Raw genomic sequence first — 40,567 nt, forward strand, 5'->3', positions numbered from 1 at the left:
GTACAAAATAATATTATGGTTGTATGCGCTTCAGGAAATGAAGGAGATGGTGATTCCGAGACAAATGAGTACAGTTTTCCAGCGGCTTACCCGGAAGTTGTTGCAGTAGGCTCGGTTAATCCGGTTAAACGGATATCCAGCTTTAGTAATTCTAATGGTGAAGTGGATTTAGTGGCCCCCGGGGAACATGTTGTATCAACTTATCCTGGTAACCAATATGCCGCTTTATCCGGTACATCCATGGCCGCTCCGCATGTCTCAGGGGCTGTTGCACTTTTGACTGATAAATTTGAGTCGATGCGTGGTTCAAGATTATCAGAACCAGAAATATTTAAGGAACTATTAAATAACACAGTTTCGTTGGGCTATCCGAAGACACTTGAAGGAAATGGTTTGCTCAATTTAAATAACAAGAAATTAGAAAAATTAAAAAAACTAATAAAGATGCTCGGGTAGCTTCTACCAATAAACAGCTCTACTTTTAGTTTAATTAATGCAAGATTTTTGCGAGTTTAATCACAGGGAATGGTTTGATAGGGGATGAACAGATTTAGCTCCGGTTTACATTAAACCTGTTCACTATCGTAAAAAGGGATATTGGATTGAGTCGGTGCAGTCAATAAACAAGAATTGTAACCTTAAATTCTGCTTAAGAACATTGTTAATCAACAGGCGCATATTAATATCTTAATATAATAATTATCGCTACAAATAAACAAATTCGAGATGGTTTCTTATCACTTTTTTTAAAATATATAGAGAAGGCCTGAGCGGCAAAAAGAAGAACACCCCAAATGGCGAATATTATTCAAGATTTTCCATTTGGGGTGATATTAATCAGTCATTTAAATTGCAAGCATACCTTATCCACCGATATGGCTCATTTCAATTTTCTTGTGAGTGGTGCTTGCTGTACTGCGTTCTTCGGAATAGCGGTCTTTGCGCACGTTCCAGAGCTCTTGCAAAAGACTTGCCAGCTCTTCGTCTGTCAGTTCAGATCGAAGAGGGGATCTGAGATCATGTCCCTTTGAAGCAAACAGACAGGTGTACAGCATTCCGCTTGCGGACAGACGGGCCCGGTTGCAGCTGGAACAGAACGCATCGGAGACGGATGAGATCACGCCGATCTCATCATTGGATCCAATATAACGATAGCGGCTGGCTACCTCTCCTGTGTAGTTTGGGTCAATCGGTTCCAGTGGCATGACTTGGCTGATGTCGTCGATGATTTGCTTTTTCGGGTAGACGTCATCGAGCTTCCACTCGTTTGTGTTGCCAACATCCATGTATTCAATAAAGCGGAGGATATGTCCTTTTTCGCGGAAGAATTTGGCCATTGGAATGATTTCCGAATCGTTCATTCCCTTTTTAACGACCATATTTATTTTCACTTGCAAGCCTGCTTCACTGGCAGCATCAATTCCATCGAGTACCGTTTGAACGGACACGCCGCGGCCGTTGATTTTCCCGAATATTTCATCTTTTAAGGAGTCCAGGCTGATGGAAACCCGCTTTAAACCGGCCTCTTTCAACTCACGGGCGTACTTGGGCAAAAGTGAGCCGTTCGTTGTCATTGCAATATCTTCTACACCGTGGATACTTTTGATTTTCCTAATAAGCTCAGCCAGATTGCTTCGCATTAAAGGCTCCCCGCCGGTGATGCGGATCTTTTTAACTCCTAAGGAACCGACAAATATCTTTGTTAGCCGTTCCAGTTCTTCGAAGGAAAGAAGTTCATTTCTTTTTAAGAAGGGATAATCCGGGCCAAATATTTCAGCAGGCATACAATAGGTGCAGCGGAAATTACATTTATCTGTAACCGAGATTCTTAAATCTCGAAGAGGGCGGTTGAAATAATCATATACCGTCGGTTCTGTTAGCACTGGCTTTTCCCTCCCTCGAACATTCTATTTTGTGATTCTTTCCGGACATGAGTATATATTGAATGATTTTCCGCGAATAAAACCGACTGCCGTGATGTTTAAATCATTGGCTAGCTTAATGGCCAAGTCAGTAGGTGCCGACTTTGACAAGACGATACCCACACCGATCTTTGCTGCTTTCAATAAGACTTCAGAAGAAATCCGGCCGCTAAATACAATGATCTTATCGCGGACAGATACACGGTTCATAATACTATATCCAAATAATTTATCCAATGCATTGTGCCGGCCAATGTCAGTACGCACTGCAACCATTTCTTCAGGGGTACATAGTGCAGCATTGTGAACACCGCCAGTTTCTTGAAAAACCTCGGAACTATTTTGCATCTCGTTCATCAGACGAATACATTGAGCTGCTGAAATCGTCGTGGTTGATGTCGATGTTTTTGCTGTTTTCGCATCATTGTGAAAATAGAATTGGCGGCTTTTTCCACAGCATGAACCAATAAAGCGTTTCGAGTAATATTCCTGGCTCGTGACTGTAGCTGCTTTTAACTTTACGTAAGCATAACCGCGGCTTTCGTCGATGCTGATGGAATCAATATCGCTATAAAAACGAATCGCACCTTCAGACGCTAAAAAGCCCACGACCATCTCCTCGAAGTTCGTTGGAGTGCAGACTATGGTAGCAAACTCTTCATCGTTCAAAAAAACCGTCAACGGAAATTCATTTACAATGACATCTTCCACCTCAAGGAACTCTTCATTTGTGTACTTTGTGATGGTATACTTTTCACTCATATTTTCAAGCATTGTTTTCACCCTATTTTTTTAGAATTATATAAATCTAAACATACACTAAACTATTCTGTCCATCGTGTAAAATCGGTGTGTGATTTCTTTTTGGCAGAGAGGAAAGTATATATTTTCCTCTCTGCATAGGACAACTACGTCTTTGTCTTCGTCTTTATGGGCTCGTCACTCGACGAGTTTTCTTTAAGGTATTGCACAGATTTTCATAAAGTGATAATATTTTTTATAGTTCATAAATTTGTCACATTCTGATTCGAGATAGCGATCCTGTCGTCGGTTAAAGTGTAACGAGAATTGAAAGCGATTTACTGTTGGTCCGATAGTAGCGAAACCTGCTTGAAACTAACCGTCAATTTTTCTCTGGATGTACATGCCCTGATTGTATGCACATGCAGAGAGGTTGGCGGTTATCTGTTTTTAAAGACCTCTTTTCTTTGGCATTTGTGAATAACGCCGGGATAAAGGTCTCCATGCATGGAAAGTGGAGTACATAAAAAGGGTTCTATCAGGTTCTTTTTCTTACATTTCTATTGTTATAGATAATCAGAAATGAACCTTGTCCGTTACGGAACGGGGAATTTTCAAGTTGGAATAGCAGATGATGTGAAAAAGAGCCACACAATTAGGGGGAAGACAGATGAAAAAGACAAAAAACCGCTGGCTGATCGCGGCATCGGCAGTGGGAATTCACATTTCCATTGGATCGGTGTACGCCTGGAGCAACTTTACAGATCCATTGATCGAGGATTTCGGATGGACTGCGAAACAAGTACAATTAACATTTAGTTTAGCAATTTTATTTCTGGGTTTATCCGCAGCATTCCTGGGACATTTTGTTGAGAAACACGGACCGAGAAAAGCCGGACTTCTTGCAGCAGGCTTCTTCGGAGCAGGGATTATAGGCGCTGGATTCGCTGTTAGCCTTGGGTCACTGCCATTATTATATTTAACTTATGGAGTTTTAGGCGGAATTGGTTTGGGAGTTGGATATATTGCTCCGGTTTCCACTTTGGTGAAATGGTTTCCGGACCGTCGCGGCCTGGCAACAGGACTTGCGATTATGGGATTCGGTTTTGCGGCTGCGATTTCAAGCCCGATCATGGATACATTGATTAAATCCGTTGGTACAGCGAATACGTTTTACATTTTAGGTGCGTCTTATTTTATTATCATGACATTATCATCATTATATCTAGAGAGACCACCTGTCGATTGGGCGCCAGAAGGCTTTAAAGAGAAAGTTCAATCAGGCAAAGCAAGAATTCAACAAGATCTATCTCAATTAACAGCTAATGAAGCGATTAAAACATCCCGTTTCTATTATTTATGGATTATGCTGTTCATTAATGTAACATGTGGAATAGCGATTTTGTCTGCGGCGAAGCCGTTAGCGCAAGAGAGCATCGGACTATCGACAGCAGAAGCAGCGGCACTTGTTGGGATATTAGGCCTTTTCAATGGATTCGGCCGTCTTGCATGGGCATCGATCTCAGACTACATTGGTCGTCCAAACACATATACGATTTTCTTTGCATCACAAATTATTTTATTTACATTGCTGCCCCACACAAAAGAAGCGATTCTTTTCCAAATCATGCTCGCAGTTATCTATACGATGTACGGCGGTGGGTTTGCAGCGATTCCGGCATTTATCGGTGACATGTTTGGAACGAAACAGCTTGGTGCGATTCACGGATACATTTTAACCGCTTGGGCCGCTGCAGGGTTGGCTGGTCCAATGTTTGCAGCATGGATGAAGGATACAACAGGAAGCTATGCGACAAGCTTAACGTTCTTTGCCGGTTTATTTATAGTGGCATTAGTGGTTTCCTTGCTCATTCGCCTGGACATTCGCCGGCTGCGTCGATTGAATGAGGCATCACAATCACAAAAAATGGCTGGTTGATCCCTTTTCTAATAAAGTTTCGTATGATACAATACCTAACATGTTAAAACCTGTAGGGTTGACAGGGAGGATATCGTGAATAAATACGAAGCAGAATTTAGCAATATAGTGCGTTCCTTTCGGAAAAAGCATATGGGCAAAGGACCAAGCAAAATCACCACCACTTTTTGTAAAAACTGGGCTATTTGTGAGATGGAGGGAAATCTCTCTCCAGTTGAGAAATTTATGGCCTCTGCCAATGAAGGAAAGCAGGCATTGCGATCAGCCAGAACCGAAATGGTCAAAGATATGTATCGTAAGAACCCACCTGTAGAGATGGAAGAGTTCTTAGGATGTAAATTTAAAGAACTGTTTGTCGATATAGATATAGATCGCGATTTTGGCATGTCGATCTTCGTGTTCGACGAAGACATTCAGGCAAAATTTAATAACTAGGTATGGCACTTGGTAGCGAACCTGCAAAAGACTAACCACCGTCAGAACTCAAAAGCTTCGAGTTATACGGTGGTTTTTCTTTTTGGCTCTGTTAAACGATAATGTTGTTTTGGGAAGGGAATCTGCGAGACTCCTGCGGAAAAACGGGCTGGCAAGACCCCGCAGCGAGGTACGAGTGAGGAGGCTTGACAGTTCGTCCGCGGAAAGCGAGTAGATTCCATGACCATTTGAAAATCAACAATGGAATTTAACAGAGCCTTCTTTTTTATACAAGGTTGAATCAGTAATTATTACAATTGACAAATCGGAAATTAAGCGTGTTCTTATTTTCCTTTTATATACTAAGATTAAGAGAATTTATTGGGAGTGTTATAGAATGGGAAAAACAAAACATCCAGGACCACAGAAGAAAGATAAAATGCCTGCACCCAAGCATTGGGTAAGTCCGATTCCGTTTGGGCTTACGAAAGTAAAGCCGCACCATATAAGAGATACTATGAAAATAGTTTGGGACAACAAAGATAACTTAGGATATGCAACGAACATCATAACGAAAGGTGTTTGTGACGGTTGTGCTTTAGGAGTATCCGGTCTTTCTGACCAAACTTTAACAGGACCGCACTTTTGTACAACGAGGTTGAATGTACTTCGTTTAAATACAGTGGGTGCGATTGATCCTGATATTCTTCATGCAGATATCGATGAACTAAGAAAATACAGCAGCACCGAGCTTCGTAAACTGGGCCGCATTCCATATCCGATGATTCGCCGAAAAGGAGAGCGGAAGTTTTCCAGGCTTACTTGGGACGATGCGATGGATATGATCGCTGGAAAAATGAAAAAGCTGGATCCGAAACAGTATGCGTTTTACTTAACCAGCCGGGGAATTACAAATGAATCCTACTATGTAGCAGGAAAAGTTGCCCGATTCCTAGGTACAAACAATATTGACAATGCCAGCCGTATTTGCCACTCTCCTTCAAAGACAGCGATGAAGCGTTCGATTGGGGTAGGGGCATCGACAGCAAACTACCTTGATTGGATCGGCACAGACGTCCTCTTGTTCTGGGGAAGTGTAGCGTCCAATAGTTCACCTGTATCGACAAAGTATATGCTCGAAGCAAAGAAAAAGGGAACGAAAATAATCGTGGTGAATCCTTACAAAGAACCAGCCATGGACAAGTATTGGATTCCTTCGAACCCTGAATCCGCATTGTTCGGAACAAAAATCGCAGATGACTTCTATCAAGTCAACATCGGTGGGGATATTGCTTTCATGCACGGAATTATGAAACACTGGTTTGACATGGAAGAAAGTCGGCTTGGATCAGCAATCAACCATGAATTTGTCAATGACCATGTAAACGGATATGAAGAATTAAAAGCAAAAGTCCAGGAACAAAGCTGGGAAGATATTATGACATCATCTGGTGTGACAAAAGAGCGGATTATTGAATTAGCTGAGCTGCTTGCGAATAGCAAAAATGCCGTATACGCCTGGGCACTTGGCTTGACCATGCACTCGTTTGCAACAGATAACATCTCACAGGTAGCAAACCTTGCATTGCTGCGCGGACACCTGGGCCGCAAGTATGCCGGCCTAATGCCATTCCGTGGACACTCTTCTGTACAGGGAAGTGGAGAAATGGGGGCTGACCCATTTGTGCTTCCTGGTGGAGATTTCTATGGGGAAAACATTCAACGAATCGAAAAATTGTGGGGATTTGATTTGGCAGAATGGCAAGGAGATATTGTTGGCGTAACGTTAGAAAACATCGTATTGCCGGAAGATCACGAACGTAAGATTAAGATGTATTACCTTTCTGGTGGTAATTTCCTTGAAACGATGCCTGATCCCGATTTTGTGGAAAAAGCTTTATCTGAACTCGAGATCCGTGTACACCAGGATATCATCCTGAACACCTCTACTCTTGTGGATGCCAAGGAAGCAGTTATTGTCATTCCTGCCAAAACCCGCTATGAGCAAGAAGGGGGCGGTACATCGACTTCCACAGAGCGGATGGTATACTTTAGCCCAGAAATCGAAGGAAATAAGAACCAGATTGAAGAGGCTCGTGCGGAATGGAAAATCTATATTGATCTAGCCAAACGAATTAAGCCAGAAACAGCCCATTTGGTTGATTTCAAAGATGGGCAAGAAATCCGGGATGAAATTGCCAAGGCTAATCCAAACTACGATGGAATCCAGGACCTCAAAAAAGCAGGAGATGTATTCCAGTGGGGCGGAGCATGGTTATGCGAAGACGGAATTTGTCCGACTCCAGATGGCAAAGGAACTCTTATTAATGTTGACATTCCTGACCTCGGTAAAAAAGAAGGTCAATTTATTGTTACTTCCCGTCGCGGTAAACAATTCAATTCCATGGTTTACAATGAAGTGGACCCGTTAAATGGTGCAGGCAGATACGATGTATTGATGAACAAAGAAGATGCCCAAGAATTGAGCATTGCTGAAGGGGAAGGGATTGTATTGTACAACGGCTTTGGTGTATTCCAAGGAAGAGCGAAGTTTGTTGACATCGCCCGTGAAAATGTTGAAGTTCACTTCCCTGAAGGAAACTTCTTATTGCCAAGAGGCCGTTACGAGAAATTTGCAGGTATTCCTGATTATAACATCACGGTTACACTTGAAAAAGCCGACAGATACAATGCCCGTAAAGATGTTGAGTATAATGAAAGACATATTGCAGAAGATGATCTTGATGCTCCGGCATAAAAAGTACGCTTAAAGCAATTTATCAGCTTGCAGATAATCCGACTGGATGAATCTGCAAGTTTTTTTAATAGTAAAGAAGTGCAGAATGTATTCAAACTAAGGAAACCGAGATTAGAAGGTTTCGAAAATAATTAGTCACTTACAAGTGAATCTTGGGATGCCGTTTATCCAATGGAAAATAATCTACAGGAAAAAATGTAATGTAATCGAAATGATTTTGGTAGAACATTAGTGTAAAAAATGAGAGGGTATTCCAAATGAAAGATTCGGAACATCCTCTCACTTAATATCAATTTCAAAGAATTTCGATGTTTTTTTACATTGCTGTCTACGCAAGCTTCTTGAATTCATGCCGTTTTTCGATACTTTTGTCTATTTTTTCTAATGCTTGCTTGTCACCCAGCAATTCTTTTTTATTCTCTTGAATTAATTCTTCTAGGGATTTCGTTAACTTCCTGCGCATACTAACACTCCTTCCATTCTTCATAAGCTTATGGCTGAAAATACTGTATATTTAAAATAATAAAACATTTAAGCGATAATAACGGTTAAATTATTGACAGTTTTATGACTCTTCGAAATTTTATGAAATATAAAATCGCTAAATATCTATATTTTCTAGATCACAGTTGACAAAAACGACTATTTTCCGCATTATATATACATAAAACCTATAAAACTACTTGGATTTAACACGAGGTGAATAATATGTATTTGACGATAGATGGGATTGAAAAGAGCTTTTTAAATGAAAAAAAAGACAAAGTACAGGTGCTCGATGAAATTAATATTAATGTTGAAAAGGGAAGCTTCGTGTCGATTGTCGGGCCATCGGGCTGCGGGAAATCGACCCTCCTTTATTTAATTGCCGGACTTGAAAAGGCTGATAAAGGAGAGATCCGTGTAGCCGGAAATAAGGTGACAAAACCAGGACCGGACCGGGTTGTCGTTTTCCAGGAAGCAGGATTGTTTCCGTGGCTGACAGTCCTTGAAAATGTCACATATGGCTTAAAGATAAAGAAGATGCCCAAAGAAGAAGCGAAGGCGAAGGCAATGGACATTTTAAAAATGGTCCACCTTAGCCGCTATGTGGATTCCTATCCCCATCAGCTATCCGGAGGCATGAAGCAAAGGGTTGCCATCGCAAGGGCTTTGGTGATGGAACCAGACATTTTGTTGATGGATGAGCCATTTTCGGCACTTGATGAACAAACAAGAATGGTATTGCACAGAGAACTGCTTGAAATTTGGAGAAAAACAAAAGTAACGATCTTTTTTGTCACCCATAATATTCGTGAAGCCGTTCTCCTCTCGGAACAGGTTATCGTCTTTGCTACGCGCCCGGGGAAAATCAAGGAGACGATTTCCATACCATCGATGAAAGATGGCGTCATGCCGGACAGTGTTACCTTAAATACCGAACAAAGGATTCTGTCCATTTTGCAGGAGGAAATCGAAAAAGTACTGAAGGAGGAAATCGGAGATGATTACAGCTTTAAGACGAATCATATTCATCGGAATGATAGCGGTGATATGGGAAGTAACATCTAGACTTTCCGGTCTTCCTGAGTTCATGTTTCCGAGCCTGACCCAGGTATTCGAAACACTGTTTAATGGATTGATAAGCGGACAAATAACAGCAGCGATTGGGAAAAGTCTCGGTCGCATTCTGCTTGGGTTTACCATTGCGATTATTATAGGCCTTATTTTAGGTTACTTCATTTGGCGTTATAAGCTCATTGAAGATACACTTGGTTTTATCGTAACGGCCTTGCAGTCAATTCCGAGTATTGTTTGGTTTCCATTGGCGATCATTTGGTTCGGGTTAAATGATTTCTCGATATTATTTATTGTCACCATTGGAGCGACCTGGACGATGACCGTAAATGCAACAAGCGGATTCAGAAATGTTCCCCAGCTCTATCAAAGGGTTGCGAAAACATATGGATCAAGCGGTTTTCATTTTCTGCGCACCGTTATCCTGCCAGCCTCCGTTCCACAAATTATTTCCGGTTTGCGTATCGCCTGGGCCTTTTCCTGGCGCGCGTTAATGGCCGGTGAATTGCTCGGCGGCGGCGGCGGCCTTGGTCAATTGCTGGAAATGGGAAGATCGCTCGGACAAATGGATCTGGTTATTTCGGTCATGATCATCATTGCGGTCATAGGAACGATTGTAGATAATGTCGTTTTCTCCCGTCTGGAACGCAATGTCCAAACAAAATGGGGGATTAGCTAACAGCATTCAAAGAAAATCACAGAAGAATAAGGAGAGAAAATTATGTTTAAAAAATCAATGTTCTACCTTTTCATTTCCGTATTGTTTATTGGAATAGTAAGCGGGTGTGCGCAATCGGGAGATGATGGATCGAACGGTTCCGGCGAAAAAAACGTGAAGATTGGTTACTTTCCAAACTTAACGCACAGCGCGACCATCGTTGCTCTTGAAAAAGGTTATTTTAAAGAAGAATTTGGTGAAGATGTAAAGATTGAAACAAAAACGGTAAGTAATGGCGGATTATTTATGGAAGCTATGGCGACAAAGGCAATCGATGTCGGTACAGTCGGTCCTGGTCCTTTGCTAAACTTCTACGAGAAAAACCCTGAATACCATCTTATTTCCGGTGCGGTAAATGGTGGTGCTGTCCTTGTTGCAAATGAAGGAAGCGGTATTAAAGACCTGGCTGATTTGGATGGAAAAAAAGTTGCGATCCCTGTTATCGGAAGCACTCAGGATGTCATGCTTAGAAAGGCGCTTCAAGAAGTAGATTTAAAACCAAAAACAAACGGCGGTACCGTTGAATTGCATGCAGCAGCACCTGCCGATACTGCTTCACTTTTCGTTCAAAAATCAGTCGATGCAGCAGCAACCCAAGAACCTTGGGGCTATGTACTTGAAAATCAAGCAAAAGGAAAATTGTTGCTGGATTGGGATGAATTCGCTTGGGGAAAAGAGTCGACAAATACGGTAGTGGCCGCGAGAAAAGACTTTCTTGAAAAAGAAGATCTAACTACATCTTATTTGAATGCCCATAAGAAAGCAGTAGACTTTATCCAAAATAATCCTGAAGAAAGCCAAGAGCTGGTAATTATGCATCTTAAGGAATTAACTGGTAAAGAGTTAAACAAAGAAGAAGTTGCAGCCGCATTTTCACGCTTACAGGTAACAACAGAGGTTAATGAAAAAGTCATTCAGGAAATGGCGGATATCAGCAAAGAAGCTGGATACGTGACCAGCAGTGATATTGACGGCTTAATCAATCAGAAATTGCTTGAGGAAGTTAATAATTAAATGTTTTGCGGCAGGAGCGTTGATAAACAGCGCTCTTGTCGTTTTTATTTTTCACTAAAAAATACGGAAGTTTAATGGAAGAAAAGAATAATCAGAGAATGTTTGTGTAACAGCAGAATTGTAAATTTTGCAACAAAACGCTTTCCATTTTGACTGACTCATTTTTCCTTTCTGCATAAGTGCAACTACGCCTCTGTCTTCGCCTTTAAAAAGCTCGCCAATCGACGAGTTTTCTAATAAAATAGAGATATTGCTTTATGAAAGAGGAGGAGATTTTTTAATGGTTCGTTTCGGGATAGTCGGTACTAATTGGATAACAGAAAAGTTTTTGGATGGTGCCAGTCTGGTAGAGGATTTTACATTAAATGCAGTCTATTCTCGTACAAATGACAAAGCCGTGGAGTTTGCTGAAAGATATGGTGTGGAGAACACGTTTACCGATTTAGAGAGCATGGCAAAAAGCGATTTGATTGATGCCGTGTATATTGCCAGCCCAAATTCCTTGCATGCCGAACAGGCACAAATCTTTTTAAGAAATAAGAAGCATGTCTTATGTGAAAAGCCTATTGCATCGAATAGCCACGAGTTAAAGCAAATGATTCAAACAGCGAAAGAAAATAATGTTCTATTAATGGAAGCAATGAAATCCACTTTCCTTCCTAATTTTCAAAGTGTACAAGAGAATTTACATAAAATCGGCACGGTACGAAAGTTTTTTGCGAACTACTGTCAGTATTCCTCCCGTTATGATGCCTATAAAGAAGGAAAGGTATTGAACGCATTTAAGCCTGAGTTTTCTAACGGGGCATTAATGGATATTGGGATATACTGCATTTATCCGCTCGTGGTTTTATACGGGAAACCTTCACGTGTCCAGGCGAATGGCTTTCTTTTGGATACGGGTGTCGATGGGGAAGGTAGTGTGCTTCTCACTTATGAAGGCATGGAAGCAACCGTAATGTATTCTAAAATTACTGATTCCACACTGCCATCTGAACTCCAAGGAGAAGATGGAAATATCAGGATTGATCGGATCTCTACTCAAGAAAAAGTTGAAATTCACCGCCGTGACGGATCGATTGAAGATATTACCGTCCAGCAAGTTAGTAACGGAATGTACTATGAAGCTAAGGAATTTGCTGATTTAATTCAGGCAGGAAAGATAGAGTCGGATAAAAACACTTTTAGCAATTCAATGATTGTAATGGAGATATTAGATGAAGTCCGAAAGCAGATAGGGGTCGTTTATCCAGGGGACCCGAAATAATAAGTTATCTTCTGTTTAATGCTTCCGCTTTTCGCGTTGTTTTAGAAAATATAAAATATTTCCTTGAATGTAAAGAATTGGTGTCCAACGCCTAACCTCGACGCACAGGACGTGCAAGTGCCGACGTCGCCACAGGACGTGGCGGTCTTAGTCGGCCTCGGGTCATAAGCCAAACCGCTGTTTCGCTTTAGCAACTGCCTCCTCGCGGTTCGTCTTATGCTTGTCGGGGCTGACCAAGGCGCTTCCGCTTTTCTTCTTATATCAAGCAACTTATTAGACATCCTATATCTATAAGAGTATAAGATATAGATACCAATAAAATCTTTAAAGATGGAAGGGTTGCACGATGTCACTTAACATAAAAGTCTACTCCGATTATGTGTGTCCGTTCTGTTTTCTGGCAGAAGAGCCGTTAAAAGAGGCAGTTAAAGGGAAAGATGTAGAAATTGAATGGATGCCTTTTGAGCTTCGGCCATTTCCTAATAAAACCTTGCTTCCAGAAGAGGATTATTTGCAAACCACCTGGAAGCAATCTGTCTATCCAATGGCAGAAAGGCTTGGAGTCGAGATCGTATTGCCGAAAGTATCCCCACAGCCATACACTCACTTAGCATTCGAAGGATTTCAATATGCGAAGGAAAAAGGCAAGGCCAATGAATACAATGACCGGATGCTTCGCGCCTTTTTCCAAGAGGAAAAGGATATCGGTAATGTCGAAGTGCTTACCGAATTAGCAGGCGAACTTGGTCTGGATCGGAACGAGTTCAAACAAATCTTGGACACAAGAAAATATAAAGAAGCGCATCAGAAAGCTCTCGAGCATGCTTATAATGAAGCGGATATTCAGGCGGTTCCGACATTCATAATCGGAGAAACCAAGACCGCGGGGATTCTCTCAAAAGAAAAATTAGAAGCAATCATTGAGGACGAGCTTAAAAAGCAAAAGCAAGACGACTTTCCGGAAGGCCTCGCCTGCGGAATTGACGGTTTTTGCTAAGAAACTGGAGGATGAAATATGAACTGTAAAATAAATCGCAACGCAGCAAAAGAAATAAAAAAAATGTTAAGCACTGAAGAAGCTGAAGGGAAAATGATTCGTGTTTTTGTAACGATAAACCACGTAGATCATGCCCATTATGACCTGAAGCTAGATACTCCGACAGAACATGATGAGATTGTGAAAACGGACAAAGACATCGATGTGATTCTTGATAAGCGCGAAGATTTTCTCGATGGAGTCTGGATTAAGTACTTTTATGTGCCAGAGGCAGGTTTTGAAATCACAAATCCAAATAAAGAAAGCCATGGCCACCGCCATTAATTTCTGCAGCCAGGACCGGTAAAAACTTGCCGTCCTGGCTGTTTCTTTTTTGACCAGCCGCTTCAACTTTGCTATCGTAAAAATATACTAAGTGGAAGGGTGATATATAATGGGAGAGCAATTTAAAGCATTGTTTGTAAATAAAACGGAGAGTGATTTTTCCGTAAACATCAAGGATCTTACATTAAATGAACTGCCTGAAGGTGAAGTGTTAATTAATGTTGCATACTCCAGTGTCAATTTTAAAGATGGTTTAGCATCCATTCCAAAAGGCAATATTGTAAAATCCTATCCATTTATCCCCGGAATCGATTTGGCGGGGGTTGTCGTTTCCTCTACAGATTCCCGGTTCCGAGAAGGCGATGAAGTCATTGCGACAAGTTATGAGATTGGCGTCTCCCATTATGGCGGTTATAGTGAATATGCCCGGATCCCCGCAGAGTGGATTGTTCCACTTCCAGAAGGTTTAACGTTAAAAGAAGCGATGGTTTATGGAACAGCAGGCTTCACGGCTGCGTTATCGGTTCAGCAGTTGGAGGACGCCGGATTAACCCCTGAAAAAGGAAAGGTACTTGTTACCGGAGCGACAGGAGGGGTTGGAAGCATAGCGGTTGCCATGCTTGCCAAAAGAGGATACCACGTTGTAGCCAGTACAGGAAAAGAATCCGAACATGATTTTCTACATAAGATCGGCGCAAAAGAAGTGCTTTCTCGGGAAGAAGTATATAACGGGAAATTGAGGACACTTGATAAACAGGAATGGGCAGGTGCCGTCGATCCTGTCGGCGGGGAAACGCTTGCGGCTGTTTTAAGCAAACTGAATTATGGTGGAGCGGTCGCTGTCAGTGGCTTAACCGGCGGTACATCCGTGCCGACTGCTGTATTCCCATTCATTCTCCGCGCCGTCAAACTATTGGGGATAGACTCCGTGAATTGCCCGATGGAAGTACGCAAACCATTATGGACCCGGATGGCTACGGACTTGAAGCCCGATCACCTGTTGGAAGATATTCAAAAGGAAATAACTCTCGAAGAACTGCCTGACGCCCTGGGTGTTATTTTGGCAGGGAAGGCCAGAGGAAGAATGATTGTGAAGTTAGGGTACCCAACCCACAGTTAAGAAAAAGACATAATTGCTACACTGCGCTCGCATTGAATTCGATCCAGATAAAAATTTTTATAAGAGCCTGCTTCTCTTTTATAATAAAGGGTTGCAGGCTCTTTCTATTCTTCTTGGTCTATTACGATTTCATTCTGCTGTGAAGCATTTCAACGGTCATTGGCAGTTAAATCGACTGTTAGAGATGAAAGATAACACAGTGAACTTATACCGAAAACTAATTTTCAGCATTTTCTGTGAAGTTTAGTTCCTATTAGTTTAGTGAAAATTAATACCAAGAGGCTAACTACTACATCTTGGATCATGACAATTGAAAAATGTAGTAGCAAACTCATAACGAATGTTCAGACCGAACCAATGCAGTTTAAAAAATTGAATTATATAATGGGCATCCTAAACGGATTTTTTACATCAATATTCAGTCCATAATTTAACCAAAATGAATAAGCCGGTTTTTCTTATATGATTTACTTCATAGTCTAAAAATAAAAAGCCAACTTGGAAGAAAGGGATACAACATGAAAACGATCATAAAAAACCAGAAGGCTAGAAAAAATGATACAAATAAGCAAAGAGCTGTCGCAGATTACGGAATGGTTGCAAGTGCAGTGGATGAAGCAACCAAGGTAGGTGCCGCGGTATTGAGACAGGGTGGAAACGCGATGGACGCAGTTGTTGCAGTCCAATTCGCATTGAGTGTTGTTGAGCCTTTTAATACAGGAATTGGAGCCAGTGGATATATTCTTCATTATGATAACAATAAAAAGGAAACGACGGTAATAAATGGGCATTCTCAGGCACCAAAAGCGATACAGGAGGATATGTTCATAGACAGGGACGGAAACATCATTCCACACTTCGAGAGATCCACCCACGCATCGGCAGTAGCTATTCCCGGTATCATGAAGGGGATGGAGACCGCGTTAAATGAGTTCGGAACGATGTCTTTAGATAAGCTGATTGAACCTGCTGTTGCTCTCGCGGAGAACGGATTCAAAGTGAACTGGCAATGGGATTACGCCATACAGACGCTCATGCTTCGCATGGGGGATGAAGCGAAAGCTTTTTTCGCACCTGATGGAATGCCGAGAGTGGAGGGGGAATGGGTCAAGAATCCTAATCTTGCTAAAACGCTGCGCATCCTCCAGAAAAAAGGCATCGACGCTCTTTACCATGGAGAAATAGGAGACGCCATCGTTGAAACCCTGCAAAAGATGGAAGGCATTCTTACAAAAGAGGATTTACAAAACTATCAAGTGGACATAGAAAAGCCTATGACAGGTAGCTATAAAGAATATGAAGTAGTAGTGCCTGGTCCCCCGAATGGTGGAGGGCCCAGTTTAATCCAGCTTCTTAAAATTCTTGAAGGTTTTCATTTAGAGCAATATCAAGTCGCCTCATGGGAAAAATACTACGTACTAGCCGAAGCAATGAGGCTTACCTTTTCGGACAAACTGGCTTATATGGGTGATCCGGAATTCGTGGACATCCCGATGAAAGGACTACACCATCCGGACTATATAAAAGAAAGACAAAATTTGATTAATTGGACCTCGAGAAACACGGAAATTGACTGTGGGAACCCGTGGCTGTATCAGGAAAGTACGAATAAGAAGGGTGAGGTAAAGGATTTTGAAACGGGTGGGGAGACGACCCACTTTACAGCGGTTGACAGATGGGGAAATATAGCCGCCTGTACATCTTCGATTGAGCATGTCATGGGTTCAGGAATAATGGTGCCCGGCTATGGATTTCTGCTCAACAATGATTTGACTGATTTTTATCCTGAGCCGGGCCATAACAATAGCATCGAACCGAAAAAATATCCGGTCAGTGCAAAAACGCCTACGTTTGTTTTCAAAGACGGGAAACCTGTGTTAACGCTCGGCTCTCCGGGCGGGCCCACGATTGTTGCCTCTGTAGCACAGGTTCTCATCCATTTAATTGATTACAAGATGGATCTTAAGGATGCCATTGAGGAGCCAAGAATTTATAACAGTACGGCACCACTCGTTTGGTGGGAAGAAGGGCTGGATCAAAGCGCAAAAAATAAGCTTGAGCAAATGGGATTTGAATTTCCTGAGCTAGCGAAACCTATTGGGAATGTTCAGGCTATATTGATTGACCAGGATCACGGGGACCTATATGGTGCGGCAGATTCAACCAGGCCTGGGTCGGCGATAGGTTTAAACAGGGAATAATCGTTTTTTAATTGCATTATTTGAGGAAACTAGTCATATCTTTTTCCTTATTTGTTACTCGCTTCACAAAATTCCCCGTTTATTTTCAAGCTTAGTGTGGAATTGAACAAATATAGAAAAAAAAAGGAGGCGTTCTCTATGGATCAAATAGAAACGTATCTTGAGGGTAAAATGCCTGAGATGAATAGCTTATTGGAGAAAATAGTGAACATAGACAGTGGTTCCTATCATAAAGAAGGTGTTGATAAAGTAGGGGCTATAATCAGAAAAGAGTTCGAAGACATTGGTATGTATGTAAAGGTTCACCGGGAAACTGAATTCGGTAACCACCTCGAAATTAAAGGTAGTGAAAAAAGCGAGCCTAAAATAATTATTATTGCGCATATGGATACGGTTTTTCCTGTCGGTGAGGCAGAAAAAAGGCCATATAAGATAATCGGTGACAAGGCATACGGACCAGGTGTGAGCGATGAGAAGGCGAGCCATGTCTCTGTTCTTTATGCCCTAAAAGCTCTAAAGGAAAAAGGTTCGGATGCTTATAAAAATGTACATCTCATTTTTAATGGTGATGAAGAGGTAGGTTCCCGTACGTCAAAAGTGATTATTAAAGAGGCAGCCGAGGGTAAGGATTTCTCGCTTGTCGTTGAATCGGGAAGACCAGATGACGGGGTTGTTACGGAACGAAAAGGTGTCGGGAGATTCATTTTTGATGTCAAAGGTAAAAGCGCCCATGCAGGCGTTGAACCTGAAAGGGGTAAAAGCGCGATTGAAGAACTGGCGCATAAGGTGATCATGCTTCAAAACTTAAGCGATTATGAGCAGGGGTTATCCGTGAATGTCGGTTTAATTGATGGGGGAACCTCTTCCAACACAGTAGCACCTGAAGCCCAGGCACAGGTAGATGTAAGGGTAAAGAATATGAAACAAGCAGAAGAAATTACCGGTAAAATAACCAAAATAGCCCTTGATGAAAAAGTCACGGGCACAGAAACAGAGCTTACCGGAAGAATCGGAAGGCCGCCGATGGAAAAAATCGAAGGTACAGATAAACTGTTAAACGTCATTAAAGCAGCAGGAAAAGAGCTGGGAATGTCGATTAGAGAAGTGAGTACGGGTGGAGGCTCTGATGCGGCCTATACTTCTACAGAAGGGGTCCCAACCGTTGATGGCATGGGGCCGCTAGGCGAATTCTCCCACAGTGATACAGATGAGTATGTAGATTTAAAATCATTTCCGAAACGAACGGCTTTGCTTGCTAAAACGATTGAGCGGTTAAGTAATCATAGACAATAAATTTTATTTAAGGGTGTCCCAAAAGCAAAGTATGGGACACCCTTTTCATTGTGCAAAGAAAATATAATTTTTGTAACTGTGAAAGAAGATTCTTTCCTAATTTCCCGATTTTAAATTGAGGTTGCAATAAATCCCTTCAGAGTAACTATTTACAACGAATCTATTCCGTTCATGAAGTTGAACAATAACTAGTGAGGCTTAAGAAGGAGGTGACAAAGTGAGAATTTCACGTCTATTGACGTTAATGCTGACTTGTATCTTGGCGGCTGGTTGTAACCAGCAGGGTAGTAAAGAAAAAGGTATGCAGGAATCGATAGAAAATATGGCGAACAATGAATCGGTTCAGCGTGGCTTCTCTGAAGGTCGGATCCATACGATTAAACATGATCATGGGAGTAAAGAGGATATACTCCTTAATACGATGGAAGAGCAAGAAATGATGCTCACAGACAATGAACTTCGTGATCAATTGCTTGATTTTAATATTAAAGTAAATAAACAGATGGTAAAGGACCCAGCTGGAAAAGAGCAATTAATGGAATCCACACTTGAAGTAACGGACGGAATAAGCGCGGATCCGAATAAACGGGAGCGTTTTGTTAACCAACAGCAAACCATTAGGCAGCAGGCCTTAAAGAGCAGTCATTTAAAAAATAACGTACTCAAACAAAATGTAAGAGAACAGCAGCTGGCGTTAGATAACCCTGGAACCGCAAAAGATATCAAAGAGATATCCTTAGATACATCAAAGGCTGTTTTATCGGATGATGAGCTAAGGCCGGAAATGCTAAAAATGAATATACAGGGATTCAAAAAGATCTCTGAGGATCCGGCACTGCGCACTGAGATGGCCCGGACAATGTTGCCGTTGCTTAAGGATCCGGTCATAGCGGCAGAGTTACAGAAAATGATTAAGCTCGCGGTAGCCCAAGAAATGAAAAAAATGCAAGCAGTCATGCAACAACAAATGAAACAACAAATGATACAGATGCAAAAAAAGCAGCAACAGCCAAATAAACAAGTTCAACCGAACCAGCCAAAAGGCGAACCGCAACAAGCTCCACCACCGAAAGATGACACACAAACTAATAAGAAAGAACAAAGCCCGGCGTAGTATAAATGGTCTTGCAGATCATAGTATAAATCCATTTTGCAGTTCCAGCAGAAACCAAAAAGGCCGCGTAGTGCGGCCTTTTAAGCTACTTGATTTCAATTCGTTATATTAAATCGTTGAGATACTGATCCCTCACAAGCTGGGTGATGCCAATCTTATTTAGAAATTCCACTGGGCATAGGAATGTTACCGTCACTACACCGGGATGCCTGCCAATTTCAATTGAACCGGTTATGGTAGCCCGGTTCATTACTTCCGGAACGGTAATGCCAAGAACATCAGCAGCCCTCTTTAAACCGTTGTCTGTAGCTTCATTGAGGTTTGCGCCCGTGCCGATAAAGGAGACTGGCAAGGATTCCTCTAACTTCTTAACTCCCCATTGATCCGCTACATTAGCGGCAATTTCCTTTTCTTTTTTTGTAAACGGCTTCGCAAGGTAAGGGAGGTCTTCTGCGACAGGCAATAAAATCGGTCCTTCAATATTCAGTCCTTTAATGACTATCACTTGCAGGGTGACAATCCCCGCCACATCAGCCGTATGCCCGGCTATTTCACCATCACCTTGCATGGCGTGCATATCTCCAAGATACACGCCACCGCCTTGGACTTTAACAGGACTGATCAATACCGCTCCTTCGCGGACTCGGTTGATATCCATATGCCCGTCGGTTCTTTCCTCTAATTGTTCTTTTGTTACTTTGTAGTCATGTGGAGCATCAATCAAAGCCTGACCAAAGTCCCCAGCATTGTGGGAGTCGGGAAATGGCCTGGAAGGCGTTGTTCCAAGCTGGCCTAAAAAGGGGCGCAACCTTGCTACCGCTCCAACTATATCATGAGGTGCAAATGTCACTATAGGGTTTTGAATGGATTGCTCGGGTATGGCCATATAAGAATGGCCTTCATGTGCAATGTGCTCTGCTGCTTCTTTGTTTAACGTAACTCCAACATTTCGGTTGGAATCAAATGCAATCGTATATCCATTTGTAAAGACAAACGGGACGATATCTTTCCCGCAATCTGCACAGCGAATAGCTTCTTGGCCAATTCCTTCAATGATCGTTTCAGGGTTCACAGTGCCGCACTCGGGACATTTTCCAGCCACAAAAGGATCTCCATGGAATCTTCCTTCTACCGGTTTGTCATTTCCTGATGAGGTAGCAGATGAAGTGACCCTGATCGACTTAATTTTGATGGCAATCGCATCACCTACTTCAGCCCCTTCTACGAAAACAGGCTTGGTGACCTCATGACCGCCGCGAATCGCGGGTGTGATCATCGGCCCCCAGCATCCGGGCGCTGTATTTGCGACAATATGGCCGCCATCCTTTACAGGTCCGAGCATCTCATTCTTTGGATCCAAGATGCCATTAGTAAAATCATTAACAAATAAGGTTTGTTTCGCTTCCATTTCAGTGCCCCCATATTCATTTTTTTTGGTTTATACAAGCTCAGTATAATCATTGAAGATAGCGCTTTCAATTTATCTGTTTACATACGATTAGCAGGGGAATTATAATAAAGCGAATCTTTTGACACAATAGCGCATCTTTAGTAAGATTGTTATATAATTTAATTCCTTTAAGGGGAGTAGCTTTTACAGCAAAGTCGTCAATACAGAGACAGTGTCTCTCGGCTTTGTTGGCAACTCAACGTTGTTAGCAAGACCTTACCTGAAAACGGTAGAGGTCTTTTGTTTTTTACTGGAGGACCTTTGCCAAAGCGGCAGAGGTTTTTTTAGTATCTTTTAGGAAAGGCTGATTACATGAATATCTTTATGACAAACAATATTTCCAACTATGCCAAAAAAGAATTGGAACAATTGCAGGAAATCATTTCTCCCATATTGAGTAAAACAACGAAATATATGATGTGGGCTTTTCCTTTAGTAGCCGTTTCCTTCTTTAATCTGATTACTTTGCTATTTTTTACTGAATCAAGTGAAGCAACCATGATTCAGCTGGGCTTTTTTGCGCTGATTGGCGCATTCGGCCTCGCGTTGTCAAAGGAACGAAAATTAAAGCAAAAGGAAGTTCTGAAGCTCGGAAATGACTATATGATCAAAAGGATTGAAAAGAGTTCGTATCTTACGGATGTTCGCAAGAAAGAATACATTTCGATGATAAATGCGCAACCATTAATCGCGATCAATAGCTTCATTGAATTCGTGAATGAGGAAGAAGGGCTCATGAAGCAAGGTTACAGCTAATATATATAGAAAAGAGAGGTCGCGAGTTTTTAGCGATCTCTCTTTTTTGGTGAAGCTGATTTTCCAAAATTAATTTTTTTCGTAAAAGTTGGAGATAATTCTGAAAAAATGAAGGTTATTTCCGTAAAAGTGAAGGTTAATTCCGTAAAAATTAATTTTTTTCCGTAAATGATAAAGCAATTTCCGTAAACTCAATTTTTACATCCACTTTAAAATAACCCGCCATTAACCATGCGCCACATTCTATGCCGGTGTCCTTTGTTATTCGGATCTACGTTACAACCCATTAACCAATGTGCGGCGTTGTCTCTTTCATCTTTCGTGATGCGTACTCCTAAACATCTTGATAACCGGTCTACCATGCCATAGCAGCGCCCAGGGTGTTTTAAATCGTCACGCCGGTAAGATCTTAAAATGCCATAAACACGGCGGGCGTTCCTTGGATCACGCATCTTTGAGCGGAATACCTTCATCAGCCTTCTGTCGATATATGCCAACACTTCACCCCCTATTGATAGTTATCGTTGCAACGATAAACAGAGGTGATGCACCCCTGTCCCATAGCAACTTACCATATCTTATGGAAATTCTTGAGGGCAGAAACGGCTTTTTACTACTATCATGCAAAAACCGCTGAAAAATAGTTATCTATCTATTCTTTTAAGATAATGACTTAGAGTGAGCAACGGCCAAATGCGATTATAACTATGATAATGGATGTAAAAATGTCCAGGTAATCCAGCGCCTGTCGGGTATGTCATCATTTTTTCGGGGTGCTCCTTCCAATTCAGGATATAAGCTATGCCTTTATCAACATCAGATGTTGTATCGTCATAGATTGATAGGAGCGCATCGACAGCCCAGGAGGTTTGCACAATCGTCGAAAAGGAAAGAGGGATATAAGTCCTTTCGCTGTCACTTTTACACGATTCTCCCCATCCACCATCAATCTGCTGGATCGTTAGCAGCCATTGTTCCGCTTTTTGAATCGCCGGATGATCAGTTGGCACCCCAACGGCCCGCATTCCTGTTATGGCTGCCCATGTTCCATAAATATAAGACACTCCCCATCTTCCGTACCATGAACCGTCTTTTTCCTGATGATCGAGCAGCCACCCAACGCCTGCTTTTACGCGCGGATGGGAAATGGTCAATTTTAGATAGTTCCCTAGAAATTCAAGTGTACGCCCGGTCAAATCTGGAGTTGAAGGATCGATTATCGTATCTTTAAAGTTTTGGATCGGCAATGAAGCCATCAGGTTTGTATGGCTCCTTTTTTCAAATGAACTCCATCCGCCATCATCATTTTGGATGGCAAGCAGCCGATTCACACCTGAATTCCATGATTTCCGATATTCCGGGTCAAGCAGCGAAAAAGAGGAGAGAGCCCGCAATGCCGCCTGCGTATCATCTGTATCCGGGTTGCTCGTATTGCTTTCGGAAAAGCCCCATCCACCTGGGATAGACTGAACAAAGTCGCCTGCTCCCTCTTTTTTTTCTTTTTGCTGGACAGACAGTAAATACCTGGCTGAAGATTCAATCCCGGTATCTTCAACCGATACCCCCGCTTCCTGTAAAGCATAGCTAAGCAAAGCCGTATCCCAAACCGTGGACGGAGAATTTTGGAGATGGTATCCTTCTCCGCTTTTATAGAGCAACGATTTTAGACCTTGTACCGCATTTTGAATCAGGGGAGATGCAGGGCGGTAGCCGAGTGCGAGAAGAGCATAAACCATATAGAATGTGGCACTGGCATAGCTGTACAGTGTCCCATCATGTTCAATGCTTTGGATTATATATTTTTCAGCCTTCTTGATTGCGGAATTAGTAGAAAATCCATCCAAGGGCGTTTCTCTTAATTTGTTTGCTTTGTGGCTTTTAAATAAATGATTCAAATCCGGCGTCCAGCGGTTACTGATCGAGAATTTTTGATTGCCCAGTATTAACACGGGAGCAAAATGGGCTCTAACATATGAACTGAATGTATGGAAATTAATCGGAAGAAAGGCAGGCAAATGGATAATCGAGAGAGGAAGGGGGAAAAATTTCGGCCATGGATATAGCCTGTTTAAGGCGAGCATGAACTTTGTGGAAACATGGGCCTTTTCCAAGCCGCCATGATCAAGAATATATTTCTCCGCTTTTTTCATATTTTCGTCCGAAGTATTTACATAGCCTGAAAAAAACAAAGCGGCATAGGCCTCAATGGTTGCTGAAAGATTTCCTTCATCATCCTCATACAGTTTCCATACTCCATCCTGTTGGGTGCACAACAGGCGAGTTACAAGGTTTCGAATCAATTCGTCTTCGTCAAATTCGAGCACTCTTAACATGATAATCATATAGGCATCGGTCATGGGTCCGCTCTCGAAACAATATCTCCAAGTCCCATCGTTACATTGTTCTTCTTTAATAGCTTTTATCAATCGCTGTATTTCCGTTTGAACGTTTTTTTTCAGATTCATTTCTACTCCCTCGCTGTCCATTGAAAACATATCTATTTATAAAATATGAAACAAGGACAGGATGTGTAAGCCTCATCTTGCAATTCCACACTTTCATTAATTTTGTTGAACTGTGTTCTTTATCCAAACAATTAAATATCCAACTCATAAGATGTATTAACCTTCAAAAAGGAGGTGTAGACATTATGGGTTACGACGATAAAGGAAATGGCTTTGGCTTTGCGCTGATCGTAGTTCTATTCATCTTATTGATCATTGTAGGAGCTGCATATGTTTACTAATAGCTTCTAAACTTAGCATCAAGGGGTAATGTTCTAGCATTTGTGACACTACACTAATAGGGTTACAAATGACACACCTCGGGTAAAGACGTCTGTACGCCTTGCAGACGTCTTTTTGTGATGGAGTAAGTGAGCATTTTGTGTGCGCATAAGAAAAATAGAGACTATACTAATTGCACGACTTATCATTATTTTGCCTCGTTGATGGGAAGAGTAAGGTATGTTAGCGGAAGATTAGCAGGAGAGTCAGAAAAATCAACAAGGGGGAGGGCGCTATCATGATCGTCATTCATGCCTATATGAAGGTGAATCAGGAACAACGTGAAAACTTTCTTGAGCAGACCAAACAGGTTATGGCAGGGTCTAAGGCAGAAGAAGAGAATATCAGCTACCATCTCTATGAAGATCTAGAACAAACAAATACATTCGTTTTTGTAGAGGTATGGAAGGATGAAAAAGCCATAGAGAAACATGAGGAAACACCTCATTTCAAGACTTTTATCAAGGAGCTTCCGCCATTATTGCATGAACCGATACGAGTTGAAAAATACGAAGCAAAAGAGATTAGCTAATTTAATTACATCAAGAAAGAGGAGCTAACCATTGACAGATATAAAGCAACAAATTCTTAACGCCTTTCAATTCAGGCATGCAACGAAAGAGTTCGATCCAACTCGGAAGATCCCTGATGAGGATTTCAATTTCATCCTGGAAACGGGCAGATTATCTCCGAGCTCTGTCGGATTTGAACCGTGGAAATTCCTCGTGGTCCAAAACCCGGAATTAAGAAAGAAATTAAGGGAAGTGTCCTGGGGAGCACAAGGGCAGCTTGCCACCGCCAGTCATTTTGTAATTATCCTTGCCCGTAAAAATATGAGATTTGATTCAGAATATGTACGCAATCATTTAAAAACCGTCAAGAAAATGTCTGATGAGAGCATTGAAAACGCCTCTGTCAGATATAAAGAATTTCAAGAGTCCGATCTTAATCTGTTTGAAAGTGAAAGGACCTTGTTTGATTGGGCCAGTAAACAGACTTATATAGCCCTGGCCAATATGATGACCGCGGCGGCCCAAATAGGGATTGATTCTTGTCCCATGGAAGGATTTGAATACGAATCAGTTAACAAAATTCTTCTTGAAGAAGGATTGTTGGAAGACGGTCAACTCGCTCCGTCTGTCATGGTAGCTTTTGGTTACCGGGCTGAAGACCCGAAGCGTTCCAAATCAAGAAAAGACATTGATCAAATCGTAGAATGGGTTCGATAAAAATTTAACAGTAATTTTTCAGATAACGGAGGAAAACACAAAATATGATGAATTCAAAATTCGCACCATTATTCGAGTCACTAACACTTCGCAATGGGACTCAATTAAAGAATCGGGTCGTAATGGCACCGATGACTAACTTTTCTTCAAATCCAGACGGCACTGTGACAGAAGAGGAAGTCAGTTATTATATGCGTCGTTCACATGGAGTCGGCATGGTCGTGACCGCATGTACATATGTAACAGAAAACGGCAAAGGGTTTCATGGAGAATTTGGCGCCGATCGTGACGAGCTGATTCCAAGCTTGAAAAAGTTAGCAACAGGAATTAAAGAAAAAGGCGCAAAAGCCGTCCTGCAAATTTTCCACGGCGGCCGCATGTGTCCGCCGGAATTAGTGCCAAACGGCGAAACGGTCAGTGCAAGTTCCGTTGCCCCGGAAGGAGAAGGACAGACGGTTCCAAGGTCTTTGACGGAAACTGAAATTGAATCAATCATACGCGACTATGGAGAAGCTACACGTCGGGCGATTGAAGCCGGTTTTGACGGCGTGGAAATTCATGGCGCCAACGGTTATCTCATTCAACAATTTTTCTCGCCTCATTCCAACCGTCGTGAAGACCGTTACGGGGGCAGCCTGGAAAAACGCATGACTTTTCCGATGGCGGTTATCGATGAAGTGCAAAAAGTGGCCGCAGCTCATGCGAAGGGTACGGAGCCGTTTTTGATCGGGTATAGATTTTCACCCGAAGAGCCTGAAACTCCCGGCATCACCATGGCAGATACTTTAACATTAATAGATGCCCTCGCTGAGAAGAATCTCGATTATCTTCATGTATCCTTGAATGATTTCTGGTCCACACCTAGACGTGGTGTTGAGGATACACGCTCACGTATGGAATTGATCCAGGAGCGGGTAGGCGATAAAGTGCCTGTAATCGGGGTAGGTTCGATTTATACGGCAGATGACGCACTAAAGGCAAAGGATACAGGAGTTCCATTAATCGCATTGGGACGCGAGATTATCATCGACCCTGACTGGGTAGAAAAAGTCGAGCAGGGCAGAGAAGCGGAAATCGTCACAAAGATTAACAAGGATGCCCAGCAGGAGCTTGTGATTCCGAATCCGCTCTGGCAGGCAATCGTCAACACACCGGGATGGTTTCCGGGGGTGTAATAGCACTCTCGTATCGACCCTGAGAGGGAACTCATAGGTATGATAAAGGCTGGATCTAAAAGCACAAAATGTGTTTTTGGATTCAGCTTTTTTGATTTTGCGTAATCCCTTAAGTAAGGCATTCGAAAACTAATTCTGGATGTAGGTAATTGGAATTATATTTAGACTTTCGTAATATTCGGGACTCTAATAATTAATAGCTTTTTGCTTTATAATTAAATATATTAACCTATTTACTCCGATTAATAGTTTTGAAAAAACAGACTATTAGCATATAAATTCAATAAAAATCTATTATTTTTCAGTTAGAGTAAAAGAGTTATATAGTAGGATTTCACTATATATAAAGACCCTCTATTATTATAAAATTTACTAGAATTTAATAAAAATTCAGAAAAATTTTATATTAATCAGGGGGTATATCTGTTGAAGAAAAAGGCTGCCTTAAAAGTTTTTTCCAAGATTACTGCAAGTACATTAGTAGCCACTACTTTATTTGCTGGTTCTTTTGCCGGAACTACCGCTGCACCAAAGCAGGTTTCTGCTGCACCAGCACCATCAGTACCTATTGATTTGAATATCGTGGATCAGGACCGTTTGGCTAAAGCATTGCAAGAAAGAGGAGTTATCGCTAAAGGTGCTAGCGAAGCACAGGTAAATAAAGCGGTCACTGCTTATATTGAGAAAAAGCAAGGCGAAAAACCTGAAGTGCCTGTAGAAATGAATAAACAGCAAAATGATTTTGATAAAAAAACAAAGGATTTTATGTCAAAGCAAAAGGAAAAACTATCAAAAGAGCTTCCAAAGGGACATAATCATTTTCAAAAAGGTAAGCAGAATGGCTATGTTAAAGTCGATCCTGCAAAACAAGCAGCTTATAAAGGTGGAGTTCGTGAAGATAAGGTTCTTGTATTACTTGTAGAATTTGCTGATTACAAACACAATAGTATCGACCAAGCACCCGGTTATATGTACTCCAACGATTTTAACAAAGAACATTATGAAAAAATGTTATTCGGCGAGGAAGATTTCACATTATTCAATGGTGAAAAAGTAAAAACATTTAAGCAATATTATGAAGAGCAGTCAGGAGGAAGTTATACCGTAAACGGCCATGTAACGGACTGGCTTACAGTTCCGGGGAATGCAGCGGCTTATGGGGATGACAATCCTCAAGGGGGACATGATAACCTTGATCCGACAGGACCGCAGGACCTTGTAAAGGATGCATTAAATGCTGCTGCCGGTTCGGGCCTTGATTTATCTGAATTTGATATCTTCGATCAGTACGATTTAGACGGTGATGGAAATCAGAATGAACCGGACGGCCTTGTTGACCACTTAATGGTTCTGCATGCGGGTGTTGGACAGGAAGCCGGGGGCGGCAAATTAAAAGATGCGGCAATCTGGTCTCACCGTTCAAAAGTCGATGGGGCATACAGAGTCCCAGGAACTACCTCTAAAGTTCCTGCCCATTTTGGAGGGCAAATGGCTGCTTGGGATTACACAATTGAACCAGAAGACGGTGCAGTCGGGGTATTCGCGCACGAATTTGGACATGACCTTGGTCTTCCAGATGAATATGACACCCAGTACACTGGACACGGAGAGCCGGTTGCTTCCTGGTCGATCATGAGTGGCGGTAGCTGGAACGGCAATATTGCGGGTACAACACCGACTAGCTTCTCACCGCAAAACAAGGAATTCTTCCAAAAAGCAATGGGCGGAAACTGGGCAAATATCCAAGAAGTAAATTATGAAGATATTAATAGATTAGGCGTAGCCACTGTAATTGACCAAAGTGTCACGAAATCAAAAAAACCAGGTATTGTGAAAGTAAATCTTCCTCTTAAAGAATCAAAGGGGATTCAGCCTGCCTTTGGTAAGAAGTACTACTATAGTACAAAAGGTGATGATCTCCATACAGTAATGGAGACGCCAGTGTTTGATTTAACCGCAGCGGAGTCTGCAACATTCGATTATAAGCAATGGTATGAAGTGGAATTTGATTACGACTACGTATATGTTAACGCTGTGGTGGAAGGTGTGGAAAACCCGGTAACTTTGGATGTTATCGGAGATCAAAATACCGAAAAACAGTTAGAAACCAGCAAAGGGCTATGGGAAGATAAGAGCCTTGACTTAAGCCAGTTCGCAGGCAAAAAAGTCAAGATTGTGTTTGAATATGTTACTGATGGAGGGTTGGCACCGAATGGATTTGCCATCGATAACCTTCAATTGACAGTAGACGGTAACGTTGTATTCACTGATGACGCCGAGGGTACTGCAAAAGTAACGCTGGACGGCTTTGAAGTGGCGGATGGAATCATTAGAAAACCGCATTACTACTACCTAGAGTGGAGAAACTATTCTGGATCCGATAAAGCACTGCAATTCTCGCGAGGTGTCAAATATAATACTGGTTTGGTAGTTTGGTATGGTGATGAAACATTCACCGATAACTGGACAGGAGTTCATCCAGGCGAAGGATTTCTTGGTGTCGTGGATTCCCATCCTGAAGCGATTGTCGGAAAACTGAACGGCCAAGATTCAATCAACCAAAGTACACGTTACCAGGTTGCTGATGCGGCATTCTCTTATGACAAATCACCTGCGTGGTATGTCGATTCTCCAACACGCGGAATCTATGACTACAAAGGTTCCGAAGGGGTAATTACATTTGATGATTCAAAAAATTACAGCAATACTTTAATTCCGGATGCTGGACGTAAGGTTCCTAACTTCGGACTTAAGTTCAATGTACTCGGCGAATCAAAAGACAATTCTGCCGGCATGGTTTGGATTCGTAAATAGGTATGAATGAGGAAAGGACATCGGGCTTAGCCCGATGTCCTTTTGTATATCCACAACCAAGAATATTCTATCTTGAATAGAACATAATAAGGATGTTTTTTTCAGGAAGCTTAATTACAAGATCATAAGGAGGAATTTTTATATGGAACATAAACTAAACTTTCATGTGACAGGAACTACTAAAGGAATGCAGACAATAGTGAAATCCAGTAAACACTCAATTACAATCGACGAGCCTCCGGTAATGGGAGGCCATGATTCGGGACCCGATCCGTTAACAACATTGCTAAGCGCCCTTGCCGGATGTGAAAATGTAGTGGCAAACCTCGTGGCTAAGGAAATGAATTTTGATTTGCAAACGATTGAGTTTGACATTAAGGGGGTTCTAGACCGACGAGGATTAATGGGTGATCCTAGCGTCAAGCCTTATTTTGAGAAAGTGATGATCGAGGCAAAAGTGACAACGAGTGAATCACAGGAACGGATCAATGAGCTTCAAAAATTAACTGACTCACGCTGCCCCGTTTATACGACGCTTGAAGCGGCAGGGATACCACTCGAGACGACTTGGACAAAAGCATAAAACGAAATGGGTTGGACCAGAAGGACAGATGACGTGCCTTATGGGGTCAGCCCTTCTTATTATCAAGTTTTAGGATTTATTATCGACTTCGTTTCATTTATTATCAAGTTTTGAAATTTATCTTCGACTTCGGCTCATTTATTATCAACTTTTTACATATATCGATTTCTCGACAATATCCAATATTATTCGACATGGAAAAGCAGAGCATATAATTAATGAGGTGGCTCATATTAATAGGTGTTAGATAATGAAAGGATTGGAACAGATGAAAACAAAAATAACATGGTCAGGCCAAATCGCCTTTTCAGGTACCACACCTTCGGGGCATGAAATCAAAATGGATGCCGCCGAAGAAGCGGGTGGCCAGAACAGTGGAGCAAGACCTACAGAGTTGCTTCTACATGCAGTAGCGGGTTGTACAGGTATTGATATCATTTTAATTTTACAAAAAATGCGACTTAATCCTGAAGCTTTCCATATGGAAGTAGAAGGCATCCGAGCTGAAGACCATCCAAAACGCTTTACCGATGTCCATATTCATTACGCACTGGAAGGCGAGCTTCCCGAAGACAAAGTAACCCGGGCGATTCAGTTATCAAAGGATAAATATTGCTCCGTCTCCCAATCATTAAATGCAAACATCACGGTGAGTTATTCGATTAATGGTAATGCCGGGAAACAAAAAATTTAAAAAGAGGGAATTCCCCCCCCTCTTAGGTGCTAGAGATTAATTTATAACGATACTCAATATCTTGTTGTCGATAGTACAATTACAGCCATGGAGTAAAATAGATATTTTCCGGAAGACCCGGAACGTCTTTCACCTCTTAGGTGAAGGCCAAGCATTGATACACTTGGAAGAATAAAAATTTTCATATCTGTTTATGAAATGGAAAGAAAGCTATAGAATAATTAGAAGATTTAAAAAGTATATACAAGAATTTTTAAAAAATTGTTGCTATTAAAAATGTAACCGATTACAATAAAAATAGAAAGAGAACGATTGAAAGGAAATACAATAATGATGGCAAGGATAGTTGATGTTGCAAAAGCAGCTAATGTTTCCACTGCAACGGTTTCAAGAGTGTTAACCAACTCGGGGACTGTGAAAAAAGAGACGACTGATAGAGTGTTGGAAGCGATAGAATTATTAAACTATCAGCCTAATATTCTAGCAAGACAGCTTAGAAGATTAGAAACAAAAACGATACTCGTTGTTGTTCCTGATATCACGAATACTTTTTTTTCCAAAGTGCTCCGTGGTATTGAAGCTGTAGCAACCCAAAACGGTTATCAAGTATTGTTGGGTGATGCCCATAATAAGGCTGAACTTGAAAAGGGATATTTAAATATTTTAAGACAAAGAAAAGCCGATGGATTGCTCCTGTTAACGGCAAAAATCGAAGGGCAAGCAATAGAAGATCTTGCTAATCAATTTCCTGTTGTGGTGGCATGCGAATATATCGAGGGATCAAACATACCGACTGTCTCAATTGACAATATCAGCAGCGCAAGAAAAGCAACTAGACATTTACTAGATTTAGGCCACAAGAGGATTGGATTTTTATCAGGTCCATTCGACAGCGTATTAGGCCGTGATCGCTATAAGGGATTTCAGCAGGCAATGGCTCAGCATGGACTTCCTGTAGATTCACTATTGGTTCAGCAGGGCGACTTTTCATTTGAAAGCGGCTTTAATTTAATGCAAAAGTTTTTGGCGATTGATGCTCCGCCCACTGCTATTTTTGCTGCTAATGATGAAATGGCTATAGGTGCAATCAAGGCTGTTAAATCCAAGGGTCTTAGCGTACCTGAGGATATCTCGGTAATAGGTTTTGATGATATCAAGTTCGCATCCATTTATGAGCCAGCACTTACCACCATCTCCCAGCCGTCCTTTGAAATCGGAGAGAAGGCGATGGAGTTACTTATCAGGCTAATTAACAATGATAATATTGAAAAAGAACAATACATTTTAGCGGACGAACTTATAATAAGAGATTCAAGCAAAGAATATAAAAATAAATAATGAATAAAGGTCTTTGGTTGTAAAAATCAATAGATTGTAAACGATTACATGTACTTGGAACGTTTTCAATAGAGTTTTAGTTAATTTTCAACAAAATGTAATCGATTACTATAACAATTTTGAATTAGTAAATGAACCGATTAACTTTTCCTCAAATTAAAGGAGGTGTTGCTCAATCACTCATCCCAAAAAGTTAAAAACTTTGTACTAAATATGTTAAAAATTAATGGGAGGTCACCCAATGAAAAAGAATGTTTTGGTTTCCATCTTTTTGGTTTTTGTTTTAAGCATGGTGCTTATTGGTTGTGGTAATAAAGAAACATCTTCAGGAGAAAAAGAAAGTACAAAGAAAAATGAAAATTACTCGGAACAGACTTCTGGACCGCTGACAATAAATCCTGAAATTCCAGATTTAGAAGTTCTTGATAAAGGACCTAATGGTGAACAGGCAGTATCTGCAAAGTCACTACAGCTTAGTGAAGAAGAGCTGCAAAAGGTTAAAGACGGAAAGTATAAAGCCGCAATTGTCATGCATTATTCCGGAACTGACTACATGAATGCCGCAGTTGGCGCAATGGAAGACACGTTTAAAAGAATGGGTATCGAAGTAATTGCTGTTACAGATGCACAGTTTAAGGCTGAAAAACAAGTGAACGACATTGAAACAGTATTAGCTAAAAAACCGGATATTATGATTTCTGTGCCTGTTGACGCAGTTTCAACAGCACTAGCTTATAAAAAAGCAGTAGCACAAGGCGTTAAATTAGTATTCATGGATGGGGCTGCTGAGGGTCTTGAGCCTGGAAAAGATTACATTAGCATTGTTTCAGGAGACAACTATGGAAATGGTGCATTGGCAGCTGACATCATGGCTGACAAGATTGGTGGAAAAGGTAAAGTCGGCATCGTTTATCACGATGTAAACTTCTTTGTTACGAAAAACCGCTCAGATGCATTTGAAGATAGAATTAAAGAAAAGTACCCTGATATTGAAATCGTAGCACAAGGCGGTATTACTGATCCAAACAAAGGAGAAGAAGTAGCATCCGCAATGCTTACAAGGAACCGAGATATCGATGGGATTTTTGCACCATGGGATGTTCCTGCTGAGGGTGTAATGTCTGCTGCCCGTAATGCAGGCAGAGAAGATTTAGTCGTTACTACAGTTGACTTAGGAACGAATGTTGCAATATCCATTGCTTCTGATGGGATTGTTAAAGGCCTTGGCGCTCAATTACCATATGACCAGGGAGTAGCTCAAGCTATTCTATCAGGTTACGCACTTCTAGAAAAAGAAGCACCGGCTTATGTTGCTTCTCCAGCAATTGAAGTAACAAAAGATAATGTTCTAGATTCCTGGAAGCTGATTTACGGAACAGAGGCACCATCAACAGTTAAAGATGCAATGAAATAAGTTTATTTGGATGAGAATTTTATAGAGGCTGCGCAAGAAACAGCCTCTATAATCAAAAAAAGAAGGTGAGTGAATATGGATCAACCTGTACTTGAAATGAAAAATATATCTAAAGCATTTAATGGAATTACCGTTCTTGACCAAGTGGATTTTTCCTTGAGAAAAGGTGAAGTTCACGCCTTGGTAGGTGGGAATGGTGCCGGGAAATCCACATTAATGAAAATACTCACTGGCATATATGCTGCTGACAGTGGTGAGATTTCAATAGAAGGAAAACCAGTAAACATTAACAGCATTGACGATGCAAATCGAAATAATATATCCATGATATTTCAAGAGTTTAGTTTAATTCCAACCCTGACTGTTGCACAGAACATCTTTCTAACCCGGGAGAAAAAAACCTCTATGGGATTGCTTAATGATAGCGAAAGCGAAAAGAAAACGGAAGTACTACTTAATGAATTAGGGGTGGATATCAAACCATCCGATATTGTTCAAAACATGGGAGTAGGTTATTGGCAGATGACGGAAATTGCCAAAGCACTATCTCAAGAGGCAAAAATATTAATAATGGATGAGCCAACCTCTTCATTGACAAAAACCGAAACTGAAGTCTTATTTAACTTCATTAACAAATTGAAAGCAAAAGGTTATTCCATCATTTATATTTCTCATAGGATGGATGAAATCTTCCAAATATGCGACAGGATTACCATATTAAGAGACGGAAAGTATATCAAAACAGAAACATGCAGTGAAACAAATCTGGAAGCGGTCATTCAACATATTGTGGGCAGGGAGTTCAACAAGGCTTTTGAATGGCAAGAACGTCCGTACTCAACAGAAGTGCCACCGATCTTTGAAGTTAAAAACCTAAATTCCGGAAATAAACTTCAAGACATTAATCTTTCAATCCAGCCTGGTGAAATTGTGGGTATAGCTGGACTGATGGGCAGCGGCAGAACTGAACTAGTTCGTAGTCTTTTTGGGATTGACCCAATTGATAGCGGTGAAATTTTCGTTGATGGCAAAAAACGACCAATTAAGAATGCCAGGGATGCCATAAAAGCAGGAATTGCATTAATTCCTGAAGATAGGCGTATGCAAGGCTTGGTTCTACAACATAGTGTTAAGGATAATTTGATACTTCCTATCCTTTCCAAAGTAAAAAGAGGGCTATTTATTGACAATAAAAAGTCAAATGAAATCAGTAATCAATTAGTTCAAAAGTTGAATATCAAAACTGATAATATTTTTAAAACATCAGGCTTGTTATCTGGTGGTAATCAGCAAAAAATTGTGCTTGCCAAATGGCTGGCAAATGATCCTACAGTATTGCTTCTTGATGAACCTACAATTGGTGTTGATATTGGAGCAAAAACTGAGATTATAGAGGTCATTAGAGAAATGGCTGAAAGCGGCAAGGCGATATTAGTTGTCTCATCAGAGCTTCCGGAACTTTTAGCCATGAGCGATCGTGTTGTCATTATGCATGAAGGCAAGATAAAAAAGGAGATTCAACGTAAAGAGATTAAAACAGAGGAGGATTTAGAGTATGCAATCCAAGGTTTCTAGCGAAGTAAAACAGCCTTCAGTCTCGAGGTTAAAAAAATTCCAATGGCGCGATTATATTGTGTATTTAGCCTTCGTAGGAGTGTTAATCTATTTTTCAGTCACTCTTTTCGATCAAGGGTTTTTAACATCTGGTAACTTATTAAATATAGTGAGACAAACCGCAACTATTACCTTAATGGCTCTGGCTATGACATTTGTAATAAGTAATGGTGAAATTGATCTCTCAGTCGGTTCAATTGCTGCATTATCTTCGTTGACTGGTGCATTGGCTCTTCAGGCAGGCTATGGCATATTTGGAGGATTGTTTGCTGGCGTAGGAACTGGCCTGTTGGTTGGTTTAGTCAATGGTTTACTTGTTACAAAAGTAGCAATACCTTCATTCCTGGTAACTCTGGCTACAATGGGTGCAGTCAAGGGTATGGCTATGTGGGTTACTGACACCGCTCCGATTCCTATTGTTGATTCAAATTTCAATTTCATTTTTGGTTCTGGTGACATCGGCCCAATCCCTGTACTGCTTATTTGGACTCTGGTGTTTGCAATTATCGCTCATGTCTTGCTTCGTAAAACATCATTTGGCCGGCAGGTTTTAGCAACAGGCGGAAATGAAAATGCTGCAAGATTCTCGGGTGTTAATACAAATAGAATTAAACTGTTGGTTTTCGTGGGCACTGGTCTAATGGCGGGCTTAGCTGGGCTTCTATATGCAGGCCGAATGAATGCCGGAAGATTTTCTTTTGGTGAAGGTGATGAACTTTCAGTAATAGCTGCGGTTATTCTTGGCGGAACAGCTCTAGCTGGAGGAGTAGGAACGATTATTGGAACGGTTATTGGATCATTAATGATTGGCGTTATCAACAATGGTCTAATAATCATGGGCTTAGACGTCAGCCAACAAATGATGATCAGAGGTTTGATTATTATTTTGGCCGTAGCGTTAGGCCGTAAAGCGGTTAACCGATGAGAACTAGATCTTTTGGACCGGAGGAATGGCTGTGAAGAAAATAAAAGCCGGAGTCATCGGTACAGGTTTTATCGGGCCAACACATATTGAAGCAATCAGAAGGCTGGGCTTTGTAGAGGTTGTTGGTTTGGCTGAAAATGGTATCGAAAATGCTGAAAAGAAAGCGGCTGAACTCGGAATCCCCAAAGCATATGGAGATTACCGGGAAATGCTGACGGATAGTGAAATCGAAGTGGTGCACAATTGCACGCCTAATCACCTTCACTTTCAAATAAACAAAGAAATCATCCTGTCAGGAAAGCACGTTGTATCCGAAAAGCCTCTGGCAATGAATAGCAAGGAATCAGCAGAATTGGTCGATCTTGCAAAAAAACATAATGTCGTACATGGTGTTAATTTTAATTACAGGCAATTCCCGACTGTTAAGCAATTGGAGACTATGGTGAAAAATGGGGACATCGGAAAAGTCAACTTGGTACACGGAAGTTATTTGCAGGATTGGCTGCTGTACGAAACTGATTTTAATTGGCGATTGGCCCCTGAGGTCGGTGGGAGATCTCGGGCAATTGCAGATATTGGTTCACACTGGTGCGATACAGTTCAATTTGTGACTGGAAAAAGGATTTCGGAAGTATTCGCTGATTTGGCTACCATAATTCCAATAAGAAAAAAACCTAAACTTAATGTAGCTACTTTTGATACACAAAAGGCATCAGAGGAAATGTATGAAGACATCCCAATCAACACTGAAGATTACGCGTCGGTGCTTGTGCGCTTTGAAGATGGATCTCGTGGTGTGTTTACTGTTTCACAGATAAGTGCAGGCCGGAAAAATAGACTTAGTTTTGAAATCGATGGCAGCAAAAGCTCTGCTTTCTGGAACCAGGAGGAACCTGAAAAATTATGGATCGGCCACCGTGATAAGCCGAATGAAGTACTTTTAGCGGATCCTTCCCTATTTTCAGAAGAAGCAAGATCATCCATACACCACCCAGGTGGCCATAATGAAGGTTGGCCTGACGCATTGAAGAATATGATGTTAAATTACTATACATTTATCCGCGATGGTAAAGATCCAAAAACGGATAAAGGTAACTTTGCTACATTTGAAGATGGACATTTATCGATGTGCATAACGGATGCAATCTTAGAAAGCAATGAACAGCAAAAATGGGTGAAAATTAAATTAAGGGGGGGGAATTCGTGAAGCTAGGTGTGTTTACTGTTCTTTATCAAAATCTTCCTTTCGAAGCTATGCTTGATAAATTATCCGAAATGGGTGTTGAGGCAATTGAACTCGGGACAGGCAATTACCCTGGCAATACTCACTGCAATCCTGATGAGCTACTGAGCAGCCCTGAAAAAATTAAATCTTTTCAACATGCGATTGAGCAGAGAGGTTTAACGATTAGCGGATTAAGTGCACATGGCAATCCTCTCCACCCCAATAAAAAGATTGCGAATGATGCCCATGAAGTATGGAGAAAAACCGTTTTATTGGCTGAACGTTTAGAAGTTCCTGTCATTAATGGATTTTCCGGTGCTCCCGGCGATCACCCAAACGCAAAATATCCAAACTGGGTAACGTGCTCATGGCCGCCGGAATATTTGGAAATTCTGGACTGGCAGTGGAACGATGTAGTCATTCCTTACTGGAAAGAAGAAGCCAAATTTGCGGAGTCGCATGGAATCAGCCAAATTGCCTTTGAAATGCATCCCGGGTTTGTTGTCTATAACCCGGAAACCTTACTGAAATTAAGAGAACATGCCGGAGAAAGCATTGGAGCGAATTTTGACCCAAGCCATCTGGTCTGGCAAGGTATCGATCCGGTAGAAGCCATCAAAAAGATTGGCCGCGAAAATGCGATCTTCCATTTCCATGCAAAGGACACTTATTTAGACAAAGCTAACATAAGTGTAAACGGTGTCTTAGATACGAAACACTATAGCAATATTTTAGACCGCTCATGGACGTTCAGATCAGTCGGATATGGACATGACGAAAAAATGTGGAAGGACATTGTAAGTACCCTTCGTGCAGTCGGATATGATTACGTTATTTCCATTGAACATGAAGATATGCTCGCTTCGACTGATGAAGGTCTACGTAAAGCCATTTCCCTTCTTCAAAGGACATTGTTTAAAGAGCAGATAAGTGAAATGTGGTGGGCATAGTTCCAAAGAATGATCTACCATAAATCCGAATTTTTAGGAGGAAATACTATGACAATGCAAGCTGTATTCTTTCCGGGAGATAAAAAAGTAGAAGTTCGCCAAGTAGAAATTCCAACACCCGGTCCAGGAGAAGTTTTGGTTCAAATGAAGGCATCTGCGATTTGCCGCAGTGATATGAGTTTATATTATGGTACTTCCGTTTTCGAAGGTACAAAAACCGGTTTAATGGTTCCGGGCCACGAACCGGCGGGCGTCATTACACAAGTAGGAGAAGGAGTTTCAAAATTCCAGTCAGGGGATCGTGTTGCCGTATACCTAGCTTTAGGCTGCGGGGAATGTGCCCACTGTAAGAGTGGTTACAAAATGTTCTGTAAGGAATTCAAGTGCATTGGCTTCGATGCCCACGGCGGAGATGCTGACTATATGGTGGCTCCTGCTGAAAACTGCATGCGTCTACCGGATGAAATGAGCTTCGTTACGGCTGCCGTTTCTACTGACGCTGTTGGAACGCTATTCCATGCACAAAAAAGATTGGGGATCTCCGGCAGAGACAAGCTTGTGATCTTCGGAATGGGTCCTATGGGAGCTGCAGGTGTCATGATCGCACATGCACTTGGCGCAACCGTTATTGCCGTCGATATGCTGGATGAACGGTTAGAAATGGCGAAAGAACTTGGCGCCGACTATATCATCAATGGAAAAACAGCTAACGTACAAGAAGAAATTGCACGTCTTACAAACGGACTTGGTGCAGATGCCGCCATCGATTGTTCAGGAAGTCCTTTCGCACAAAATGATGCACTGGATTGCGTGAGAGCACATGGACGTGTGGCATTTGTAGGGGAAAGCAAGGAAACAACGATTAAGCCAAGCCCACAGTTAATCCGTAAACAAGTAACGTTAATCGGTTCATGGTATTTCCCAATCCAGGAATTTGATGAAATTACCGAATTCATTGTGAGAAAGAATCTGCCTGTCGAAAAATTAGTGACTCACAAATTCAAGCTGGAAGAAGCAGAAACAGCTTTCCGCTTATTCGATGAAAGAAAAACGGAAAAAGCAGTGTTTGTTTGGGAATAAACGATAAGCTTTACATCTAAAACATGATAAAAGGTTTTGCCCCCTAAATCCCTTTAACATAGATTTAGAGGTTAAAAGAAAAACGATTTGATAATCTAATTAGAAAAGAGGCTGTTTATCATGAAAGGTATTTCATTCAATACTTGGGCTTATAGCAGTTTTCCATCATGGGTTCCTTCCTATCCGCTAGAGGAAGTCATCAAACGACTATCTTCTTTTGGCTACGATGCGATTGAGATTGGTTGTGCAGCACCCCACGCATGGCCGGACTATTTATCACCGGAAAGAAGACAGGAAATTTTAAAGCTTTTAAAAGAACATAATCTAAAGGTATCGTCTATGCTTCCTGCACCAGGTGGAGGACCCGGGAATAACCCGAGCTCACTTCTGGTCGAGGAACGAAGATTCACGATCGACCACTACAAAGAGGTTGTCCGGCTGGCACATGATTGGGAATGTCCGACTGTGATGTGGATTGCAGGCTGGGCTTCTTTCGGCATGCCGCAGCAGGATGCCTGGAACTACAGCCTGGAAGCTTTAAAGGAAGTCGGCAATTATGCAAAGGATCTTGGCGTGACGATGGTAGTGGAACCAACCCCGGCGGACAGCAACTTAATTGAAACAGCAGATGATGCATTGCTATTAGCCGAACAAACTGGCTTATCAAATGTTAAGGTAATGTTTGATACATTTCATGCCTTGTATCGAAACGAAGTGCCGAGTGACTATGTTTATCGTATGGCTGATAAACTGCACCATGTTCATATTTCCGACAATGACCGTCTTCCTCCAGGACAAGGAAGAGGAGATTTTGATTCGGTCTTACGGGCATTAAAAGAGATTAATTATGACGGTTATTTATCAATGGAAGTCGGCTTCCACACAAGACAGGCAGAACCAGACTGGTATGCAAAAACGTCTATCGATTTCTTGAAAGCAAAAGTGAATGAAATTTTTTAGTTTTTTTACTAAAAAGCGGTGGCTACTCTCAATGATGCTCGGGTGCGTCAAAGAGGGTAGTCCCTTTTATTTTGGCTCTGTTAAATTCCATTGTTGATTTTCAAATGGTCATGGAATCTACTCGCTTTCCGCGGACGAACTGGCAAGCCTCCTCACTCGTACCTCGCTGCGGGGTCTTGCCAGCCCGTTTTTCCG

The 40,567-nt window shown here is 41.5% G+C and carries 35 protein-coding genes and 1 pseudogene (1 of these 36 cut by a window edge); 30 read left to right on the top strand and 6 right to left on the bottom strand.

What is annotated here, in order from left to right:
- A protein-coding gene (locus LQ216_RS03695) for a S8 family peptidase (RefSeq protein ID WP_230126788.1) crosses the window boundary here: on the top strand, positions 1-456 show its 3' portion. 510 nt of this gene lie to the left of the window's left edge; 456 of the gene's 966 nt are visible here — the last part of the coding sequence; its start codon lies off the left edge, out of view; it ends in the stop codon at positions 454-456.
- A 407-nt stretch (positions 457-863) separates the two neighbouring features.
- Here the strand turns inward: LQ216_RS03695 and moaA are convergent, their stop codons facing one another.
- Both moaA and fdhD read right to left on the bottom strand, forming a co-directional pair.
- Positions 864-1,883, bottom strand: a complete 1,020-nt coding sequence (gene moaA / locus LQ216_RS03700; RefSeq protein WP_230126790.1) for a GTP 3',8-cyclase MoaA — start codon at positions 1,881-1,883, stop codon at positions 864-866.
- A gap of 24 nt (positions 1,884-1,907) precedes the next feature.
- Positions 1,908-2,696: a formate dehydrogenase accessory sulfurtransferase FdhD gene (fdhD, locus tag LQ216_RS03705; protein WP_230126792.1), complete on the bottom strand. Its 789-nt coding sequence runs from the start codon at positions 2,694-2,696 to the stop codon at positions 1,908-1,910.
- Between the two features lie 637 nt (positions 2,697-3,333).
- Between fdhD and LQ216_RS03710 the strand changes: the two genes are divergently transcribed.
- From LQ216_RS03710 to LQ216_RS03720, 3 genes are all read left to right on the top strand, one after another.
- Positions 3,334-4,602, top strand: a complete 1,269-nt coding sequence (locus tag LQ216_RS03710; protein WP_230126794.1) for an OFA family MFS transporter — start codon at positions 3,334-3,336, stop codon at positions 4,600-4,602.
- A gap of 75 nt (positions 4,603-4,677) precedes the next feature.
- The gene (locus LQ216_RS03715; protein ID WP_230126796.1) at positions 4,678-5,037 is read left to right on the top strand and encodes a DUF2294 domain-containing protein; all 360 of its coding nucleotides are present in this window, start codon (positions 4,678-4,680) and stop codon (positions 5,035-5,037) included.
- 376 nt (positions 5,038-5,413) lie between these two features.
- Positions 5,414-7,774 carry an FdhF/YdeP family oxidoreductase gene (locus LQ216_RS03720; RefSeq protein WP_230126798.1) on the top strand — a complete coding sequence of 787 codons (2,361 nt, stop codon included), beginning with the start codon at positions 5,414-5,416 and terminating at the stop codon, positions 7,772-7,774.
- 328 nt (positions 7,775-8,102) lie between these two features.
- Here LQ216_RS03720 and LQ216_RS03725 read toward each other — a convergent pair whose 3' ends face one another.
- Positions 8,103-8,237, bottom strand: coding sequence for an FbpB family small basic protein (locus tag LQ216_RS03725; RefSeq protein WP_230126800.1), 135 nt, complete (start codon positions 8,235-8,237; stop codon positions 8,103-8,105).
- Between the two features lie 245 nt (positions 8,238-8,482).
- Between LQ216_RS03725 and LQ216_RS03730 the strand changes: the two genes are divergently transcribed.
- The 10 genes from LQ216_RS03730 (at position 8,483) to LQ216_RS03775 (ending at position 19,379) form a co-directional block, all read left to right on the top strand.
- Complete coding sequence (locus tag LQ216_RS03730) at positions 8,483-9,325, top strand: ABC transporter ATP-binding protein (RefSeq protein ID WP_230126802.1); 843 nt, start codon at positions 8,483-8,485, stop codon at positions 9,323-9,325.
- A complete protein-coding gene (locus LQ216_RS03735) occupies positions 9,258-10,010 on the top strand; it encodes an ABC transporter permease (RefSeq protein WP_230126804.1) in 753 nt (250 codons plus the stop codon). Before LQ216_RS03730 ends, LQ216_RS03735 begins: the two co-directional genes overlap by 68 nt.
- A 42-nt stretch (positions 10,011-10,052) precedes the next feature.
- Entirely contained in the window at positions 10,053-11,063 is a 1,011-nt protein-coding gene (locus LQ216_RS03740) for an aliphatic sulfonate ABC transporter substrate-binding protein (RefSeq protein WP_230126806.1), read from the top strand.
- Positions 11,064-11,343: 280 nt separating this feature from the next.
- Positions 11,344-12,330 (top strand): Gfo/Idh/MocA family oxidoreductase, encoded by a 987-nt coding sequence (locus LQ216_RS03745; RefSeq protein WP_230126809.1) that lies wholly within the window; start codon positions 11,344-11,346, stop codon positions 12,328-12,330.
- 346 nt (positions 12,331-12,676) lie between these two features.
- Positions 12,677-13,327: a DsbA family oxidoreductase gene (locus tag LQ216_RS03750; RefSeq protein WP_230126811.1), complete on the top strand. Its 651-nt coding sequence runs from the start codon at positions 12,677-12,679 to the stop codon at positions 13,325-13,327.
- An 18-nt stretch (positions 13,328-13,345) separates the two neighbouring features.
- Positions 13,346-13,651 carry an iron-sulfur cluster assembly accessory protein gene (locus LQ216_RS03755; protein ID WP_230126813.1) on the top strand — a complete coding sequence of 102 codons (306 nt, stop codon included), beginning with the start codon at positions 13,346-13,348 and terminating at the stop codon, positions 13,649-13,651.
- 109 nt (positions 13,652-13,760) lie between these two features.
- On the top strand, positions 13,761-14,771 hold the full coding sequence (locus LQ216_RS03760; protein ID WP_230126815.1) for an acryloyl-CoA reductase: 1,011 nt from the start codon (positions 13,761-13,763) through the stop codon (positions 14,769-14,771).
- A gap of 518 nt (positions 14,772-15,289) precedes the next feature.
- Positions 15,290-16,972, top strand: a complete 1,683-nt coding sequence (ggt, locus tag LQ216_RS03765) for a gamma-glutamyltransferase (RefSeq protein WP_230126816.1) — start codon at positions 15,290-15,292, stop codon at positions 16,970-16,972.
- 138 nt (positions 16,973-17,110) lie between these two features.
- Positions 17,111-18,265, top strand: coding sequence for a M20 family metallopeptidase (locus LQ216_RS03770; protein ID WP_354958362.1), 1,155 nt, complete (start codon positions 17,111-17,113; stop codon positions 18,263-18,265).
- 217 nt (positions 18,266-18,482) lie between these two features.
- Entirely contained in the window at positions 18,483-19,379 is an 897-nt protein-coding gene (locus tag LQ216_RS03775; protein WP_230126818.1) for a hypothetical protein, read from the top strand.
- 103 nt (positions 19,380-19,482) lie between these two features.
- Here the strand turns inward: LQ216_RS03775 and LQ216_RS03780 are convergent, their stop codons facing one another.
- Complete coding sequence (locus LQ216_RS03780; RefSeq protein ID WP_230126820.1) at positions 19,483-20,787, bottom strand: acetamidase/formamidase family protein; 1,305 nt, start codon at positions 20,785-20,787, stop codon at positions 19,483-19,485.
- A 354-nt stretch (positions 20,788-21,141) separates the two neighbouring features.
- On the opposite strand from LQ216_RS03780, the gene LQ216_RS03785 reads away from it, so the two are divergent.
- On the top strand, positions 21,142-21,585 hold the full coding sequence (locus LQ216_RS03785; protein ID WP_230126822.1) for a DUF5392 family protein: 444 nt from the start codon (positions 21,142-21,144) through the stop codon (positions 21,583-21,585).
- 209 nt (positions 21,586-21,794) lie between these two features.
- Here the strand turns inward: LQ216_RS03785 and LQ216_RS03790 are convergent, their stop codons facing one another.
- A complete protein-coding gene (locus LQ216_RS03790) occupies positions 21,795-22,082 on the bottom strand; it encodes a hypothetical protein (RefSeq protein ID WP_230126824.1) in 288 nt (95 codons plus the stop codon).
- Between the two features lie 147 nt (positions 22,083-22,229).
- A complete protein-coding gene (locus tag LQ216_RS03795; RefSeq protein ID WP_230126826.1) occupies positions 22,230-24,050 on the bottom strand; it encodes a prenyltransferase/squalene oxidase repeat-containing protein in 1,821 nt (606 codons plus the stop codon).
- A gap of 206 nt (positions 24,051-24,256) precedes the next feature.
- Between LQ216_RS03795 and LQ216_RS03800 the strand changes: the two are divergent.
- The 15 genes and pseudogenes from LQ216_RS03800 to LQ216_RS03870 all read left to right on the top strand — a co-directional run.
- Positions 24,257-24,331: pseudogene (locus LQ216_RS03800) on the top strand (YjcZ family sporulation protein); the annotation flags it as partial.
- 278 nt (positions 24,332-24,609) lie between these two features.
- The gene (locus tag LQ216_RS03805) at positions 24,610-24,903 is read left to right on the top strand and encodes a putative quinol monooxygenase (protein ID WP_230126830.1); all 294 of its coding nucleotides are present in this window, start codon (positions 24,610-24,612) and stop codon (positions 24,901-24,903) included.
- A 31-nt stretch (positions 24,904-24,934) separates the two neighbouring features.
- Positions 24,935-25,600, top strand: coding sequence for an NAD(P)H-dependent oxidoreductase (locus tag LQ216_RS03810; protein WP_230126832.1), 666 nt, complete (start codon positions 24,935-24,937; stop codon positions 25,598-25,600).
- A 44-nt stretch (positions 25,601-25,644) separates the two neighbouring features.
- A complete protein-coding gene (locus LQ216_RS03815) occupies positions 25,645-26,775 on the top strand; it encodes an NADH-dependent flavin oxidoreductase (RefSeq protein ID WP_230126834.1) in 1,131 nt (376 codons plus the stop codon).
- 426 nt (positions 26,776-27,201) lie between these two features.
- On the top strand, positions 27,202-29,589 hold the full coding sequence (locus LQ216_RS03820; RefSeq protein WP_230126837.1) for an immune inhibitor A domain-containing protein: 2,388 nt from the start codon (positions 27,202-27,204) through the stop codon (positions 29,587-29,589).
- A 142-nt stretch (positions 29,590-29,731) separates the two neighbouring features.
- Positions 29,732-30,172 (top strand): OsmC family protein, encoded by a 441-nt coding sequence (locus tag LQ216_RS03825; RefSeq protein ID WP_230126839.1) that lies wholly within the window; start codon positions 29,732-29,734, stop codon positions 30,170-30,172.
- Between the two features lie 268 nt (positions 30,173-30,440).
- Entirely contained in the window at positions 30,441-30,866 is a 426-nt protein-coding gene (locus tag LQ216_RS03830) for an OsmC family protein (RefSeq protein WP_230126892.1), read from the top strand.
- Between the two features lie 333 nt (positions 30,867-31,199).
- Positions 31,200-32,204, top strand: a complete 1,005-nt coding sequence (locus LQ216_RS03835) for a LacI family DNA-binding transcriptional regulator (protein ID WP_230126894.1) — start codon at positions 31,200-31,202, stop codon at positions 32,202-32,204.
- Positions 32,205-32,445: 241 nt separating this feature from the next.
- Positions 32,446-33,618, top strand: coding sequence for a substrate-binding domain-containing protein (locus LQ216_RS03840; protein ID WP_230126841.1), 1,173 nt, complete (start codon positions 32,446-32,448; stop codon positions 33,616-33,618).
- Between the two features lie 75 nt (positions 33,619-33,693).
- Positions 33,694-35,193 carry a sugar ABC transporter ATP-binding protein gene (locus LQ216_RS03845; RefSeq protein WP_230126842.1) on the top strand — a complete coding sequence of 500 codons (1,500 nt, stop codon included), beginning with the start codon at positions 33,694-33,696 and terminating at the stop codon, positions 35,191-35,193.
- Entirely contained in the window at positions 35,174-36,157 is a 984-nt protein-coding gene (locus LQ216_RS03850) for an ABC transporter permease (protein ID WP_230126844.1), read from the top strand. The genes LQ216_RS03845 and LQ216_RS03850 overlap by 20 nt, the downstream gene beginning before the upstream one ends.
- A 31-nt stretch (positions 36,158-36,188) precedes the next feature.
- A complete protein-coding gene (locus LQ216_RS03855; protein ID WP_230126846.1) occupies positions 36,189-37,364 on the top strand; it encodes a Gfo/Idh/MocA family oxidoreductase in 1,176 nt (391 codons plus the stop codon).
- Entirely contained in the window at positions 37,361-38,332 is a 972-nt protein-coding gene (locus tag LQ216_RS03860; RefSeq protein ID WP_230126848.1) for a sugar phosphate isomerase/epimerase, read from the top strand. The genes LQ216_RS03855 and LQ216_RS03860 overlap by 4 nt, the downstream gene beginning before the upstream one ends.
- Positions 38,333-38,380: 48 nt before the next feature.
- Complete coding sequence (locus LQ216_RS03865) at positions 38,381-39,412, top strand: zinc-binding dehydrogenase (protein ID WP_230126850.1); 1,032 nt, start codon at positions 38,381-38,383, stop codon at positions 39,410-39,412.
- Positions 39,413-39,532: 120 nt separating this feature from the next.
- Positions 39,533-40,372: a sugar phosphate isomerase/epimerase family protein gene (locus LQ216_RS03870; RefSeq protein WP_230126852.1), complete on the top strand. Its 840-nt coding sequence runs from the start codon at positions 39,533-39,535 to the stop codon at positions 40,370-40,372.
- Positions 40,373-40,567 lie beyond the last annotated feature (195 nt).

Origin of the sequence: Bacillus sp. CECT 9360, assembly GCF_918741275.1 — a bacterium.
Classification (GTDB): Bacteria; Bacillota; Bacilli; order Bacillales; family DSM-1321; genus Peribacillus.

Coding starts and splice junctions, on each gene's coding strand:
- LQ216_RS03850 (WP_230126844.1), top strand. CDS start 35,174: ATGCAATCCAAGGTTTCTAGCGAAGTAAAACAGCCTTCAGTCTCGAGG.
- LQ216_RS03795 (WP_230126826.1), bottom strand. CDS start 24,050: ATGAATCTGAAAAAAAACGTTCAAACGGAAATACAGCGATTGATAAAA.
- LQ216_RS03865 (WP_230126850.1), top strand. CDS start 38,381: ATGACAATGCAAGCTGTATTCTTTCCGGGAGATAAAAAAGTAGAAGTT.
- LQ216_RS03750 (WP_230126811.1), top strand. CDS start 12,677: ATGTCACTTAACATAAAAGTCTACTCCGATTATGTGTGTCCGTTCTGT.
- LQ216_RS03745 (WP_230126809.1), top strand. CDS start 11,344: ATGGTTCGTTTCGGGATAGTCGGTACTAATTGGATAACAGAAAAGTTT.
- LQ216_RS03805 (WP_230126830.1), top strand. CDS start 24,610: ATGATCGTCATTCATGCCTATATGAAGGTGAATCAGGAACAACGTGAA.
- LQ216_RS03870 (WP_230126852.1), top strand. CDS start 39,533: ATGAAAGGTATTTCATTCAATACTTGGGCTTATAGCAGTTTTCCATCA.
- LQ216_RS03785 (WP_230126822.1), top strand. CDS start 21,142: ATGAATATCTTTATGACAAACAATATTTCCAACTATGCCAAAAAAGAA.
- LQ216_RS03725 (WP_230126800.1), bottom strand. CDS start 8,237: ATGCGCAGGAAGTTAACGAAATCCCTAGAAGAATTAATTCAAGAGAAT.
- ggt (WP_230126816.1), top strand. CDS start 15,290: ATGAAAACGATCATAAAAAACCAGAAGGCTAGAAAAAATGATACAAAT.
- LQ216_RS03740 (WP_230126806.1), top strand. CDS start 10,053: ATGTTTAAAAAATCAATGTTCTACCTTTTCATTTCCGTATTGTTTATT.
- LQ216_RS03735 (WP_230126804.1), top strand. CDS start 9,258: ATGATTACAGCTTTAAGACGAATCATATTCATCGGAATGATAGCGGTG.
- LQ216_RS03840 (WP_230126841.1), top strand. CDS start 32,446: ATGAAAAAGAATGTTTTGGTTTCCATCTTTTTGGTTTTTGTTTTAAGC.
- LQ216_RS03845 (WP_230126842.1), top strand. CDS start 33,694: ATGGATCAACCTGTACTTGAAATGAAAAATATATCTAAAGCATTTAAT.
- LQ216_RS03830 (WP_230126892.1), top strand. CDS start 30,441: ATGAAAACAAAAATAACATGGTCAGGCCAAATCGCCTTTTCAGGTACC.
- LQ216_RS03710 (WP_230126794.1), top strand. CDS start 3,334: ATGAAAAAGACAAAAAACCGCTGGCTGATCGCGGCATCGGCAGTGGGA.
- LQ216_RS03760 (WP_230126815.1), top strand. CDS start 13,761: ATGGGAGAGCAATTTAAAGCATTGTTTGTAAATAAAACGGAGAGTGAT.
- LQ216_RS03780 (WP_230126820.1), bottom strand. CDS start 20,787: ATGGAAGCGAAACAAACCTTATTTGTTAATGATTTTACTAATGGCATC.
- LQ216_RS03730 (WP_230126802.1), top strand. CDS start 8,483: ATGTATTTGACGATAGATGGGATTGAAAAGAGCTTTTTAAATGAAAAA.
- LQ216_RS03835 (WP_230126894.1), top strand. CDS start 31,200: ATGGCAAGGATAGTTGATGTTGCAAAAGCAGCTAATGTTTCCACTGCA.
- LQ216_RS03825 (WP_230126839.1), top strand. CDS start 29,732: ATGGAACATAAACTAAACTTTCATGTGACAGGAACTACTAAAGGAATG.
- LQ216_RS03815 (WP_230126834.1), top strand. CDS start 25,645: ATGATGAATTCAAAATTCGCACCATTATTCGAGTCACTAACACTTCGC.
- LQ216_RS03720 (WP_230126798.1), top strand. CDS start 5,414: ATGGGAAAAACAAAACATCCAGGACCACAGAAGAAAGATAAAATGCCT.
- LQ216_RS03755 (WP_230126813.1), top strand. CDS start 13,346: ATGAACTGTAAAATAAATCGCAACGCAGCAAAAGAAATAAAAAAAATG.
- fdhD (WP_230126792.1), bottom strand. CDS start 2,696: ATGCTTGAAAATATGAGTGAAAAGTATACCATCACAAAGTACACAAAT.
- LQ216_RS03770 (WP_354958362.1), top strand. CDS start 17,111: ATGGATCAAATAGAAACGTATCTTGAGGGTAAAATGCCTGAGATGAAT.